The sequence below is a fragment of the Pantoea phytobeneficialis genome, assembly GCF_009728735.1.
GTDB classification, from domain to species: domain Bacteria; phylum Pseudomonadota; class Gammaproteobacteria; order Enterobacterales; family Enterobacteriaceae; genus Pantoea; species Pantoea phytobeneficialis.
The window spans coordinates 2,061,720-2,119,390 of sequence record NZ_CP024636.1 but is presented as its reverse complement, the minus strand read 5'-3'; the positions used below and the strand labels follow the sequence as shown (position 1 = coordinate 2,119,390).

At 56.7% G+C, this 57,671-nt stretch carries 53 protein-coding genes (1 of these 53 only partly in view); 17 read left to right on the top strand and 36 right to left on the bottom strand.

What is annotated here, in order from left to right; genetic code table 11:
• Together CTZ24_RS09875 and kbaY are read left to right on the top strand one after the other, a co-directional pair.
• Positions 1-497, top strand: partial view of an SIS domain-containing protein gene (locus CTZ24_RS09875; protein ID WP_208725444.1) — the 3' end only. The gene continues 664 nt to the left of window position 1, outside the view; only the last 497 of its 1,161 coding nucleotides appear in the window; the start codon falls outside the window, past its left edge; the stop codon is at positions 495-497.
• Positions 497-1,354, top strand: a complete 858-nt coding sequence (kbaY, locus tag CTZ24_RS09870) for a tagatose-bisphosphate aldolase subunit KbaY (protein ID WP_208725443.1) — start codon at positions 497-499, stop codon at positions 1,352-1,354. The genes CTZ24_RS09875 and kbaY overlap by 1 nt, the downstream gene beginning before the upstream one ends.
• Positions 1,355-1,394: 40 nt before the next feature.
• Here the strand turns inward: kbaY and CTZ24_RS09865 are convergent, their stop codons facing one another.
• From CTZ24_RS09865 to CTZ24_RS09810, 12 genes are all read right to left on the bottom strand, one after another.
• Complete coding sequence (locus tag CTZ24_RS09865; RefSeq protein WP_208725442.1) at positions 1,395-3,656, bottom strand: TonB-dependent receptor; 2,262 nt, start codon at positions 3,654-3,656, stop codon at positions 1,395-1,397.
• Between the two features lie 169 nt (positions 3,657-3,825).
• On the bottom strand, positions 3,826-4,524 hold the full coding sequence (gene araD / locus CTZ24_RS09860) for an L-ribulose-5-phosphate 4-epimerase (RefSeq protein ID WP_208725441.1): 699 nt from the start codon (positions 4,522-4,524) through the stop codon (positions 3,826-3,828).
• Complete coding sequence (locus tag CTZ24_RS09855) at positions 4,521-5,381, bottom strand: L-ribulose-5-phosphate 3-epimerase (protein ID WP_021183281.1); 861 nt, start codon at positions 5,379-5,381, stop codon at positions 4,521-4,523. Before CTZ24_RS09855 ends, araD begins: the two co-directional genes overlap by 4 nt.
• Positions 5,378-6,034, bottom strand: coding sequence for a 3-keto-L-gulonate-6-phosphate decarboxylase UlaD (ulaD, locus tag CTZ24_RS09850; protein WP_208725440.1), 657 nt, complete (start codon positions 6,032-6,034; stop codon positions 5,378-5,380). Before ulaD ends, CTZ24_RS09855 begins: the two co-directional genes overlap by 4 nt.
• Complete coding sequence (locus CTZ24_RS09845) at positions 6,031-7,512, bottom strand: FGGY-family carbohydrate kinase (RefSeq protein ID WP_208725439.1); 1,482 nt, start codon at positions 7,510-7,512, stop codon at positions 6,031-6,033. The genes ulaD and CTZ24_RS09845 overlap by 4 nt, the downstream gene beginning before the upstream one ends.
• Positions 7,509-8,804: an MFS transporter gene (locus CTZ24_RS09840; RefSeq protein ID WP_021183284.1), complete on the bottom strand. Its 1,296-nt coding sequence runs from the start codon at positions 8,802-8,804 to the stop codon at positions 7,509-7,511. The genes CTZ24_RS09845 and CTZ24_RS09840 overlap by 4 nt, the downstream gene beginning before the upstream one ends.
• The gene (locus CTZ24_RS09835; protein WP_021183285.1) at positions 8,801-9,277 is read right to left on the bottom strand and encodes a NanQ anomerase/TabA/YiaL family protein; all 477 of its coding nucleotides are present in this window, start codon (positions 9,275-9,277) and stop codon (positions 8,801-8,803) included. Before CTZ24_RS09835 ends, CTZ24_RS09840 begins: the two co-directional genes overlap by 4 nt.
• A gap of 14 nt (positions 9,278-9,291) precedes the next feature.
• The gene (yiaK, locus tag CTZ24_RS09830; protein ID WP_208725438.1) at positions 9,292-10,290 is read right to left on the bottom strand and encodes a 3-dehydro-L-gulonate 2-dehydrogenase; all 999 of its coding nucleotides are present in this window, start codon (positions 10,288-10,290) and stop codon (positions 9,292-9,294) included.
• Between the two features lie 276 nt (positions 10,291-10,566).
• Positions 10,567-11,394 (bottom strand): SMP-30/gluconolactonase/LRE family protein, encoded by an 828-nt coding sequence (locus CTZ24_RS09825; protein ID WP_208725538.1) that lies wholly within the window; start codon positions 11,392-11,394, stop codon positions 10,567-10,569.
• The gene (locus tag CTZ24_RS09820) at positions 11,394-12,494 is read right to left on the bottom strand and encodes an ABC transporter substrate-binding protein (RefSeq protein WP_021183288.1); all 1,101 of its coding nucleotides are present in this window, start codon (positions 12,492-12,494) and stop codon (positions 11,394-11,396) included. Before CTZ24_RS09820 ends, CTZ24_RS09825 begins: the two co-directional genes overlap by 1 nt.
• Positions 12,491-13,591: an ABC transporter permease gene (locus tag CTZ24_RS09815; protein ID WP_021183289.1), complete on the bottom strand. Its 1,101-nt coding sequence runs from the start codon at positions 13,589-13,591 to the stop codon at positions 12,491-12,493. Before CTZ24_RS09815 ends, CTZ24_RS09820 begins: the two co-directional genes overlap by 4 nt.
• Positions 13,592-13,613: 22 nt before the next feature.
• The gene (locus CTZ24_RS09810; RefSeq protein WP_208725437.1) at positions 13,614-15,140 is read right to left on the bottom strand and encodes a sugar ABC transporter ATP-binding protein; all 1,527 of its coding nucleotides are present in this window, start codon (positions 15,138-15,140) and stop codon (positions 13,614-13,616) included.
• Between the two features lie 325 nt (positions 15,141-15,465).
• Between CTZ24_RS09810 and CTZ24_RS09805 the strand changes: the two genes are divergently transcribed.
• Entirely contained in the window at positions 15,466-16,302 is an 837-nt protein-coding gene (locus tag CTZ24_RS09805) for an IclR family transcriptional regulator (protein ID WP_021183292.1), read from the top strand.
• Positions 16,303-16,369: 67 nt separating this feature from the next.
• Here the strand turns inward: CTZ24_RS09805 and CTZ24_RS09800 are convergent, their stop codons facing one another.
• The 3 genes from CTZ24_RS09800 to CTZ24_RS26845 all read right to left on the bottom strand — a co-directional run bounded on the left by CTZ24_RS09800 (position 16,370) and on the right by CTZ24_RS26845 (position 17,406).
• Positions 16,370-16,867 (bottom strand): nucleotidyl transferase AbiEii/AbiGii toxin family protein, encoded by a 498-nt coding sequence (locus CTZ24_RS09800; RefSeq protein WP_208725436.1) that lies wholly within the window; start codon positions 16,865-16,867, stop codon positions 16,370-16,372.
• Entirely contained in the window at positions 16,821-17,180 is a 360-nt protein-coding gene (locus tag CTZ24_RS09795) for a nucleotidyl transferase AbiEii/AbiGii toxin family protein (protein WP_208725435.1), read from the bottom strand. Before CTZ24_RS09795 ends, CTZ24_RS09800 begins: the two co-directional genes overlap by 47 nt.
• A 100-nt stretch (positions 17,181-17,280) precedes the next feature.
• The gene (locus tag CTZ24_RS26845; RefSeq protein WP_256402059.1) at positions 17,281-17,406 is read right to left on the bottom strand and encodes a hypothetical protein; all 126 of its coding nucleotides are present in this window, start codon (positions 17,404-17,406) and stop codon (positions 17,281-17,283) included.
• Between the two features lie 198 nt (positions 17,407-17,604).
• Between CTZ24_RS26845 and CTZ24_RS09790 the strand changes: the two genes are divergently transcribed.
• On the top strand, positions 17,605-22,173 hold the full coding sequence (locus CTZ24_RS09790; RefSeq protein WP_208725434.1) for an ATP-dependent helicase: 4,569 nt from the start codon (positions 17,605-17,607) through the stop codon (positions 22,171-22,173).
• A 32-nt stretch (positions 22,174-22,205) separates the two neighbouring features.
• Here CTZ24_RS09790 and CTZ24_RS09785 read toward each other — a convergent pair whose 3' ends face one another.
• Entirely contained in the window at positions 22,206-23,318 is a 1,113-nt protein-coding gene (locus CTZ24_RS09785) for a lactonase family protein (protein ID WP_021183296.1), read from the bottom strand.
• Between the two features lie 244 nt (positions 23,319-23,562).
• Here CTZ24_RS09785 and lplA point away from each other — a divergent pair, with 244 nt between their 5' ends.
• Genes lplA through CTZ24_RS09770 form a run of 3 tightly spaced genes read left to right on the top strand, consistent with a single transcriptional unit; the run spans position 23,563 to position 25,538 of the window.
• Positions 23,563-24,579, top strand: coding sequence for a lipoate--protein ligase (gene lplA, locus CTZ24_RS09780; RefSeq protein WP_036625368.1), 1,017 nt, complete (start codon positions 23,563-23,565; stop codon positions 24,577-24,579).
• Positions 24,580-24,636: 57 nt separating this feature from the next.
• The gene (locus CTZ24_RS09775) at positions 24,637-25,080 is read left to right on the top strand and encodes an Xre family toxin-antitoxin system antitoxin (RefSeq protein WP_021183298.1); all 444 of its coding nucleotides are present in this window, start codon (positions 24,637-24,639) and stop codon (positions 25,078-25,080) included.
• A complete protein-coding gene (locus CTZ24_RS09770; RefSeq protein ID WP_036625260.1) occupies positions 25,077-25,538 on the top strand; it encodes an RES family NAD+ phosphorylase in 462 nt (153 codons plus the stop codon). The genes CTZ24_RS09775 and CTZ24_RS09770 overlap by 4 nt, the downstream gene beginning before the upstream one ends.
• 9 nt (positions 25,539-25,547) lie before the next feature.
• On the opposite strand, the gene CTZ24_RS09765 is transcribed toward CTZ24_RS09770, so the two are convergent.
• A complete protein-coding gene (locus CTZ24_RS09765; protein ID WP_021183300.1) occupies positions 25,548-26,441 on the bottom strand; it encodes a LysR family transcriptional regulator in 894 nt (297 codons plus the stop codon).
• A gap of 108 nt (positions 26,442-26,549) precedes the next feature.
• On the opposite strand from CTZ24_RS09765, the gene CTZ24_RS09760 reads away from it, so the two are divergent.
• Positions 26,550-27,968: an aldehyde dehydrogenase family protein gene (locus CTZ24_RS09760; protein WP_208725433.1), complete on the top strand. Its 1,419-nt coding sequence runs from the start codon at positions 26,550-26,552 to the stop codon at positions 27,966-27,968.
• Between the two features lie 69 nt (positions 27,969-28,037).
• On the opposite strand, the gene CTZ24_RS09755 is transcribed toward CTZ24_RS09760, so the two are convergent.
• From CTZ24_RS09755 to CTZ24_RS09730, 6 genes are all read right to left on the bottom strand, one after another.
• Positions 28,038-29,225: a cytochrome c biogenesis protein DipZ gene (locus tag CTZ24_RS09755; RefSeq protein WP_208725432.1), complete on the bottom strand. Its 1,188-nt coding sequence runs from the start codon at positions 29,223-29,225 to the stop codon at positions 28,038-28,040.
• Between the two features lie 19 nt (positions 29,226-29,244).
• Complete coding sequence (locus tag CTZ24_RS09750; protein ID WP_208725431.1) at positions 29,245-30,003, bottom strand: alpha/beta fold hydrolase; 759 nt, start codon at positions 30,001-30,003, stop codon at positions 29,245-29,247.
• Positions 30,004-30,169: 166 nt separating this feature from the next.
• On the bottom strand, positions 30,170-30,652 hold the full coding sequence (locus CTZ24_RS09745; protein WP_208725430.1) for a hypothetical protein: 483 nt from the start codon (positions 30,650-30,652) through the stop codon (positions 30,170-30,172).
• 281 nt (positions 30,653-30,933) lie between these two features.
• Positions 30,934-32,235 carry an ATP-binding protein gene (locus tag CTZ24_RS09740; protein WP_208725429.1) on the bottom strand — a complete coding sequence of 434 codons (1,302 nt, stop codon included), beginning with the start codon at positions 32,233-32,235 and terminating at the stop codon, positions 30,934-30,936.
• Entirely contained in the window at positions 32,232-32,972 is a 741-nt protein-coding gene (locus CTZ24_RS09735) for a response regulator (RefSeq protein WP_021183306.1), read from the bottom strand. Before CTZ24_RS09735 ends, CTZ24_RS09740 begins: the two co-directional genes overlap by 4 nt.
• 78 nt (positions 32,973-33,050) lie before the next feature.
• Entirely contained in the window at positions 33,051-34,016 is a 966-nt protein-coding gene (locus tag CTZ24_RS09730; RefSeq protein WP_051337943.1) for an alpha/beta fold hydrolase, read from the bottom strand.
• Between the two features lie 363 nt (positions 34,017-34,379).
• Here CTZ24_RS09730 and hpaD point away from each other — a divergent pair, with 363 nt between their 5' ends.
• The 7 genes from hpaD (at position 34,380) to hpaI (ending at position 41,649) form a co-directional block, all read left to right on the top strand.
• The gene (hpaD, locus tag CTZ24_RS09725; RefSeq protein WP_208725428.1) at positions 34,380-35,393 is read left to right on the top strand and encodes a 3,4-dihydroxyphenylacetate 2,3-dioxygenase; all 1,014 of its coding nucleotides are present in this window, start codon (positions 34,380-34,382) and stop codon (positions 35,391-35,393) included.
• 61 nt (positions 35,394-35,454) lie between these two features.
• Positions 35,455-36,681 (top strand): MFS transporter, encoded by a 1,227-nt coding sequence (locus CTZ24_RS09720; RefSeq protein WP_208725427.1) that lies wholly within the window; start codon positions 35,455-35,457, stop codon positions 36,679-36,681.
• A gap of 25 nt (positions 36,682-36,706) precedes the next feature.
• Positions 36,707-37,993 (top strand): FAD-dependent monooxygenase, encoded by a 1,287-nt coding sequence (locus CTZ24_RS09715; protein ID WP_208725426.1) that lies wholly within the window; start codon positions 36,707-36,709, stop codon positions 37,991-37,993.
• Positions 37,994-38,028: 35 nt separating this feature from the next.
• A complete protein-coding gene (locus CTZ24_RS09710) occupies positions 38,029-39,075 on the top strand; it encodes an amidohydrolase family protein (RefSeq protein ID WP_013509026.1) in 1,047 nt (348 codons plus the stop codon).
• 120 nt (positions 39,076-39,195) lie between these two features.
• The gene (locus tag CTZ24_RS09705; protein WP_208725425.1) at positions 39,196-40,071 is read left to right on the top strand and encodes a fumarylacetoacetate hydrolase family protein; all 876 of its coding nucleotides are present in this window, start codon (positions 39,196-39,198) and stop codon (positions 40,069-40,071) included.
• 2 nt (positions 40,072-40,073) lie between these two features.
• Positions 40,074-40,877 carry a 2-oxo-hept-4-ene-1,7-dioate hydratase gene (hpaH, locus tag CTZ24_RS09700; protein WP_208725537.1) on the top strand — a complete coding sequence of 268 codons (804 nt, stop codon included), beginning with the start codon at positions 40,074-40,076 and terminating at the stop codon, positions 40,875-40,877.
• Between the two features lie 7 nt (positions 40,878-40,884).
• The gene (gene hpaI / locus CTZ24_RS09695; RefSeq protein ID WP_208725536.1) at positions 40,885-41,649 is read left to right on the top strand and encodes a 4-hydroxy-2-oxoheptanedioate aldolase; all 765 of its coding nucleotides are present in this window, start codon (positions 40,885-40,887) and stop codon (positions 41,647-41,649) included.
• Positions 41,650-42,269: 620 nt separating this feature from the next.
• Here hpaI and CTZ24_RS09690 read toward each other — a convergent pair.
• From CTZ24_RS09690 to CTZ24_RS09655, 8 genes are all read right to left on the bottom strand, one after another.
• A complete protein-coding gene (locus tag CTZ24_RS09690; RefSeq protein ID WP_208725424.1) occupies positions 42,270-43,091 on the bottom strand; it encodes a DUF2218 domain-containing protein in 822 nt (273 codons plus the stop codon).
• Between the two features lie 162 nt (positions 43,092-43,253).
• A complete protein-coding gene (locus tag CTZ24_RS09685) occupies positions 43,254-43,640 on the bottom strand; it encodes a RidA family protein (RefSeq protein WP_208725423.1) in 387 nt (128 codons plus the stop codon).
• Between the two features lie 12 nt (positions 43,641-43,652).
• Complete coding sequence (locus CTZ24_RS09680; RefSeq protein WP_208725422.1) at positions 43,653-44,987, bottom strand: hypothetical protein; 1,335 nt, start codon at positions 44,985-44,987, stop codon at positions 43,653-43,655.
• Positions 44,988-45,172: 185 nt separating this feature from the next.
• On the bottom strand, positions 45,173-46,396 hold the full coding sequence (locus CTZ24_RS09675) for a DUF3500 domain-containing protein (protein WP_208725421.1): 1,224 nt from the start codon (positions 46,394-46,396) through the stop codon (positions 45,173-45,175).
• Positions 46,393-47,244, bottom strand: coding sequence for a fumarylacetoacetate hydrolase family protein (locus CTZ24_RS09670; RefSeq protein ID WP_208725420.1), 852 nt, complete (start codon positions 47,242-47,244; stop codon positions 46,393-46,395). The genes CTZ24_RS09675 and CTZ24_RS09670 overlap by 4 nt, the downstream gene beginning before the upstream one ends.
• On the bottom strand, positions 47,241-47,627 hold the full coding sequence (locus CTZ24_RS09665) for a nuclear transport factor 2 family protein (RefSeq protein ID WP_208725419.1): 387 nt from the start codon (positions 47,625-47,627) through the stop codon (positions 47,241-47,243). The genes CTZ24_RS09670 and CTZ24_RS09665 overlap by 4 nt, the downstream gene beginning before the upstream one ends.
• The gene (locus CTZ24_RS09660) at positions 47,627-48,409 is read right to left on the bottom strand and encodes an SDR family oxidoreductase (RefSeq protein ID WP_208725418.1); all 783 of its coding nucleotides are present in this window, start codon (positions 48,407-48,409) and stop codon (positions 47,627-47,629) included. Before CTZ24_RS09660 ends, CTZ24_RS09665 begins: the two co-directional genes overlap by 1 nt.
• A gap of 224 nt (positions 48,410-48,633) precedes the next feature.
• A complete protein-coding gene (locus CTZ24_RS09655) occupies positions 48,634-49,338 on the bottom strand; it encodes a pirin family protein (RefSeq protein ID WP_208725417.1) in 705 nt (234 codons plus the stop codon).
• 166 nt (positions 49,339-49,504) lie between these two features.
• On the opposite strand from CTZ24_RS09655, the gene CTZ24_RS09650 reads away from it, so the two are divergent.
• Positions 49,505-50,080: a TetR/AcrR family transcriptional regulator gene (locus tag CTZ24_RS09650; protein ID WP_208725416.1), complete on the top strand. Its 576-nt coding sequence runs from the start codon at positions 49,505-49,507 to the stop codon at positions 50,078-50,080.
• A 1-nt stretch (position 50,081) separates the two neighbouring features.
• Here the strand turns inward: CTZ24_RS09650 and CTZ24_RS09645 are convergent, their stop codons facing one another.
• The 4 genes from CTZ24_RS09645 to CTZ24_RS09630 all read right to left on the bottom strand — a co-directional run bounded on the left by CTZ24_RS09645 (position 50,082) and on the right by CTZ24_RS09630 (position 56,576).
• Positions 50,082-50,663, bottom strand: coding sequence for a TetR/AcrR family transcriptional regulator (locus tag CTZ24_RS09645; protein ID WP_208725415.1), 582 nt, complete (start codon positions 50,661-50,663; stop codon positions 50,082-50,084).
• Positions 50,664-50,822: 159 nt separating this feature from the next.
• Positions 50,823-52,250, bottom strand: a complete 1,428-nt coding sequence (locus tag CTZ24_RS09640; RefSeq protein ID WP_208725414.1) for an efflux transporter outer membrane subunit — start codon at positions 52,248-52,250, stop codon at positions 50,823-50,825.
• Position 52,251: 1 nt separating this feature from the next.
• A complete protein-coding gene (locus CTZ24_RS09635; RefSeq protein ID WP_208725413.1) occupies positions 52,252-55,413 on the bottom strand; it encodes an efflux RND transporter permease subunit in 3,162 nt (1,053 codons plus the stop codon).
• 2 nt (positions 55,414-55,415) lie between these two features.
• The gene (locus CTZ24_RS09630; protein ID WP_208725412.1) at positions 55,416-56,576 is read right to left on the bottom strand and encodes an efflux RND transporter periplasmic adaptor subunit; all 1,161 of its coding nucleotides are present in this window, start codon (positions 56,574-56,576) and stop codon (positions 55,416-55,418) included.
• Between the two features lie 278 nt (positions 56,577-56,854).
• On the opposite strand from CTZ24_RS09630, the gene CTZ24_RS09625 reads away from it, so the two are divergent.
• Positions 56,855-57,367, top strand: a complete 513-nt coding sequence (locus tag CTZ24_RS09625; protein ID WP_208725411.1) for a DUF6622 family protein — start codon at positions 56,855-56,857, stop codon at positions 57,365-57,367.
• 27 nt (positions 57,368-57,394) lie between these two features.
• On the opposite strand, the gene CTZ24_RS09620 is transcribed toward CTZ24_RS09625, so the two are convergent.
• Positions 57,395-57,671, bottom strand: a 277-nt coding sequence (locus CTZ24_RS09620; protein WP_208725302.1) for a transposase, incomplete at its 5' end; no start/stop codon positions are given.

Here is a 57,671-nt window from a genome sequence, read left to right as displayed (position 1 = left end):
TCAACTGGCGGCGCGTGGTGTATCTCGGTAGCGGCGGCTTGCAGGGAGCAGCGCGCGAGTCTGCCCTCAAAGTGCTGGAGCTCACTGCCGGGCAACTGGCGGCCTTCTACGAATCGCCGGTGGGCTTCCGTCATGGTCCTAAATCATTGGTTGATGATGAAACCCTGGTGGTGGTGTTTGTCTCCAGCCATCCCTATACCCGCCAATACGATCTTGATCTGCTGGCTGAGCTGCATCGGGAAAACATTGCGCTGCGCGTGGTTGCGATTAGCGATACGCCAGCAACGGTCATGGAAGCCGGTCCACATCTCTACCTGCCTGCCTCGCGCACCTTTAACGATATCGAGCTGGCCTTCTGCTTCCTGGTTTACGCACAGATCTTTGCCCTGACCGCATCGCTGAAAGCGGGTATCACCCCGGACACCCCTTCTGCCAGTGGGACGGTGAATCGCGTGGTGCAAGGCGTGGTGATCCATAGCTGGCCGGAGGTACGCTGATGGGCATTATCTCCACCAAATATCTGCTGCTGAATGCTCAGGCCAATGGCTATGCCGTGCCCGCGTTCAATATCCACAACGCAGAAACCATTCAGGCGATCCTTGATGTCTGCCAAGAGATGCAATCGCCGGTGATTCTGGCGGGCACGCCGGGAACCTTTAAACATATCGCCTTCCAGGAGATTTTTGCCCTGTGCCAGGCTTACTCGCGCAGTTATGGCCTGCCACTGGCGTTGCATCTTGACCACCATGAAACGCTGGCGGATATCAGCAACAAAGTCCACGCTGGCGTGCGTAGCGCGATGATTGACGGCAGTCATGTCCCCTTTGCCGATAACGTTAAACTGACGCGCGAAGTGGTCAACTTCTGCCATCGTCATGATTGCAGCGTTGAGGCCGAGTTGGGCCGTCTGGGTGGTGTGGAAGATGATATGGCGGTCAGTGACGAAAGCGCGTTTTTGACCGATCCCGACGAAGCGCTGGAATTTGTCAATCAAACCGGCGTTGATAGCCTGGCGGTGGCGATTGGTACCGCGCATGGCCTCTATACTCATACGCCGAAGATTGACTTTGAACGGCTGGAAAAGATCCATCAGCGCGTCACTATCCCACTGGTGTTACACGGTGCCAGCGATGTGCCGGATGATTATGTGCGCCGCGCCATCGGCCTGGGGGTGTGCAAAGTCAATGTGGCAACCGAGCTGAAAATTGCCTTTGCCGGGGCGGTAAAAAACTGGTTCGGCGAGAATCCGCAAGGTAACGATCCCCGTTATTACCTGCGGGTCGGTATGGACGCGATGAAGGCTGTGGTGCGCGATAAGATCCTGGTATGTGGTTCTGCGGATCGACTGAAATAATGCGTTCCGGCACGATTTATCGCGCCGGAACCTTTATCGGTTAAAAATCCACGGTCATCGACAGTTTCAGGGTACGCGGGTCGCCCTGCGTCAGGTAGCCATCGCTGGCAGATGCCCAGTAGTTTTCGTTGGTGACGTTCTCCACCGTAGCGCGCCAGACGATGTTGTTTTTCGGCAGTTGCATATCGTAACGCACGCCAAGATCCAGACGTGTCCAGCCATCCACTTTCAGGGTGTTCGCTTCGTCAGCATATTGCGAACCGGTGCGGATCACGCGCCCGGTCGCGGTCACGCCCTGCAAGCCCGGAATATCCCATTCCCCGCCCAGCACCAACTGATAACGCGGTACGCCAATCGCGTCTTTGCCATCATAGGTACCGTCCTGAGTTTTGGTCAGTTCCGGGTCCATCCAGGTGGCGCTACCGTTCAGGCGCACGCCGTACACCGGCTCTCCAAACAGGCTCAGTTCCAGACCACGGTTACGTTCTTCGCCGTAGTTACCGTATTCATATTGATCGGTGCCGCTGCTGTTGCCGAGATAGCGATAGGTCGCTACCGGTTTGCGGATCTCGAACACGGCGATTGAACCGGCGATACGGCCATAATCGGCTTTCACCCCTACTTCGTTTTGTTTGGAGGTTTCGATACCGGTGACCTGACCACCGTTCACCACCGTACCGCTGCCGTAGCTGCTGCTGGCGGTTTCACCGGCCTGCAACGCTTCAATATGGTTGGCGTAGAAGGAGATGTTTTTCCACGGTTTCAACACCAGACCAAATGCTGGAGTGACTTTCATCTGGCTAAAATTGGCCGACTGCACGCCATCGTAATCGTAGTTAGTAACGTTGACCGACTGACGGCGCAGCGCGGTGATCAGCTGCACGCGATCATCCAGTATCGACATGGTATCGGCCAGCGACACACCGCTGTTGAAGGTGCGGCTGGTGACTCGCGGGTCGTCCATATGGCCGCCGGTATAAGCCACATCGGTTGGTTCATCAACATAGGTTGGATCGTAGATATTGGTGCTGATGCTGGCGGAAGACATCGCATACGAGCTGCGGATGCGGCTCCAGGTGCTGGAGTAACCAAAGTTGATGCTGTGGTTTACAAACCCGGTGTCAAACTTGCCGCGAATCCCGGCCTGGCTTGACAGGCCGTCGGAGAAATACGGCACGCGCATCTGCCCCATAGTGGCATCACCGTTGCTGTCATTAACGGTCGGTGAGGAGTAAGAACCGTATTCATGGGTGTGGTTGCCGCCAATACCGCCGTACAGCGTCCAGTTGTCGCTGAGATCATATTCGCTTTTTAGCATGGCAAACTGGCTGCTGGTGTCGGTAAAGGCCCATTTCTGGCCGTAGTTGGTGGTGGCCGACGGCGCTTTGGGAATGCTGGTCATACCGCTGGTGTACACCACCGAACGCGCACCGTGCACCGTCTGCTTTTCCGCACCGGCATCCAGTGAGGCTCGGAAGCGATCACCATGATAATCGAGGCCGATGGTGCCCAGCGTCAGGCGGCGTTTCTGATTATCCACCGCCGTTTCCCCTTCACGATGCACCGCGTTGACGCGAATGCCCCATTGATCGTTGTCGCCAAAGCGACGGGCAATATCCAGCGCCCCGCCCACCTGGGATTTCGAGGTGTAGTCAAGGGAGACGCGGGTCAGTGGCTCGCTCCCGGCCCGTTTCGGTTCCAGGTTGATGGTGCCACCCACGCCGGTGCCGCCCGGCGGCACACCGTTAAGGAACGCGCTCGCGCCTTTCAGAATATCCACGCGATCGGCCAGTTCCACCGGCATAAACTGACGTGGCAATACGCCATACAGGCCACCAAATGAGATATCTTCACTGGCCAGCTCAAAGCCGCGAATTTTATAGATTTCCTGGGTGTTGCCGTAACCATAACCGGTCGCGACCGAGGCATCGTTGCGCACCACATCGCTCACCGAGCGCGCCTGCTGATCCTGAATGGCTTTATTGGTGTAACCCACGATGCTGAACGGCACGTTCATGGCACTTTGTTCGCCAAGGATGCCAAGGCGTCCACCGTTGGCAACCTGCCCGTCAAGATACGCCGGCACCAGCGCGTCGCCGCCCGGATTGAAGCGGTTAACCGGGGTGGCGGTGACGGTAAGGGTGTTTTCCTGTGGAACTTTTTTCGCCGGAGTCACCTGCGTGGTGGTGTCAGCCGCTGATGCAGCGTGCACCGCAAAGTTACAGCAGACACTGATCATCATCGCCAGGCTGCTGGGCGCAGGGAACTTTTTCCCGCGCATAAGAACAGGTTTATTATTCATGAATAAAGTAATCACTGGTGTCAAAAAAGATGAATGATAATGAGAGTGATTAGCTTTATTTTCTGTTTTGGTCTGGTAATTTCTGCGTAATTTTTTTGCCAGCAAATATAACCGAATCGTTCAGTATGCCCCGTCGCGGCGCGATTTATCGCGCCGCGACGTAAACAAGTTACTGCCCATAATAGGCATTTGCGCCGTGCTTTCTGAGAAAATGTTTATCCAGCAGATCCTGCTGCATGCTTTTGATCCCCGGCGTTAGCTGGCGCGAAAAAATTCCCATATAGGCAATCTCTTCCAGCACCACGGCGTTATGCACCGCGTTGTCGGCATCTTTGCCCCAGGCAAAGGGACCGTGGGCATTGACCAATACCGCCGGAATCGCCGTCGGACTGATGCCGCGGTTGCGGAAGGTTTCAATAATCACCTGTCCGGTGTTGTATTCGTAGTCATTGACGATCTCCTGCTCGGTCATCAGCCGGGTACAGGGGATGGAGCCATAGAAGTAATCGGCATGGGTGGTGCCCCAGGCCGGTAAATCCTGCCCGGCCTGTGACCAGATGGTGGCATGACGCGAATGGGTATGCACAATGCCGCCAATGTCGGCAAACGCGCGATAGAGCGCCAAATGGGTGGCGGTATCCGATGAAGGTTTCTTGCTGCCCTCCACGATACGCCCGCTTTCCAGCTCCAGCACCACGATATCCTCCACCGTCATGCCGTCGTACTCCACGCCGGAGGGTTTGATCGCCACCAGACCACTGGCACGATCGATGGCGCTGACATTGCCCCAGGTAAAGGTAACCAGATGATGGCGCGGCAACGCCAGGTTGGCTTCCAGTACCTGTTGTTTCAAGGTTAATACGCTCACAATAATCCCCCTTCCTGCATTTTTTGTTCAATCCAGCGCCGTGCCTGCACAATCTCCGCCACCGGCTCCTCGGCTTTTTCGGTCCACATCTCAATCAGAAACGCCCCGCGATAATTCAGCTGCTTCAGGGTGCGGAACACGCTGACAAAATCGACGCAGCCCTGACCAAAAGGCACATCGCGGAACTGCCCCGGCGAGCTGGCGGTGACCGGTTGGGTGTCTTTCAGATGGATAGCGGCAATGCGATCAATACCGAGCGTCAGTTCGGCGGCAACGTCATTGCCCCAGGCGCTGAGGTTGCCAACGTCGGGATAGACGGAGAACCAAGGCGACGCCTGTTGCTGCTCCCACACCTTCCATTTACTGATGGCGTTGATAAATTCGGTGTCCATAATCTCCACCGCCAGCATCACCTGTGCGGCTGCGGCACGCTCCACCGCGCGGGACAACCCCGCCGCAAAACGCGCCACCGTGCCTTCATCGTGCGGTTCGTAGTAGACGTCATAACCAGCCAACTGGATGGTGCGAATGCCGACATCCTTCGCCAGTTGAATCGCCCGATCCATCAGGTCATCGGCGCGCTGACGTGTCTGCGCATCATGGCTACCGAACGGAAAGCGGCGATGGCCGGACAGGCACATCGACGGAATGCTGACGCCGGTTTCAATCATCGCGTTGACCAGTGACAGGCGCTGTTCTTTACTCCAGTCCAGCCTGGACAGACGCTCATCAGTCTCATCGACGGACATCTCGACAAAATCGAAGCCACAGGCTTTCGCCAGGGCCAGTCGCTCTGGCCAGGTGAGATGGGCCGGCAGTGCTTTTTCATAAATTCCCAGTGGATGCTGGCGTTTCATGCGGTTCCCCAGATGTTGGCAATGGCCTGATGAAATTGGTTAGCGGTGGCAATGCCGGTGACACTGTCACTCAATGCGCGTCCGGCGATAAATGCCTTGACGTCGATATTGCGGAACTGCGGCAGTTCTTCCGGGGTGATACCGCCGGTGATCGACAGGGCAAACCCCATATCGGATAGCGCCTGCATCGCCGCCAGATCCTGCTGGCTCCACTGTTGACCGCTGGCCTGTGCATCACGTCCGCGATGGTAGATGGCCTGCGTCAGACCCAGGCTGCGCCACTGGCGGGCATCTTCCAGTGTCCAGTGACCAAACAGCTCGATCTGGATATCGCCCTGATAGCTGCGCGCCACGTCCAGTGCGGTGGCAAAGGTCGCCAGCGGCGCAGCGCAGATCACCGTCATCCAGTTGGCTCCGGCGTCAAACGCCATCCTGGCCAGGGTGGCACCGGCATCGGCGACTTTAAAATCGGCCACCAGGGTTTTCGCCGGATGCTGCTGACGCAGGCGGCGTACCGCTTCAATCCCGGCGCTGAAACACAAAATGGTGCCTGCCTCGATGATGTCGACCTCCTGATGGAGTTGCTGCGCGGTACTCAGCGCGGCATCGAGGTCGGTGTGGTCCAGCGCCAGCTGGAGCAAAGGAAGGCTCATGGGTTAACTCCTTGTGCAGCCGCCAGCGCATTGACCAGTTGCTGATAACGTTGATATTTCTGCTGATAACGGGCGTGCCGGGTGTCATCGGGTTGCCAGGTGACGATGTCGGGATTCAGCGCCTGCTGCGCCTGTTGCAGCGAGACATAGGCACCGGTGCCGGTGAGCGCGACCAGCGCCGCGCCCAGGCAGCCACTTTCGGCAATTTGCGGCACCTCAACCGGCAAGCCACTGGCATCGGCCAGCATCTGCATCCAGGGGGCAGAACGGGTCGGCCCGCCGCTCAGACGCAACGCGCTGGCCTGCGGGAAACGCTGACGCATCCGGTTGAGATGGGTCAGATGCGAGAACACCACGCCTTCATAGATCGCCTGCACCAGATGCGCGCGGGTGTGCCCCGCCTGCATACCAAAGAAACTGCCGTGCAGGTCGGTCCCGGCGTTGCAGCCGTAGAGGAAAGGCAGGAACAACAGCGAACTGCTGGCCGCTGGCAGAGCAGCCACCCAGTCGTTCAGTTGCTGATAATCTTCGATGCCCCACTGTTGGCAGAACCACTCAAGGTTGGCGGCGGAAGTCGGGCTGGCATCATGGATGATGAACTGATCGTCGATGGCATAACGGCCATAGACAAACGGGTAATCGGTCTCAGCGATGATGCGGTCGGTAATGCCGCTGGTGACGGACCAGGTCCCCATTACCGCGTTCAGGCGGGTCGCGTCATGCAATCCGGCGCACAGGGCCGTCGACACTACATCAAACAACCCACCAACCACCGGCGTGCCTTCCCGCAGTCCACACAAGGCCGCAGCCTGCGCGGTGACATACCCGGCCACCTCGGTCGGGCCGATAATCGGTGGTAAGGCCGGGACGATTTCGCTGATCGCTAAGGTTTCAGCCAACGCCGCCGACCAGCCACCGCTTTGCATGTCATACAAATTGGATTCGGAGATATTGGTTTCTTCACAGGCCAGCGCACCGGTCAGGCAGAAGCGCAGGTAATCATGAGCCATCAGTACGCTGCCAATTGTCGCGTAACGCTGTGGTTCATGTTGTTTGATCCAGCGCAGCAACGACACCGGATGGCCGGTCCACAACGTCTGCCGCGTTTGCGGATAGAGTTGTTGTGGCATACCGTCACGCTGCCACTGCTGCACCAGCGTCAGCGCGCGACGATCCGAGGAAAGGATGCCATTACCCAGCGGCTGACCCTGCTTATCCAGCAGAAATAGCCCCTTGCCCTGAGCAGAGATCCCGACACCCGCCACCTGCGCCGCCTGTTGCCCGCTTTGGTGCAGCACTTCGCGGATCACCGCCGCCGCCTGTTGCCACAACTGGGTCATGTCGCGTTCCGCCCAGCCCGGCTGTGGCACCAGCACCGGCAGGTTTTGTCGTGCCACCGCCAGCTCGCGCCCCTGGGCGTCATATAACCCGGCTTTAATAAAGGTGCCGCCGCAGTCCAGCCCTAACCAACTCTTCATGCGGCCTCCCCTTTGGCGGAGTCGCAGCGCGCCGGTAACGTCAGTGCCAGCAGCGAGGCAATCGCCAGCGAGATCGCCAGGCTGTAAACCCCGGCATCCTTGCTGTACTCCGCAATCAGGACGCCCACCATATACGGACCGCAGAACCCACCGAGATTACCCAGCGCATTGATCAGACCGCGCGCACCACCGGCGACCTCAGCGTTAAACAGGCGTGGCGGAATGCTCCAGAACACACCAGCCGCCGACTGGATAAACACGCCACAACCCACCAGGGCGGCATACGACCACCAGATGTGTGCTTTCAGCAGCACCGACAGCGCCATGCACAGGGCAAACCCGGCCAGCGGCAGCGCCACGAAAATCTTGCGGCGACCGCTGGCATCGGACAGCGCCGAGAACAGGAACATGCCAAAAATCGCCCCGACATACGGCAGAATCGCCAGCATCCCTACCTTCTCGGCATTACCGTTGGTCAGCCCTTTGAGGATGGTCGGCAGCCACAGGGTGTAGCCATAAATCCCGGTCTGGTAGAAGAAGTTCACCAGGATCAGACGCCACATCACCGGCTCACGCATCACCCGGCTCAGCGAGGCTTTGCGCGTGTTCTGACCTTTAATCATCAGTTGTTCATCGTGCAGGGTCTTGATCAGATACTGCTTCTCGGCGGGTGAAATCCAGCGCGCTTCCTGCGGGCGGTTGCTGATGGTGAACAGCCACAAGGCCATAACGAACACCGACAGCACCCCTTCAACAAAGAACAGCATGCGCCAGTCCCAGTTGGTGATGATCCAGCCTGACAGCGGTGCGGTAATGATCCCGGCAATCGGGACGAACATAATGACGATGGCGTTGGCGCGACCACGTTCTTTATCCGGGAACCAGTTGCCGATCATCGTCAGCACCACCGGCAACATGCCGCCTTCCGCGACGCCGAGGGCAAAGCGCAGCGCCAACAACTGATACTGGCTGGTGGCTAACCCGGTGAGGATCGAGATCACCGCCCATGCCAGCAACGACCAGCCAATAAAACGTTTGCCGTTGCCGTACACCGCCAGCTTGCCGCCCGGTACTTGCAGGAACAGATAACCAATAAAGAAGATGCCACCGGCTAACCCAGCCATCGAAGCGCTGATGCCCAGCTCTGCATCCATCCCGCCCGGCATGGCAAACGCGATATTGACGCGATCCATGTAGGAGATGATGCAGGTGATCAAAATCGGCGGGATGATGCGCAGCCAGCGCAGTGCCGGAACGCCTTCACGCGTCAGTGCGGTTGATGTCAGACTCATGCGACCTCCTCCAGCGCGGTTGTCGGGATCTTCACCACCACTTTGCGGATCGCACCCGGCAAATCCGGTGCGCAGTTGGGTCGGTGAATATCCTGCGGGAAGAACACCGCAAAGGTGCCTGGCACCATGCGAATCAGAGTTTCATCCGCTGCGTGCTGGTAAAAAATAATGTCGCGTTCGGGGTTGTACGGCTGGTGCACCGCCAGGCTGGCGGGTTGATTCGCCACGCCAATCACCTCCGCCCCCGACACCAGATATTGCACATCGATATGATGGCGGTGCGCTTCAGGATAGTTTTCCTCAGCCGGTGCGGTTTGCAGATCCAGTACCTGCACCTGCCAACCGGTGGCGCTGTCAACATGGCGTCCGGCGGCCATCGTTGCCAGATCGTGACCGGCCAGATACGCAATGGCGCGGGCGATAGCGGGCGGATAGTGGCGTGCATCGGTGTTGGCGATATGTCCGGTAATCATGGGGTTATCCTCCGTTACAACGCCTGGATACGCGTCCAGACACGCTCATCCACCGGGATGCCGAGACGCAGGTTTTCCGCCCGCAGCACCGGGAAGCGCTCACCCGGCAGGCGTACCGCCTGTTGACTGTCGGCACGTTCGGCACCGGTAATCGAGGCGCGAATGCGTTGCAGTTTGTGGTCGCGGGTGGCGCCGTCAATCAGGCGATCGACATCGATAGCGATAAACACCTGCGAGATACCAAATTCGTCACCGTTGTCTTCGGTCACCTCGGTCACCGACGCGCCGTTGGAGAGCAGCGTGGCGAGCATATCCAGCACCACCGACAACGCCGAGCCTTTCCAGTAACCCATAGGTAAGATGCGACGGTTGTTTTCGATGGTGGCGGGATCGCGGGTGTAGTTGCCGTCGTTATCAAAACCGCCATCCACCGGCAGGGTTTTGCCCGCCAGGCGATTCACTTCCAACATGCCGTAGGAAAACATCGACATCGACATATCCACCATGGTGATGGGTTCACCCGGTACCGCAACAATCAGCGGGTTGGTGCCGATAGCACAGTTTTTCGCCCCCCACGGCGGCATCACCGCAATCGAGTTGGTCCAGCAGATGCCAACATAGCCCTTCTCTGCCGCTTGCCAGCCGTAACTGCCGCCGCGCATCCAGTGGTTAGCATTACGCAAGGCAACCAGGCCGATGCCGTGATCGGTCGCCAGTTCGATGGCACGATCCATCATGCTGCGCGCGGTAATGTTGCCGATGGCGCGGTGCGCATCCCACTGCTCGATAGCACCCAGTGACAACACTTTATTGGCCGTGGCCTCCGGCACGATATGTCCGGCATCCAGTTGCTGAATAAAACGGGGAAAACGGTTCACGCCGTGGGAATAGACACCATTCAGGCTGGTTTCGGCAAACATGGCGGCACACGCGGTGGCCTTCTCCTCTGGCACCTTGCGACTCAGCAAGACGCGCAGGAATTCTTCATATAATTGCTGATAGCTGATTCTCATAACGGCTACTGTCTCCCCAGCGCTACGCCCTATATTTCATATGTTGGAATGTCGTTCCAAATAAATCGTATGGCGAAAGCAAAGAGGAGTCAAAGAAATGGCTGGAAAATTTATCGTTTAAAATCAATCAAATAAAACTTTGATCGACTTTTGTGATCGGCCGCAAATCGGCCAGATTTCAGACGTGGGGAAGCCGGGACAGACGATCCTGCCCCGATGCGTAGCGGCGCGATTTATCGCGCGATGCCGGAAAAATCCGCGCGATTAATCGCGCCGTTACAAACGCACCCGATACAACGACGTGGTGGCGGTGATATACAGCTCGTCACCCTGCGGGCCGCCCAGCGTACAGTTCGATACCCGCTCCGGTAACGCAATTTTGCCGCGCGTCCTACCGCTGCTGTCGAAGATGATCACGCCGTCGGCACAGCTACAGTAGATATCGCCGTTCGCCGCGACACAGAAGCCGTCAGGAAAACCCGGTGCCACCTCGGCAAAGAATTGCCCCGCCATCAACTCGCGACCATCCACCTTGTAGACGCGCAATTGGCGACGCCCCAGCGTGGGGAAATCCACCACCGACATATCGGCCACGTACAGCAGGCTTTCATCGGGCGAAAACGCCAGGCCGTTGGGACGTTGCAGATCGCTGGCGGCGATACTGAGCTGCCCGCTGGCCGGATCGAAGCAGTAGAGATAACAACCGATCACCTGGCTGTGAGCGTGATACCCCTCCTCATCGTTGACGATCCCGTACGGCGGATCGGTGAACCACAGGGTGCCATCGGAACGTACCACCACATCATTCGGTGAGTTAAAGCGTTTGCCCTCGACCTTATCAATCAACAGCGTCACGCTACCGTCATGCTCGGTACGGCTGATGGCGCGGCGACCATGTTCACAACTCACCACTCGCCCCTCAAGGTCACGCGCGTTACCGTTGGCATAGTTGGCGTTGGCGCGCCACAGGCTCAACTCACCGTTGCGCTGCCAGCGGAACATCCGGTTGCCTTTGACATCGCTAAACACCACCGCATCCTGCTGCGGCAGCCATACCGGGCCTTCGGCCCAGATGGCGGGTGAACAGAGTTTTTCCGGCTGCATCACTGTACGCCCCAGATGGTTTTGTAGTGTCCCTGATAGTTGTTCGCCGGGTCGTAGTTGTTTTCCGGGCCGCCGTCGTTGGCGATATTGTCTTTGGTGATCAGATGCGCCGGCGTTACATAGCCAGAGGAAGGTTGACCGGCAAAGGCGCGGTTGAACTCATCCAGCAATTGCCAGCCGTGCAGCTTGAGCGGCTCAGCTACCGTGGCGATCTGGCTGTCGCTGTTACGGATACGCTGGAAAGCTGAGATGGAACCGTCACCGGCAGAAATATTGAAAGGCGCATTGCTGCCCCCTTTACCCGCGGTTTTCAGCGACGGAGCCATAAAGTCAAAATAGAGATCGTTGATCGACAGCGCGTACTGGAAATGATCGCCGTATTTCTGCAACAGGCTGAAGGTCATGGAAGGCATACGGTTGGCGGTATCCGCCAGCGGCGTATCGATAAATTCCACCACCTTGCAGCCGCTGCACTTCTCAATCTCCTGCTTCATGGTATTGGCCTTGTCCAGCGCGATTTGGTACAGCGAGTCGGTGAAGATCAACACCTGCGCCTTACCACCGGATTTCACCACGGCATATTGCGCCGCCAGCCGCGCCACATCATTGGAATCGGAGGTGATATTGTCCGTCACGCCATATTTTGCAATCGGTCCCGGCTGCGGTTCAGCATGCCAGGCCATCAGCACGATCTTTTGTTCTTTGGCTTTCTTCAGCGGGATTTTTGCCACGTTCGGGTTCCAGCCACCAATCACGATGCCATCCGGGCGCTGGGCAATTGCCTGATTCAGCGCCGCGAGCTGGTCTTTCACCGAACCGCCACCATCCAGAGTTTCCAGTTTCCATCCCGCGACCTTCGCCGCTTCACTCAGCCCTTGCTGCACCCCCTGCACCCCACCGTTTTTCATATCAGAGGCGATAAAAATGATTTTTTTGTTCGGTTGCAGTTTAGGGCCGGTGGTCGGCCCATCCCAGGTGCTCGAGCTGGCGGTGGCCTTCGCCACGGCAGCGGTCGCCTGATCCAGGTAGCTGTCAGCCTGCGCGGAGGCGGAGGCCACCAGCAAAGCGGCCAAGGTAAGACTCAATGCCTGATTTTTCATAATGAATTCCCTGGTGTGATGGTTTTTTGTTTATGGTCAGGTGCAGAGGTCGGTGCGCTCTGACTGCGCACCACGGCTTTTTGGTTCAGCAGGCGGCGACGCTGGGCGTAACCGGCAAGCGTAATCGACAGCAACAAGGTCGCGCCGTTAAATAACGGTTCGACCCAGAAGTCGCCGCCAAATTGTTGGATCCCGGCAATACCGATGGCGAGAATGGCGATACCCACCACGGTGCCCCAGATGTTCACCCGTCCCGGACGAATGGTGGTGCTACCGAGGAAAGCCCCCACCAGCGCTGGCAACAGATAATCCATCCCGACGCTGGCCTGGCCTACGCCCTGTTCAGCCGCAATCAGTACGCCACTGAAACCGGTCAACACGCTGGAGGCGATAAAGGTCCCGATGATGTATTTATTCACCGCAATGCCGTTGAGGCGCGCGGCAGTGGGGTTGCCACCTACCGCATACATGCAACGGCCCAACGGGGTATGTTCGGTGACGAGCCACAGCACCAGCGCAACGATCAACACATAAAACGCGCCGATGGGAATGCCGAACAACTCGGTATGATGCAGCGCGCTAAAGGCATCCGGCAGATCGCCAACAATTTGCCGACCACCGGAGTGCCACAGCGCCACGGCGTACAGCACGGTGCCGGAGCCGAGGGTGGCGACAAAGCTGTCAATATCCGCTAGCGCTACCAGGATGCCGTTCAGTAACCCGTAGAGCGCCGAGATCACCAGCACCGTCAGCACCGCCATCTGCCATGAGAAGCCGTACTCCACCTGAAGGGTAATGGCGAGGATATGCCACAGCACAATGCCGAAACCGACGTTCAGGTCGATCTTGCCGACAATCATTGGCAAGGTCGCCGCCAGCGCCAGCAGCGCAATCTTGGCTTTACTGGCGAGGATCGCCTGTAAGGTCAGCATGGTGGCAAACGACGGTGACAGCGCCGAGAACAACAGGGTTAACACCACACATAACAGCAACAGGCCGTAGCGGGTCATTATCTGCATCGACCAGGGGGCAAAGCCATGTTGCGCAAGGCTGACCCGCTGCTCCAGCGCGGTGGATTTGACGGATGTTTTTGACATAATTTTTCTCCTGCCTTCCTTTTCAGACGGTGGTTAATGGGGCAGCGCTGCTGGCAGAGGCCAGCTCCAGCAAACCGGCAAAGCTAACCTGTTCATTTTTTAATTCGCCGACCACCTGACCACGGTTAAACACCAGCGCGCGGTTGCAGATATGGGCGATCTCTTCGAGGTCATTGGATATCACCAGTACCGCCACGCCCTCGGTCAGCGCTTTATTCAGCAGGTGATAGATTTCTTCGCGCGCGCCCACATCGACGCCTGCGGTGGGGTCTTCCAGAATCAGCAGCGGCGCATTGAGATGCATCCAGCGCGCCATCACCACCTTCTGCTGGTTGCCGCCCGATAAGGCGCTGATGTCGAGATTGACGTCTTTCGGACGCACATCGAATAACTGAACTTTCCACCAGCTGGCACCGATTTCGGCACGCCGTCCGTAGCGTGACAAAAGCCGATGACCACTGGCGCAGGGATTAAGAAACAGGTTTTCACGCACGCTCATCGACATCACCAGGCTCTCGCCGGTGCGGTCCCCCGCCACCAGCGACACGCCAGCCGCCATCGCCTGTTGGGGCGTCTGTGGCTGATACGCCTGGTCACGGAAGCGCAGCGTCCCGGCGGTGGCCTGACGCAAACCAAACAGCAGGCGGCCAATTTCCTCTTGCCCGGCACCGCGTAAGCCAGCCAGCGCCAGCATTTCGCCCGGTTGCAGGCTGAAGCTGACCGGCCCGACTTCATCAATGCAGAGTTGATCCAACACCAGCACCGGTTTGCTCGCAGCCGGTAGCGGTTGCCGTTGATTCCCTTCCAGCGCCTCCCCAACAATCATCTCCACCAGATCGTGCAGTTGATAATCGGCAGTGTTGCCTTCTGCAACGCGTTTACCATCACGCATCACACAGATGCGGTCGGCAATCTCAATCACTTCATCAAGGCGGTGGGTGACGTAAATCATGCCAACTTTGCGACTTTTCAGTCGGTTGATGACTTCGAACAGGTGACGCACATCGTTGGCGGGTAACGAGGCAGTAGGTTCATCCAGCACCAGCACTTCGGCGTTGACCGCCACTGCGCGCGCAATCGCCAGCAGGGATTTCTCGGTGCGCGACAGTTCAAACACGCGGGCATCCGGGTCCAGCATGATGCCGACATCGTTCAGGGCGGCACGCGAACGCTCGCGCACCGCCCGCCAGTCGATCAAGCCGAGACGACGGGTAAAACCCATCACCAGCGCCATATTTTCCGCCACCGTCATCCATTCAATCAGCCCGAGATCCTGATGAATAAAGGCGATTGGCTGCCGGGTGGCGGTTTTCAGACTGGCGGCCGACGCGATGCTGGCGTCGTGAAAGCGGATATCGCCCTCATCCCGGCTATACACTCCGGCCAGCACTTTGATCAGCGTGGATTTTCCGGCACCGTTTTCGCCCAGCAGGGCAACCACCTCGCCGGGAAAAACCTCAAGACTGACATCATTAACGGCGGGATTACCGCCAAAGCGTTTGGTGATATGGCTCAGAGTAAGAACCGGTGTACCCGGGCTATGCTGCATTACCGCCTCCTGCAAACTCCTGGTGAGCATCAACAGCGGCGACAGCATCAAAACACCGCTAAATTTCAACATACGAAATACGATTCCAAAAAATACTATTCCTGGTGCGCAGGAAAAGCAAAGAAGTAGCGAGGATAAATTTCATTAATAAACAAATAGATATAATTCTTGTTGCGGATTTGTGATGCATCACTCACTTCGGTAAGGGGTGGATTTTCGCCAAAAGTCACACTAAACCTGGCGAAGGATTCCCAGGCTGAAGTGCATGGGTTAACATCTGGCGACTGCTCTTTTATCGGAGTGGGAAAACTAAGAGGAAGCGTGGATGGTGGTTAAAGTAGCGAAAGCGAAGGAAGAGAAGAGTGACAAGCCACTGGGGACGCAGAGCTTGTTTCGTGGGCTGCAACTGATTGAATTACTGAGCAACTACCCGAACGGTTGCCCGTTGGCCCATCTTTCTGAGTTGTCCGGGATGAACAAAAGTACCGTGCATCGCCTGTTGCAGGGTTTGCACAGCAGCGGTTATGTCACGCAGGCACCCTCGCCTGGCAGTTACCGTCTGACCACTAAGTTTATTTCTGTCGGACAGAAGGCCCTCTCCTCCCTCAACATCATCCATGTCGCTGCCCCGCATCTGGAGAAACTGAATCTGGAAGTGGGCGAAACGGTCAACTTCTCCAGCCGCGAAGATGATCATGTGATCCTGATTTATAAACTGGAACCCACCACCGGGATGATGCGCACCCGCGCCTATATCGGCCAGCATATGCCGCTGTATTGTTCAGCGATGGGGAAAATTTTTATGGCCTGGGGCAGCGAAGAATATCCGGCGCACTACTGGCAAAGCCATCAGGACAGCATTCAACAGTTGACCAAAAACACCATCACCACGCTCCCGGAGATGCTGGAAGAACTGAAGTCCATTCGTCAGCAGCAGACGGCAATGGATCGCGAAGAGAATGAACTGGGTGTTTCCTGCATCGCCGCGCCGGTGTTTGATATTCAGCAACGGGTGCCTTATGCGGTGTCGATTTCACTGCCCACCGCCAAGATGCAACAGATTGGGGTGAAAAAACTGATGGGTCCGGTGGTCGCCACCGCCCGTGCGATTTCGGAAGAGCTGGGATACGTGGTGCCGCAAAAGGCGTGTACCTTACCGTAAAAGAATCCGTACCGTAGCGGCACGATTTATCGCGCAGGTTTACTCCACAAAGGTCAAAAGCGCGCCGCTACGCCAGCATGCGATACTGCTTGAGCTGCTTATGCACGGCATCAAGCATCCCGATAACTTCTTTGTCTGACGGCAGGTCACTGTCATAAACCATAACCGCAAAGCGCCCATGAAATTCTCCCCGAATGTGTGACCATGTCTGTTCAGTGTTTGCAAAAATTGCCGCCTGACTCAACGGCTGATCCAGCCAGTCGCCAGCAGAAGAGAATTGCTCACGGTCAGCATGTTCCACAATGCTTAACATCTTGAGTAATGCGCCGTCCTGAAATAATGGCGCAAAATCAGCGTTGTGCTTAATCATGCATAAATCATAAATATGGTGGATGCGTGATTTTAAGGCCACATCAGGTCGTTTCTCTCGTGAAGCACGAATCAGGGCAATGATTTTCTCCACCACTGTTCTTTCAATACTTAATACATTCACTGAAAATGCGCACAGTCCATATCGTTCAGCTATTGCAACGGGCGATAAAAGGTTCTGGTGTGGTGAAGGCATTAATCTCCAGCGGCATCGCTTGACCAAAATCGCCAGCAACCCAGCGGGGATAGCTATGCCACGTTTTCCGGAATGACCCGTGTTTTGACTCCGCCGGATGGTCTGGGGTGTAACTTAGCCCCTCAACAAGGGTAGCTTCCGCCTCACGGATAAATTGTTTAATTTGATTGCCGGACATTCCGCGTACATGCGCCGCGAGATCGACATCTTCAGAGAAACGGTTAATCAGTTTCCAGGCTTTGGAAAGCGACGTTCCGCCTTTAAAGATCAATTGGCCATGAAAACTGGACTGACTAAGGTTGTGAACACCCAAGTTACCCAGTCATCCTTTTCAACATATACCGCTGGAATGGCAAAGTGATCAGCCGTGGTATGAACCAATTCGAGCCAGACGTCCTTGTCTTGATGTAAATTCATTCGATATTCCATTTTCTGCTGGCCAACGGCCATTGATCAATGCCGATCTTATAACGGCTGGTCGCATTCAGTGATTCATAAAGGCTCAGGCTGTCTGCAACACCCGTAATATCCAGTGCCATACCCAGCAAGGCTTTTGCCGGAGGCCCGTGTTAGCGATCTGGTTTATCAGATTCAAGTTTTTAGTGTTAAAAACATGAACAACAGTAAAAAGCACACCGCTGCCGCATAAGCCTCATTTAGTCTGTTGATAAATAAACCGACCTGCGCTCGCTTTCGCTACACTGCAAAACGCACCTTAGTGAAATCAGGGAAATCGGATGTCAGACGCAGCTCTCCAGCATTTCTTACCCGCTACACAGGCATGGTTCCGAGCCACTTTTGCTGCCCCCACCCCCGTTCAGGCGGAAGCCTGGCAGGCCATCGCCAGTGGTAAAAATTGCCTGGTGATTGCACCAACCGGATCGGGTAAAACGCTGGCGGCCTTTCTGCATGCCATCGATGCGCTATTTCGTGAGCGCAGCCAGACAGATGCAGTTGCCCGCAGTCATAAAACCCGCATTCTGTATATCTCGCCGGTGAAGGCGCTGGCCGCCGATGTGCAGCGCAACCTGCAATTGCCGCTGGCGGGGGTGGAGGCACAACGCCGCCAGCAGGATGAAATGGAAATCACCTTGCAGGTGGGGATGCGTTCTGGCGATACACGCAGCGCTGAGCGGGCGCAGTTGCAACGCCGCCCACCGGATATCCTGATCACCACGCCTGAGTCCCTGTTTCTGATGCTGACCTCCAAAGCGCGCGAAACGCTGCGGGGAATATCCACGGTGATCGTCGATGAAGTCCATGCGGTAGCGGGCAGCAAACGCGGCTCGCATCTGGCGCTCAGTCTGGAACGACTCGATGCATTGCTGGCGCAACCGGCGCAGCGGATTGGGTTATCCGCGACCGTACGTCCCCCCGAGGCCGTGGCGCGTTTTCTCGGAGGGGTGGGCGAAACCCTGGTGGTCAATCCGGCGGCGAAGCGTCCACTGCAACTGACCATCACCGTTCCGGTGGCGGATATGACTGACATCCAGCAACGTCCGGACAGTCAGGCTGTGCAGGATGCCACGCTCGCCGCCGGATCGATCTGGCCGCATATTGAAGCGGGCATTCTTGACGAAGTGCTGCGCCACCGCGCCACGCTGGTGTTCACCAACTCGCGCGGGCTGGCAGAGAAACTCACCGCGCGCCTGAATGAACGCTACGCCCGCCAGTTGGGTGAGCAGCCGACCGTACCGGAAGCCTCCTTTGATTACGGCTCCTTTACCGGCGGCACGGAAAAACGCACGCAGACGCCGGACAACCTGATTGCCCGCTCGCACCACGGTTCGGTGTCAAAGGAGCAGCGCCTGGAGATTGAAACCGCCCTGAAAGCCGGTGAACTTCGTTGCGTAGTGGCGACCTCCAGCCTCGAACTGGGTATCGATATGGGCGATATCGATCTGGTGATTCAGGTGGGTGCGCCACTGTCGGTCGCCAGCGCTCTGCAACGTGTCGGACGCGCCGGACATCAGGTGGGCGGCACGCCCAAAGGAATATTCTGGCCCCGTACCCGGCGTGATTTGCTGGATACCGCCGTCACGGTTGAAGCGATGCTGGCAGGCGACCTGGATGCTATCGCCCCGCCTCACAATCCGCTCGACATCCTGGCCCAGCAGACTGTCGCCGCCGCCGCGATGGAGACGTTGCAGCTTGATGACTGGTTTGCCCTGGTACGGTGCGCCGATCCGTTCCGCTCCTTGCCACGCGCCGCGTTCGAAGCGGTGCTGGATATGCTGGCCGGACGTTACCCCTCAGACGAATTCGCCAATCTGCGCCCGCGCATTATCTGGGATCGACATAATCACACCCTGAGTGGTCGCCCCGGTGCGCAGCATCTGGCTGTCACCAGCGGCGGCACCATCCCGGACCGTGGCATGTTTAGCGTGATGTTGCCGGAAGGAGAAGAACAATCTGGCGCGCGGCGAGTCGGGGAACTGGATGAGGAGATGGTGTATGAATCGCGGGTGAACGACATTATTACCCTCGGCGCCACCTCCTGGCGTATCCAGCAAATCACCCACGATCAGGTGGTGGTGGTGCCAGCACCGGGGCGTTCGGCGCGTCTGCCATTCTGGCATGGCGAAGGTGTGGGGCGTTCTGCCGCATTAGGTGAAGCCATTGGGCGCTATCTGCGCGAGGTTGATCAGGGTGCCCCCATAGCCGACGCCCTGGATGACCATGCCCGTCATAATATTCAGACGCTGATCGCCGAGCAGCGCCAGGCGACCGGCGTGCTCCCCACCGACCGCACGCTGCTGATTGAGCGTTGTCGGGATGAAACCGGCGACTGGCGTGTCATCCTGCATTCACCCTATGGTCAACGCGTCCATGCCCCGTGGGCGCTGGCGGTGGCTGAGCGGATCACCCGGATCATGGGCATCGATCCCGCCGTAGTGGCCAGTGATGACGGTATCGTCGCCCGCTTTCCCGATAGCGACGGTCGCGTACCTGGCGCTGAATTGTTCCTGTTTGAGCCGGATGAACTGCAACGGGTGGTGAGCCAGTCGGTCGGTCAGTCGGCGCTGTTCGCCGCTCGCTTCCGCGAGTGTGCCGCCCGCGCCCTGCTGCTGCCACGCCGCAATCCGGGCAAACGCTCGCCGTTATGGCAGCAGCGACTGCGTGCCGGGCAGTTACTGGAAGTTGCCCGCCAGTTCGATGATTTTCCCATCCTGATCGAAACCGCCCGTGAATGTTTGCAGGATGTTTATGATCTTCCTGCCCTGCACCATCTGATGGCACGTCTGCAACAGGGAGAGATTCAGTTGGCCGACGTCACCACCGAATCCCCTTCGCCTTTTGCGGCACCGCTGTTGTTCGGTTATGTGGCGGAATTTATGTATGCCAGCGATGCTCCCCAGGCGGAGAAACGCGCATCGATGCTGGCACTGGACAGCAAACTGCTGAAGCGGTTGCTCGGTGAAGTGGATATGCGTGAGCTGCTCGATGCTGACATGGTGGCGCGGGTGGAACAAGAGTTACAGCGCCTGCCCGCCAGCTATCACGCCAACAGTATCGAAGCGTTGTCAGACCTGCTACGCGAGGTCGGTCCGCTAACCCACGCAGAACTGGCGCTGCGCTACAGCGGCGATGAGGTGTTAAGTGATGGTTTGCAGGCTTTGCAACAGGCACAGCGCATCTTCTGCGTCAGCATTGCAGGTGAGACACGCTGGGCGCTGGCAGAAGATGCCTCGCGTCTGCGTGATGCGCTGGGATGCCGCGTGCCGGATACACTACCGCCAGCCTTGCTCCAGCCCGTGACACGTCCGTTATATGATTTGCTCCAGCGCTATGCCCGTACCCACGCGTTATTCACCGGCAAAGACCTCGCCCGTCACTTCGGCCTTGGTGTCGCCGTGGTGATCGATGCGCTGGAAGAATTACGTCAGCAGGGCAAACTGATGAAAGGTGACTTCACCACTGCTGATGATGATGAACCGCAGTGGGTGGCGGAAAATGTGTTCCGTCGCCTGCGCCTGCGCTCGCTCCAGGCGGCGCGTGAGGCCACGAAACCGGTTGATCCGGCGGTCTATGTCACCCTGCTGCTGGAACGTCAGGGAGTCATCAGCGATGCCAACGCGCGTGAAGCTCAGGGGGCGTTGAGTGGCGTCAACGGCGTGGTGCGGGTGATTGAACAGCTAGCGGGAATTGCCCTGCCTGCCGCGCTGTGGGAAACGCAGATCCTCCCGGCGCGGGTCCGCGATTATCAGCCTGCGATGCTGGACGAATTGCTCTCCAGTGGCGAAGTGGTCTGGCATGGACAGCGCACCGCAGCAGCCGCAGAAGGGATGGTGTCACTGCATCTGAGCGAGTATGCTGCCGAAACCTTGCCACCCGCGAGTCAAGGACAAAACGTCGCCCTGACGCCGTTGCAACAACAGATCCTGACGCTGTTACAGGATGGGAGCGGTTGGTTTGTGCGCCAACTGGTCCCGCGCCTCACGTCTGAGGAAGGCGATCCCAACCTGATTTACCAGGCCATGTGGGATCTCGCCTGGCGCGGTTATCTCACCACCGACACCTGGTCAGCCTTACGCAGCGTTACCGGTCATGCCAGCACACCGCGACCACGTACCCACCGCCATCGTCATGGACATCGGGGGTATGCTGCCCCAACCCGCCTCGTTGCCAGCGGTCCCGGCCTCAATAGCATGGCGGGCCGCTGGTCGTTGCTGGCGCGCCCGGCGCTGGCCGACACCGAGCGCGCCCTGGCATTGACGGAAAATATGCTCGATCGCTTTGCTGTCGTCAGTCGCGGCGCGGCTATCGCCGAGCAGGTGCCCGGCGGTTTTCCGGCATTGCAACCGGTGTTGCGTGGCCTGGAAGATAGCGGCCGTTTGCTGCGTGGCCGCTTTGTCGCAGGCATGGGGGCCGCCCAGTTCGCTGACCACACGGTGATTGATCGCCTGCGCCAACTCGCCAATAGCCCACGCCAGGTGGGGACCCCGGTAGCGCTGGCGGTGCTCGATCCCGCTAACCCCTTCGGTGTGCAATTGCCGTGGCCGCTAAGCCTGGCCGGAAATCGCCCCACCCGCCGTCAAGGCGCACTGGTGGTGATCGCCGCTGGTCGCGTGTTGTTGTATCTGCCGCAAGGCGGTAAGGAATTGATGACGTTTGCCACCAACGCCACCTTCGATGAACAGCATGCCGCAGTGCTGGCACTGGGCGTAGCTCTTCGACGGGAAAAACACCTCAGCTTTACCCTGGAACGTGTTGACGGTCAACCCGCCGGACAATCCCCGCTGCTTGCCGCGCTGAAAGAAGCCGGTTTTTCTCGCGTGCCAAGGGGGTACAGTTGGTATGGTTAGTAGCGGCGCGATTTATCGCGCCGCTACGAAAGTCAGTAACTCACCACCGTCACCCAGTTCGCATCGCCGCCAGCGGGTGCGCTGCCAACGCGTTTGAGCACCCCACTGCGTCGATTAATGGCGTAGCTGCCGGTGACGTTGCTTTTCTCTCCGCTGGCAATCAACCAGCGTCCATCGGGCGAAATCGCAATGCCGCGCGGCTGTTTTTCCACCGGCCAGCTGCCGATTAAGGTTAATTTGCCATCCTGCTTATTGACGCGATAACCCGTCACCGTGCTACTGGTGCGTTCGGTCACATACAAGAAACGACCATTCGGGGTGATACGGATATCCGCCGACCAGATACGCGGCGTGGGATCGTTGTAATCGGCCAGGCGCTCACGACCATGTTGCAGATGATATTGCGCTGCCACTGCGTTGGGCCACTCGGCGATTTTTTTCAACGCACCGTTGGGCTGGCGCTGAAATTGCGTAATGATGCCGCCCATCTCACCAATGTTGTACAGATAACGGTTATCCGGCGACATGACGGAATGACGCGCACCATTCTCGGCTTCCGTTGCAACAAAACCGCTGCCAATCGGCGTCAGGCTGCCGTCCGGGGTAAGATTGAGTTGTAACACCCGGTCGGTCCCGAGGTTGCCAACATAAACTGAACGGCCGGTTGCATCGCTAATCACCGAGTGCGCGGCATGGCCGGTTTTATACGCGGCCACCGGCGGTGCAATAACCTTGCCGTCAGCCGCCAGGCGATAAACGTGCACCACATCGCCATCATAGGAAGAACCCAACAGAAAACGCCCCTGACTGTCGGTGCTGATATAGGGATAACTGGCTGCGGCCGGGGTTTCGTTGGCCTGCAACAAATCGCCGTTTTGCGCATCAATCGTCCAACTCATCAACCTTAAGGGCTGGCTGCGGATCGCGGCGTACAAGCGATGATGATCGGCGCTCAGCGCCATCGGCATCACTTTCCCCCCTGCGGAGGTTTGCCCGAGTAAGGTCAGCGCGCCGGTTTTCTCATTCAGACTGTAACGGGCAATGTTGCCGTCACTGGCTTCGGATACATAAACAAAGGTTTGCGCCAGCAATGGCGCACTAAAAGTCAGCGCCGTAAGCAACGCCAGACGTAGAGCAATTTTCATTATTATCTCCGCGATTCAGGAGCAACCCCAGGCAGGCTGCTTCACCGCCTACAGATATAGGCGGCATTATGCCGCCGGGTAATGTGTGATTGCCCGACACGCTTTGGGCATCCTGACAAAGGGCACACCATTTCAATGGGTTAGTGTTTTTTAGCGCAAAAAGTTTAATCCAGGATTGTGCACTGGCTCACTGGTGGCGGATGGCTTAACATCAGGCGCATTGATGATGGAAACGGAGTCCGGTATGACGAGTTTGCGCTTGTTAGTGTCCCAATCAAACGACCCCTGGTTTAACCTTGCGGTGGAAGATTGTATTTTCCGCCAGATGCCCACCACCCAGCGCGTGTTGTTTCTCTGGCAAAACGCGGAAACCATTGTGATTGGGCGTGCGCAGAATCCGTGGAAAGAGTGCAACACCCGGCGCATGGCGGAAGATCACATCAAACTGGCGCGCCGCAGCAGTGGCGGTGGCGCGGTGTTTCACGATTTGGGTAACTGCTGCTTTACCTTTATGGCTGGCAAACCGGAATATGATAAAAGCGTCTCGACCGCGATTATCCTGCACGCGCTGGCGAGTCTTGGCATCAGCGCAGAGGCTTCGGGTCGTAATGATATCGTGGTCAATGTGGCGGGCGATGTGCGCAAGATTTCCGGCTCAGCCTACCGCGAAACACCCGATCGCGGTTTCCATCACGGTACTTTCCTGATGAACGCAGATCTGTCACGGCTGGCGGATTATCTCAATCCTGACATCAAAAAATTGCAGGCCAAAGGGATTAGCTCCGTGCGCTCACGCGTGGCAAATTTGATCGAACTGATGCCGGATATCAGTTATGCGAAAATTTGTGACGCGGTCACGCAGTCGTGGTTCGCGTACTATCAGGATCAGTGCCAGCCTGAATTTATCTCCCCTGAGGCCTTGCCTGATTTGCCCGGTTTTGCCGAACAATTTGCCAAACAAAGCAGTTGGGAGTGGAATTTCGGCCAGGCACCGGATTTCTCCCATCTGCTCGATCAACGTTTTAGTTGGGGCGGCGTGGAGATCCATTTTGACATTGAGCGCGGCAGCATCAGCCGTTGCCAGATCTTTACCGATAGCCTGAATCCGGCACCGCTGGAAACGCTGGCAGCACGTTTAAGCGGCGTAATATACCGCCCGGAAGCCGTTGCCGCGCAACTGACGCGTCTGGAGAGTGAATATCCACAACAGCAGGCCGAACTGGCGCAGTTGGGGCAATGGTTGCTCGCCAGCCTGCGTTGAGTACATTGCACTCCATCACCATATGGTTATAATTAACTCACCAAATGGAGGTGCACAATGAAACAATTCACTCTCCCGGCCACCCCTGTAACGCCAGAGCGTTTGTGGCAGTTCGCCGGGTTAACCAGTGCCGATGGCGTGCTATTGATGGGCCAGATTGATGCCGGTCTCGAGGGTTCCGTCGCCAGCCGTATCGTGTCATGGGCGCGTATTACGCAGGCTGATCTGCGCCATATGACCGGCATCCCCGGCACCACCTTTACCCGTGGGCTAAAAAACCGTTTTACTGCGGAACAGAGCGAACGTCTGGTGCGTTTTATTCGCGTTATGGATCGCGCCGTGGAACTGTTTGAAGGCGACAGAGAAAAGGCGCTGCAATGGTTGAACGAGCCTGCGCGCGCCCTCGGTAATCAAAAACCCGGCGATTTAGTCTCCTCCGAAACCGGCGCTTATGAAGTGCTGAAACTGATCACCCGCCTTGAGCACGGTGTCTATTCGTGAAGTTATATCGGATGACGAAAACGCGTTTTCTCAGCTCGGCGTGGAGCGGCTACGGTGCCAGGGAAGGTGGCGGTCGCTGGAACAGCATCGGCGTATCGATGGTGTACGCTTCCGAAACCGCCTCCCTCACCATGCTGGAAACCCTTATCCACCTGCAAAGCGCCAGCATTCTCGATTTCTTCACCCTGTTAAGCATTGAGGTGCCAGACGATTTAATTCAATGGGTTGATGCGGCGCAATTACCGCAGGACTGGGCGGCCGCGCAGGCCCCCGCTGCGTTGCGTGAGTTTGGTGATTTTTGGATCGACAGCCAGGCATCTGTTGCGTTACGTGTGCCCAGCGCCTTATCGCCGGTTGAGTTTAATTACCTGCTCAACCCCGAGCATCCGCAATTTGCGCCCCTGATTAAAAATGCGGTGGAGATCCCCTTCCGTTTCGATCAACGTTTTGCGCGATAAATCGCGCCGCTACGTAAACCTCTCCCGGACAAAGCCGGTGAGCGCCTTCAACGCCGGTGGCACCAGGCGGTGACCCGGATAATAAAGACATAGCTCGCCAAGATTAACCTGCCACTCCGGCATTAAGCGCACCAACCTGCCAGCCTGTATATCCGCTACGACATGTCGCTGCGACAGACAGGCAATGCCCAATCCCCCGGTGACCGCTTTCTGCGCCGAAGCCAAGTCATTCACCACCAACTGCGGCTCGACCTGAACCTTATAGCGACGCTGCTGCTGGCTCAGTTCCCAGCGATAAATGCTGCCATCCGCCATACGCATGCAGATGCAAGGATGATCGCTCAACGCCTGCGGCTGCTCCGGTGCGCCACAGCGGGAAATATAGTCGGGGGACGCGACCAGAATCATCTGCAACGGTGGCGTCAGCTTCACCGCGATCATATCCGCCGGGATATCATCCGCCAGCCGGATACCCGCGTCATAACCCGCCGCCACAATATCCACTTTCTCCTTCTGACTGTGGATCTCCGCGCGAATACGTGGATAGCGCGCGAGAAACGGCAGCAGAATGTCGTCATACCACAGCGCACAACTTTCCGGCGGCACATTGATACGCAACGTCCCGGCAGGATCGGCGGGCTGGCTAGCAACTTCTTCAGATGCGCTGCGGATCATCTCCACCGCCGGAGCGATTTTCTGCGTAAAACGCCGCCCGGCCTCGGTTAACCCGACGCTGCGCGTGGTGCGATTAAACAGCCGCACCCCAAGGCGCTTTTCCAGCGCCGCGACAGCATTGGTCACCGCCGAAGGCGAGATCTCCAGCTCACTGGCTGCGCCGCTAAAACTGCCACGCCGCGCCACTGCCAGCACAATTTCAAGTTCACTGATACCGGTTCGATTCATCGATTATTCCGTCAGACGCAATACCCTTTGCAGGGTTAGGCGGATTATAGCGCCAGTGCCCGCGTGCTACCTTGCTCTGTACACCCGCCTAACAAGGAGAAACCCCTGATGCGCTCATTCGAACACATCTATATCAATGGCCGCTTTGTCACTCCGACGGGCACCGAGTGGCTGGATATTATCAAACCTGCTGACGGTAGCGTTATCGGCAAAGCCCGGCTGGCAGATGAAAACGATGCATTACAAGCGATTGCGGCGGCCAAAGCTGCCTTTGCCGATTTTTCTCGCCTTAGCGTCGCAGATCGCCTGGCGTTGCTGGCCAATATGGTCGAGGTCCTGCAACAAAGCGAAGAGGCGTTACACGAGGCGATTCGCGAAGAATATGGTGCCCCCGCTTCACGTTCGCAGTGGATGGCGCGCTATCCAGCGGATGTCGTGCAACAGGTGATGACCGAGTTGCGCACCTACCCCTTTGTGCAGCAGGCGGGTCGCGCCACGGTACAAATGCTGCCACTGGGGGTGGCAGGGTTGATCACGCCGTGGAACAGCAACGCCGGATTTATCTGCCATAAACTGGCGACCGCCATTGCCGCCGGTTGTACCACGGTGATTAAACCGAGCGAGTTCAGCATCTGGCAAACCGACGTGGTGACCAGGGCGTTAGATCGCGCCGGATTGCCGTCTGGCGTATTCAATATCGTCACCGGACGCGGTGCCAGCGTGGGCCACGCCATCAGCACCAGTGCTGATGTGGCGAAAATTTCCTTTACCGGTTCGACCGAGACAGGTAAAGCCATTTTGCGCAGCGCAGCCGACAGCTTTAAACGGGTCACGCTGGAACTGGGTGGAAAATCCCCCACCCTGATTTTACCTGATGCTGATGCCCGTCATGCCGCCGAGCTGGCGGTGCAGGCCGGCTTTATCAACAGCGGGCAAGCCTGTATTGCCGGTACGCGTATTCTGGTACCGGAACATCGGAAAGCGGAGTTTGAACATGAACTGACCGCTGCCGTGCAGCGCCAGCGTTCGGGGCCTCCGGCAGATGCCGCGACCACCATTGGCCCGATGATTAACCAGCGCCAATGGGAGCGGGTCCAGCGCTACATTGATATCGGCGTGCAACAGGGTGCCCGTTTGCTGACCGGGGGCGTCGGACGACCAGATGCTCTGCGTGACGGCTGGTATGTCAAACCTACCTTATTCAGCGATGTCAGCAATGATATGACGATTGCACGCGACGAGATCTTCGGTCCGGTGCTGTGCATGCTGACTTACCGTGATGAGCAGGAAGCGATCGCCATTGCCAACGATACCCAATATGGCCTGTCGGCGTTGGTCATTGGCGCAGATGAAAACCATGCCCGCCAGATTGGTGAGCAGATTCTGGCGGGACGCGTGATGATCAATACCCTGACACATGAACCCCGTGCGCCCTTTGGTGGATTTCGTTGTTCGGGTATCGGACGCGAGATGGGACAAGCGGGGATCACCGCGTTTCTGGAATCGCGCGCGCTCACTGTCGCGTAGCGGCGCGATTTATCGCGCGGGTTTTTACCGCCCCGCGCACGTAGCAGCGCGATAAATCGCGCCGCTACGTCAGGCTTTTGCCTCCTGCAACAGTTGCTGAATTACCTTTTCCTGCCCGGCGTAATCCCCTTCGCCAAACGCGGTGTAACGCAACTGACCATGAGCATCGAAAATGTAATGTGCAGGCCAGTACATATTGCCGAAACGATTCCAGATGGCGTAGTTATTATCGGCCACCACCGGATACGGTAATCCCCACTGCTTGATGGCGCGTGCCACCGCCGCCGGGTCGCGTTCCCACGGATACTCTGGCGTGTGAACGCCAATGACCATCAACCCCTCCGCCTGGTATTTCTTCGCCCAGTCACGCACATGCGGCAGCGTATGCTGACAATTGATGCAGTCATAGGTCCAGAAATCAATCAACACCACTTTACCTTTCAGATCGGCACGATTGAGCGGCGCGCTGTTGAACCAGGAGGTTCCCCCCTCCAGCCCAGGGAAGCCGCTGTGTGTCTGCTCGACCACCGGCACCGGGGTGATTTTGGGGGCGCTGACCGGCAGGAAGTAGCTTAAGCGCTGTTCAAGATTTTGCGCCAACTGCGGCACTGCCTGTAAAACGCCCTGCCTGCCGCTGGCCAGTAACGCCACCGAAGCCAACATCAACACGCCCGCCCCCTGACGTATACGTGTCATTACCGCCAACCCCGGACGCAGGCGGGCCAGCAATCCCCGCCCGGCAAACCACAGCAGCGCCAGCATCAGTGCGCAACCGCTGCCATAGGCAATCAGCAGCGAGCCAACGGAGAGGGGATCTTTGGCGGTGATCGCCAGGCTGAGAATCGCCCCCAGCACCGGCCCGGCGCAGGGCGACCACAACATGCCAATCGCCAACCCCGCCAGCAGCGCTGCGGCGAGGCCGCTACGTCGATTGCTGGCGTCATTGATACGGTTACCCAACTGCGTCAAGGGTGCGGTGATTACCTGGGCCGCCCGCGTCGAAAGCAGCGTGACGGCCGTCAGTGCCAGGAATAACAACGCCAGCCAGCGCCCCGCTTGCGTCACCTGCACCACCCAGCTACTGGCGACCGAAATCAGCAGAGACACGACGGTGAAGACCAACACCATCCCCACCAGCAGAGCGACCATCTGACCTTTTTTACCGCGCACGCTGGCAAACACCAACGGGATCACCGGCAACGTACAGGGACTCAGCAACGTCAACATCCCGGCGAGAAACGCAATAATGAATGACATAGGTTTTTTCCCCTGTGGGTTATTGGGCGTTACTGCCATCGACCGCTTGGGTGATGATCTGCGCGACGCTGGTGGGATGGCTCAACATTGAGGTATGACTGGCGGCCACGCTGCGGGTGTGGGCGTGAATGTGCTGTGCCATCGCCCGTTCCAGATCCGGGTTGATCATGCGATCCTGGGTACTGACCAGATACCAGCTCGGTTTTTGCGTCCAGGCAGCCTGGCTGACTTTGTCACCAAAAGCCGCTGCGCGGATCGGTCCTTGTGTCACCGTCAGGGTTTTCTGCCGGGCAGCCGGGCTATCTTCGGCAAAGTCCTTCGCCACCGTGGCGGCAGGCAAATAGAGGAAACCGTCCGGCGTTTTGGCGATATCCGCGCTACCCGCCGGAGGTGGATAACTCCCTGCCAGCTCACCGGTGGATTGCCCGGCGTTTGGCGCGAAGGCTGCGATATATACCAAACCTTTGACGCGTGCATCGTTCCCGGCTTCGGTGATCACCGTACCGCCCCATGAATGCCCCACCAGCACCACATTACCCGGCGCACGCGCTATCGCACGCTGGGTTGCGGCCACATCATCTTGTAATGAGGTCAGCGGCAGCTGAACGGAGATCACCTTGAGATGATGGGATTGCAGTTGCGGGATCACCTGATTCCAACTGCTGCCATCGGCGAACGCACCGTGTACCAACACCACGGTGTCAACCGGCGCAGCCAGCGCCGACCAGGACGAAGAGAGGATAACGGCGGCGAGTGTACTAAACAGGAACTTTTTCATCAGAAACCTCGTGAACATGATTGAGTGAAATTAACCACTGCGTCATCTGGCAGTGACGTTATTTAACCCGTTGGTTGTGTTCACAACGTTTCCGCTCCCCCCGGTTTTTGTCGTCTTGCATGTCCGGGGGTGGCGTTGATACATAAAGCTACAAAGTGGTTACGCTTCAGGGGGTGACCGTCACCGCGACAGATTCACCCATCGTCTGCACCGTGCCTGGCCTGGTGAGATCATCCGTCAGACCCAGCATGAATTTTCCTCCCTGCGGGTGCCAAATCTTGTGAATCTTCACTTTTGCCTCGCCTTGATCGGGCGTCCAGATGGGTGCCATTGTGGCATATAAACGCTTGCTGTTTTTATTCAGGAACAGACTGTTGATACTGGTATCCTTGTGGCTAAATACCGTCTCACTCTGCTGTTCTTTCAATTTCACATGATGGATGGAGCCATAATTACGGCTTTCCAGGAAATCAGGATCATAACTCCATTCGGCACGAAAATAAAAATCATCACGGTCGCCAGGTACAATGTTTTCCCGTGAGTCGCGTAATATATTGCTATCATAGCGGCTTTTCACTTCACCGGAATAGAGGGTCTTGAAATCATTTTTGACCACGGTGTAGCGTATTACTTTGCGATTGTCATTCATCAGACCCAACAGATAAACATCCCCGGCTGGCGTCACATCGAAGGCACAACATAATTCGATATTTTCATAATCAACCCGTTACCTTAGGTTTAGGCATAATAGTGGCGATTGAGTACCGGTACCCTGTCACGGCCATGAGGTCAGGAAAATAGAAAAAGAATAATTTGATTATGAATTAATGATGATCACAACAGAGGGGTGAGATAAAATGCGCACTTATCCCACCAACAGATATGAATTAATACTGAGAATCAGAGGCAGCCACCTGAGAATACCGCCGCTCATCCCCTTAATATAATCTGAACCTCCAGCCCTCCCTGCGCGCGATTACTCAATATCAGGCTCCCTGACATCTGATTGATCAATTGCGAAGCGATCGCCAGTCCCAGCCCGGTGCCGCCGGTGTGGCGATTACGGGAACTTTCCACCCGGTAAAATGGTTTCAGCACTGCCTCCAGTTCGTCTTCCGGAATGCCGGGGCCGTTATCACGCACATGAATTTTCATGCCGCCTTCCGCCGTTCTGGATAACGCCACCTCAGCCTGAGAACCAAATTTAAGCGCATTATCAATCAGGTTGGTCATAATGCGGCGTAACGCCTGCTGACGAATGCTGAAATTATCCAGCCCTGTGCAGGGCAAAAAGCTGACCGCTTTTCCCACATCCTGGTAATCACAGGCAATGCTATCCAAAAACGCATTGAGGCTGACACGCTGCGGCGTCTCATCCGGTATTTGTGCGGAGCGTGCATAGTCAATGCCCTCGCGTACCAGGCGGCTCATATTGTCTAAATCGCCCAGCAACTTGTCGCGCAGTTCGGGCTGTTCCGACATCTCAACCCGCAACTTCATACGGGTGATAGGGGTTTGCAGGTCATGGGATATTGCCGCCAGAATCTGTGCTCGCTCCTGCAAATGGTCCTGAATACGCAACTGCATTGCATTAAAGGCCCGCGCGGCCTGTTGCACCTCTGCCGGACCATTTTCCGGCATGATGCTGGCACTGGCGCTGGCCGGTTTTAACCCTTCCACCGCCTGGGTGAAACGCATAAACGGCCTGACTACCTGACGTACCGCTATCCAGGCACAGACCGCCAGCAAGATCAGTTGGGCAAACAACACCACCGGCAACCAGCGCGCAATCGCGGGCATGCGCGGCCAGAGATCCAGTGTCAGCGGCGCACCATCGTGTAAGGTGATATGGGCCTGAATATGCAGACGCGGGCCGGGTACATTGGTAAAGGTCAACGGGTACTGGCCGCCCAGCGTCTCCTGCAACGAGCGGATGGCATCCCGCGCCCGCCAGCTATCCGGCCAGGGGCCGGGCTGCCCCGCCGACAATTCATAGCGATAATTACCACGCGCCAGCTTCGCCAGCCAACCGGGACGCTCTGACGGGGAGAGGTGATCCAGGATTGCCACGCTGGTCGCCACATCGTATTCAAGATTGCCGAGCATCACGGTTTTGGCGCTGCTCATCCGTTCAATCATCAGGCTGACCACCGTCATACCGTTTGCCAGCACCAGACCGAGCAGCACAATCAACACCAGACGCGATAACAGCGAACGCGGCCAGAGCCTCATACATTGACCTCTTTAATGGTGACCGGCGCAGCCAGCACATAACCTTCGCTGCGTACCGTTTTGATGTACGCGGGTTCGCGCGCGTCCTCGCGCAGCCGCTGGCGCAAACGGCTGACCAACAGGTCAATCGAGCGTTCAAACAGTTCGGCATCGCGCCCCTGAGTCAGGTTCAGCAGCTGGTCACGGGTTAATACCCGTTGCGGATGATCGAGAAACACCCGCAGCAGACGGTATTCCGCCCCGCTCAACGCGACGATGACCCCGTCGGTATCCAGCAGATGGCGCGCCGAGGTATCCAGTTGCCAGTCACCAAAAGCAATCAGGCGACCAGTTTCGGTGATTTGCAGGTTGGGCGGCAGTGCGCGGGTACGGCGCAGAATCGCTTTGATCCTTGCCAGCAATTCACGCGCGACAAAGGGTTTGATCAGATAATCATCCGCGCCCATCTCCAGCCCGAGGATACGGTCGCTGTCTTCGCTGCGCGCCGTCAGCATCAAAATCGGCAGGTTACGTTGTGGATCGCTGCGTAGCTGGCGGCACAAGGTCAGACCATCATCACCCGGCATCATAATGTCCAACACCACCAGGTCTATCGCATTCGCTGCCAGCACCGCACGCATCTCACGGCCATTGGCGGCACCGGTGGCGCGATAACCCGATTTCACCAGATAGTCGGTGATCAGTTCGCGGATGTCCCGGTCATCATCAACAACCAGGATGTGATCAATGTGCTCCAAAACAACCTCCTGTCAGCGGGCCAGACAAAAAAGACCGGTCATAAAATACCGGTCCGACAATAACTTATTACCACAGAATTACATTTTTGCCGCATCAACGACAGCTTTCACAAAATCCTGCGGGTCTTCGGCGGGCGGGTTATGACCAATATTGCCGCTGAAGGTACGATGCTCATATTTGCCGCTGAATTTTGCCCGATATGCCGCCGGAGCCGGATGCGGCGCACCGTTGTTATCTCCTTCAATCGTAATCGTCGGTACGCTAATCACCGGCAGCGTCGCCAGTTTTTTCTCATAGGCGGCATATTTCGCTTCTCCCGGTTCCATCCCGATACGCCAGCGATAATTGCTGACCGTCACGGCGACCTGGTCCGGGTTATCCAGCGCCTGTGCGCTTTGGTTAAAGGTCGCATCGCTGAATTTCCAGCCCGGTGACGCCTGCTGCCAGATTAATTTGGCAAAATCATGGGTGTTCTTCGCATAGCCTTCACGGCCACGTTCGGTGGCGAAATAGAACTGATACCACCATTGCAGCTCCGCCTGCGGCGGCAGCGGTTTTTTACCGATCTCCTGGCTGCTGATCAGATAACCGCTGACGGAAACCAGCGATTTCACGCGCTCCGGCCACAGCGCCGCCACGATATCGGCGGTACGTGCCCCCCAGTCAAACCCGGCGAAGACCGCCTGTTTGATCCCCAGCGCGTCCATCAATGCCACGGTGTCAGCCGCCAGCGCTGAGGGCTGCCCGTTACGTGGCGTACTGGCAGAGAGGAAGCGGGTTGAACCATAACCGCGCAGGTAAGGCACGATAACGCGATAGCCCTGTGCCGCCAGCTGTGGCGCAACCTGAGCATAGCTTTGAATATCGTACGGCCAGCCGTGTAACAGAATCACCGCCTGGCCATCACGCGGGCCAATATCGACATAGCCGACATTCAGCACCCCGGCTTTCACCTGGTGGATGGTGTGGAAGGCCTGGGCGTAATCGGCTTCAGTCGGGGCAGCCACCGCAGCAGTGGTAGCAAACAGGGCGGTGGCGGTCATCAGGGTCGCTAACAGTGATTTACGTAACATGGCGTTCTCTCCAGAAAATTTGATGTGTAAGTGACAACGCCTGAATTACACCACCCCGATGTATAGCGCTTGTTTCTGCTAACCCGGATTTTTGCCTCGCGATGTATTGGGGAGCAATGCAGATACAGTGCGATACAAACCTGCGCGATAAATCGCGCCGCTACGAAACCGGCATTATTCGATTTATCACACCGCAAAAATTTTCCTTTCAATCTGTGCGCTCGATCTCCTATCCCGGCAACATTATGAGATATATCTATTAACACGATATATCTAAATTTATTACAACAACACTGAGCGGTACCCCTTTTATCTGAAAGAGAGAACATACCCATGCCACAGATCGATGAGTTGGTTTTGGAGCCACCTTTCAACGTGACGCGTGCCAGTCATGTTGTCCTGAACGTTCGTGACCTTGAGGTCAGCAAACGCTTCTACACCGATTTAATCGGATTGGTGGTCAGTGATGAGGATGCGTCCAGCGTGTATCTGCGCGGATTAGAGGAACGTGGGCATCACAGCCTGGTGTTAAAAAAAGCCAGCGATACCCACTGCGCCCGTATCGGGATGCGCGTGTGCCGCGATGACGATATCTATAAAGCGGAAGACTATTTCGCCGCACAGGGTAAGGAAACGCGCATTGTTGAGGTGCCCTTTCAGGGCTTAACCCTGCATGTCAGCGACCATGTTGGCGTCCCATTGGAATTCTGCGCGTCGATGGATGCCTGTGAGCGCATGCTGAAAAATTACCAGCATTATCGCGGTGCCAGCGCCCAGCGCCTTGACCACTATCAGTTACAAACCAGCGATGTACGTCAGGCCTGGTCGTTCTATCAGCCGCTGGGTTTTCGCGTCAGCGAATACACCTGGTCGCAGGTCGAAGACAATCAACATCTGTGGGGCGTCTGGCTACAGCGCAAAGGGAATCCGCACGATATCGTCTTCACCCAGGGGCCGGGGCCGCGCCTGCACCATTTTGCCTACACCCTGCCCGATACTAACGACATGATCCGCGCCTGTGACGTGGCCGGTGCGCTCGGTTACGCACCGCAACTGGAACGAGGTCCGGGTCGTCACGGCATCAGCGGTGCCCTGTTCGTCTACTTCCGCGATCCCGACGGCCATCGTATCGAGTTGTTTAATACCCACTACCAGCATATCGACATCGAACCGGCGCTTGGCTGGAATCTGGCCGATCCCAAACGTGCCGACCAGTGGGGACTCCCGGCGCAAAACAAATGGTTTACCGAAGCGACGCCCTTCGCCAACGTTCCGGTTATCCAGCCGGAAACCCCGATCGATCCGCCCACGCTGGAGCGCTTTCTCGCCCTTGCCAATGATGGCTAAGCGCCTGCGTCAATCCATAACGCTAAATCCTGTGTGAAATCAGCTATTGGGAGAACGGATCGTGAGTACATTTATTCAAAACCCGCTGGTGCGGATTCTGGTCGCCTACGCGCTCGGCGTGATGGCAGCCATGACGGTCAGCGAAGCGGTGACTGAGTTAGGTTCGATTGCCAAAGAGTTTCATGTGTTTGAACACAGCCAGATCGGCCTGATTATGTCGCTGCCATCATTGATGGTGGCTCTCGGCGCGCTGCTGGCGGGTTATATCGTCGACCGCGCCGGGGATCGGGTGGTGTTGCTAATCGGTGCCGTGGTGATTGTGCTGGGGGATATCTGCGTGGTCGCGGCACCGTCGTTTAATCTGCTGCTGGGCGGGCGCATCGTTACCGGCATCGGTTATGTGTTAACCGCCGTGGCCGCCGTGACCTTGCTGATCCGCATCACCACCGGTAAGCAACGTAATATGGCGATGGCGTTGTGGTCCACCTTTGTTCCTGCCAGTTTTCTGCTGCCGTTCCTTTCAGCCGGTCTGGCCGACCATTTTGGCAACTGGCGTGCTGCCTTCCTGGCGCACTCGGTCCTGACGCTGGCCCTGGCGTTTGTCGCCACCGTCAGCCTGCCGCGTCGCACGCCAGAAGAGAAGGCACAATTCTCACGCACCCGAGGCTTACGCTCCGTGCTGCGTAGCCCGTTGATCTACCTGTTGGGTATTTCCTTCGGTGCTGATGCCTTTTTGCAAACCGGCATTATCTCCACCCTCGCCCCGTATCTCGCCAAACGCTACAGCGTGCCACTGCTGGAAGTCGCCCACTGGAACGTGGTGGCGATGGTATGTAACGGCATTGGCTGCCTGATGGTTGGCGCACTGCTGAACCGGGGGGTCAGAGCTGCCGCGATTGGCGTAGTAGGCCTGGTACTGACCGGCGCACCCGCGCTGGCGATTTTCACCCTGCCGCTCGGCTTTATGTTGTCCATCGGTGCTTCCTGGCTGTTTATGTTCGGCAGCGGTTTGCTGGTGGGCATGTGGGCGCTGGCTCCGGTGGTCGCGCCATCACGCGAAAGCATCGGAGCCACCAGCGGTCTGATCACCCAACTGACGCTGGTCGGTGTGTTCTTAGGCCCACCGCTGTTTATCGCCGCGCAGAACAGTGAAGACCCGCAGTCGCTGGCACTGCTGGTTCTCGGTGGTCTGGTGGTCTGCCTCGCCGGATTACCGATCTGGCTGCGCGATGTACAGCGCCAGCCCGGTCACGATCTCAAAGCTAATACCCTGAAAAGCCACAGTTAACTCTGAATAACAAGAGGAAGTCATTATGTTGGATATCGTCATCATTGGTGCCGGCCCGGCCGGTTTGGCTGCCGCCCTGCGCCTGCATCAACAGGGTTTTCGCCCGCGCCTGTTTGAAGCCGTCGCTGAAATCAAACCGCTGGGAGTCGGCGTAGATATCAAGCCATATGCGGTGAAAGAAATTACTGAAATGGGTTTGTACGACGCCTTTGTCGACATCTCCGTAGAAGCTAAAGAGTCCATTTTCTATACCGGCTACGGCCAGCAAATTTTTGGCGAGCAATGCGGCAAGCATATGGGCTACGAATACGACCAACGCTTCGTCCATCGCGGCCATCTGCAAATGATGCTGTACAAAGCGGTACAGGAACGCCTCGGTGCGGATGCCATCACCCTTGGTTGCCGTTGCAGCCATTTCGAACAGGATGACAGCGGCGTAACCGTGCATTTTGATACCCGTCTCAATCCCAATGCTCCGCAAAGCGTGCGCGCCGATGTGGTGATTGGCGTCGATGGTATCCGTTCGGTGGTGCGCCGCAAACTGCTGCCGGAATCAGCCCGCAGCCACTTCTCCGGTCTGACCTTATATCGCGGCGTCACCGTGATGCCGCCGTTCAAAACCGGCGGCAGCATTCTGCATATCGGCGATCCGATTCGTCAGGGCACGCTGATCGTCTATCCGATCCAGAACAACGTCGATGACCAGGGCAATCAACTGGTGAACTGGGTGATTGAGCAGAACGAGAAACCACAAAGCGAAGAGGACTGGAACCAGGAAACCGGCGTCAAAGAGATTGAGCATGTGTTTGACGACTGCCAGCTCGATTTTATCGATGTCAGCGCCATGATCCGCAACGCCCGCGAATGCTATCTGTTCCCGTTGATCGACCATGACCCGTTACCGCAATGGTCATTTGGCCGCATCACCCTGCTCGGCGACGCCGCCCATGCCATGTATCCGCGCGGTGGCAACAGCGTCTGCCAGGCGTTTGTCGATGCCCGCGTCATCGCCGAGAAACTCGCCACCATCGCTGACCCGGTCGCCGCGTTGCAAGCCTATGAGCTGGAGCGCCGCGAGAAGGTGAACTGGCTGGTGCTGGCATCACGCGGCGAAGGCCCGGAAGTGGTGCGCCGTATCGTCGAAGAACGTAGCGGTGGTAAGCCGTTCGACGACATTGAAAACATCTTCCCGCACGAAGAAGCCCTGTCGATTTTCAGCGAGTACCACGCCAAAGCCGGTATGCGCATCCCGACAGAAAAAGAGACCGACCAACCGACGAAATACAAATCAGTTTTTGCCACCCAAAAATAATTTATCCCCTTAATTGAGACAGAAAGGAACTGACTATGAGCAAGATTATCGATGCCAACATGCACTGGCTGCCGGGCGAGCTGTTTTCTGACAAGAAACTGCTGAATTCATTTCTCGACTGCGTGCCAAAACAATATGGCGTGCACACTCGCGTGGAGAAAATTGAAGGCAAGGAACTGAGCCAGCTGATCATTGAGCAGCCGAAAGGCTTTGTTAACCTCAACTACGCCGAAGGGCAATACACGCTGGAAAGCCAACTGGCGGATATGGAGAAAGCCGGGGTTGATCACGCCATTTTCCGTCTGCCGGTGTGGCAGGAGTGGCTGGATCTGGAGACCTGTAAAGAGGTCAACACCCGCATGGCGGAATACGTGAAACGCAGCGAAGGCCGCATGTCAGCGCTGGCGGTGGTTCCACCGTGGGGGACTGACGATTGCCTGCGTGAAGTGGACCGTTGCCTGAATCAACTCGGTTTCCGTGGCGCGCAAATCGTGGCGCACTACGGCCAAATCTACCTCGATGACCCGGCGTTCCGTCCATACCTGACGTTCCTCAACGACCTCAAGGTGCCGGTGGTGGTTCACCACACCCCGCTGCCGGTGGATTTCAACTCCGTGCTGCCTTACACCAACCAGCGTCGCCAGTTTGGTCGCTGCGTGGATCAGGCGACTGCGGTGGGTCGTGAGCTGTTCAGCGGCATGTTTGATGAGTTGCCAAACCTGCGCTTTATCCACTCGATGCTGGGCGGTGCGTTCTACGCCTTCGCCGATATGCTGGTACCGCCACAACATCAGTTCAACGATGCGGTGGATCGTTTCCAGACCGGCACCGGCAACCTGCGTGCGCAACTGAGCAACAACATTTTCTTTGATACCTCCGGCGCGCCGCAATGGGGCAAAGCGCAACTGGAAGCCGCAGTGAAAGTGATTGGCGGCAAAAACATCCTGTACGGCAGCTCCTACCCGATCCGTAAAGACTGGTTCTTTAAAGGCATTGAAACCATCGAGAGTCTCGATATCAGCGCCGAAGACAAAGCCAACATTCTGGGTGGTAACGCCGCGCGCATGTTCAACCTGGCATAACGCGCCACGGCGCTGCGTCAACGCCGCAAACCCTCCTGTGTCTTGAAAACTGCTCAGCCTTCATGCTGGGAGCGGCGGGCTTCTGCTCGCCGCATTTTTGCCAAAATAGGGAGAAAACCCGTGGAACGACCACAATTTATCCGTTTTTCCGCCGAAAAGGGTCAGGTGCAAAGCTATGGTTTGATCAGTGGCGCTGGGGTGATCGACCTTAAGCCGCGCTTTGCCAATCGCTGGCCGACGCTGGATGCGGTGATCGCTGATAACGCCCTCACCGCGCTGGCCGCCGAGGCGAAAAACCTGCCGGTGGATTATGCCCTGACCGATATCCAGTTCGAGATGCCGCTTGAGCAACCAGGCAAAATTCTGTGCATTGGTGTGAACTACCCCAACCGCAACGCTGAATATAAAGACGGTCAGAGCGCGCCGGATTATCCGTCGATGTTTGTCCGTTTTCCTGAATCACTCACCGGCCATCAGCAGCCGCTGCTGCGCCCCGCCGAGAGTGAGCAGCTTGATTACGAAGGTGAAGTGGTGATGGTGATCGGCAAATCTGGTCGCCGGATTCCTGAAAGCGAGGCGTTAAACCATATCGCTGCCATTACGCTTGGCAATGAAGGCACGGTGCGCGACTGGGTGCGACACAGTAAATTCAATGTCACTCAGGGTAAGAACTTCTATCGCTCCGGCGCGATTGGCCCGTGGCTGGTGCCCTTTACCGAAGCCGCGCAGATCGCGGATATTCGTCTGACCACCCATGTTAACGGTGAACTGCGTCAGGACGACCGCACCTGCAATATGACGTTCTCATTCCGTTGGATCATCGCCTATATCTCAACCTTTATCCCGCTTAATCCCGGCGACATCATCTTCACCGGCACCCCCACCGGTGCGGGCGCGCGCTTTGAGCCACCGGTCTGGTTGAAGCCCGGTGATGTGATTGAAGTCCACGCCGAAGGGATTGGCACCCTGCGCAATCACGTTAAGGATGAGGTGTGACCATGTTAAGCCAGAGCGAGTTATTCGCCGCCGTCGAAGCGCTGGACCAGGCCGAGCGTAGCCGCAGCCAGACCGGGTTGTTGTCGCTGCGCTACCCGCAGATGACGCTGGATGATGCCTATGCGGTGCAACAGGCGTGGGTGCGGCAAAAAATTGAGGGCGGGCGGAAGGTCATCGGCTGGAAAATTGGCCTGACATCGAAAGCGATGCAGTACGCCTTGAATATCGACACTCCCGATTCCGGCGTGCTGTTCGACAACATGGTGTTTGATGACGGGGCCACCATCCCGGCTGACCGCTTTATTCAGCCACGTATCGAGGCGGAACTGGCATTCGTACTTAACGCGCCACTGCGCGGGCCAGGCGTGGACGTTGAAGCGGTATTGGCCGCCACCGCTTATGTGCTACCGGCGCTGGAGATTCTCGACACCCGCATCGTGCGTAGCGATGCTGCCAGCGGCAAAGCGCGCACTATCGTCGATACCGTCTCTGATAATGCCGCCAACGCAGGCATCGTGTTAGGTAGCCAGTTGTTTGCGCCAGAAAATGTCGATATGCGCTGGATGGGCGCGATTGTGTCGCGCAACGCCACAGTCGAGGAAACCGGTTTAGGGGCCGGGGTTCTGAACCATCCGGCACGCGGCATCGCCTGGCTGGCGAACCGACTGGCGCAGTATGGCGACCACCTTGCCGCCGGCCAAATCGTGCTTGCCGGTTCGTTTATCCGTCCGATCGAGGCCCGTCACGGCGACACCATCCATGCTGACTATGGCCGTCACGGTTCCGTCAGCTGCTACTTTGCGTGAGGTAATGATGTCTGCACCGATTAATCGTTTTAAACAGGCGCTGCACAACCAACAGCCGCAAATTGGCCTGTGGCTGGCGCTCGCCAATCCTTACAGTGCTGAGATCTGTGGCGGTGCCGGGTTTGACTGGCTGCTGCTGGATGGCGAGCACGCCCCCAATGACGTACCGCTGTTGATGCAGCAGTTACAGGCGCTGGCAGCCTCGCCCGCGCATACGGTGGTGCGTGCGCCAATGGATGCACCCTGGCTGATTAAGCAGTTGCTGGATATTGGCGCACAAACGTTGCTGATCCCGATGGTGGAGAGTGCCGCACAGGCTCAGGCGCTGGTGAAAGCGGTACGTTATCCACCGCAGGGTATCCGTGGCGTCGGCGCGGCGCTGGCACGGGCCTCAGCCTTTAACCGCACACCAGATTATCTCACCAGCGCCAATGCACAGATTTGCCTGCTGGTGCAGGTGGAAAGCCGTGCTGGTCTGGCGCAACTGGATGCCATTGCCACTATTGACGGGGTCGATGGGGTGTTTATTGGACCTGCCGATCTGGCGGCGGATATGGGTTTTCCCGGCAAGCCAGGTGCGCCGGAAGTCCAGGAGGTGGTTGAGGCGGCGCTGGTACGCATTCAGTTTCACGGTAAAGCGGCGGGAATTTTGAGTGCCGATCCCAGGCTCTGCGCCCGTTATCTGGAGCTGGGTGCCACCTTTGTTGCGGTGGGTAGCGATGTGGGATTGTTGGTGAAAGCCACCTCGGCGCTGGCGGCGGATTTTCGCTAGTCGCTCTGATTTGCGCGATAAATCGCGCAAATCAGACCGGGCAATGGTTGACGACACGGATGCGCGGATTTGCGCGATAAATCGCGCAAATCAGACCGGGCAATGGTTGACGACACGGATGCGTGGATTCGCGCGATAAATCGCGCCGCTACAGACCGGGCAATGATTGACGACACAGATGCACGGATTTGCGCGATAAATCGCGCAAATCAGACCGGGCAATGGTTGACGATATGGATGCACGGATTTGCGCGATAAAACGCGCCGCTACAGACCGGGCAATGGTTGACGACACGGATGCGTGGATTTGCGCGATAAATCGCGCCGCTACAGACCGGACAATGATTGACGACACGGATGCACGGATTTGCGCGATAAATCGCGCCGCTACAGACCGGACAATGATTGACGACACGGATGCGTGGATTCGCGCGATAAATCGCGCCGCTACAGACCGGACAATGATTGACGATACGGATGCGTGGATTCGCGCGATAAATCGCGCCGCTACAGACCGGACAATGATTGACGATACGGATGCACGGATTTGCGCGATAAATCGCGCCGCTACAAACCGGGCAATCTTCGGTAGCGGCGCGATTTATCGCGCGGTTTTTACCTTAAACCTGCTGCCATATCACTTCCAACGTTTCACGTACCGCTGCCTCTTCCAGATGGCGCACCAGAATATGCTGCATCTCGGTCAGCTTCTCTTCATTCAACGCGGTGAGGGTGACGCGGAAAATACCGTCCAGCACTTCCATACGAACCTCCCCCATACTCATGCGGAAATGGCCGCTGTTCTCATCCATCACCACCGGGGTGCGGTGCTGAAAATGGCTGCCGAGACGGCGCAGAAAACGCTCGCCGTTTGGCGTCACGATATCGGCCACGCACTTCGCCGCACCTTCGCTCAGGGTCGGCGCATTGAGCAACGCTTCAATCTGGTTAGCGGCAACATGGATAATCTCCCCGATACGCGTGACCACCTGATCCGCCACCGGCTCCATTTTGGCACGCAGACTTAACGCACGTTTCAGATGGTCCATCGCCTCAACAATCGCCTGCGGCGACTTGCCTTGTCCCTGATGTTTTGGCACCACACGCGCCACCAACATATCAATCACGGTTTTGTTGGCACTGAGGAACGCATTCCCTTCGTCGGTGATGCGGTAGCGTTTGCGCCCGCCCTTTTCTAAGTCAATCTCGGCATAGCCGCGATCGTACAGCCAGGTGAGCGCCGGATAGAGCACGCCGGGGCTGGGTTTGTAGGTGCCGCCCAGACGTTCATTTACTTCATGGATCAGCTCATAGCCGTGGCTGGGTTGTTTGGCGATGATCGCCAGCAACAGCAGGCGTAACTCGCCATAATCGAAGGCACGCGCCCGGCGACCCGTTTTGCCAGCCGCAGGCTGCGTATCCATTTCGCTTTGTCCAACCATGACTGCCCCCACGCAGTTACGCAAATAACCACACAATGATCACTGAATTTTAAATATATCGAAATTTCCGACATAGTCCAAGTCGTTACGGCCATCGTTTCCGTTGCACAGGGAATATAGAGAAAGGTGCGGGCAGATACAATCACTGCCCGCAATGAGAGATTAACGATCCAGTACCGCGATAAAGTCACACTGAATTAAGGTATTACCGCTAAAGTTGCCGTCCAGCGCATGGCGTGCCGGGCGGGCGTTGGCATCCGGGAATGTCGCCAGCCAGTAGCGGTTCACCACCTCACGTTGCGATTTATCCTGCATCCATAACGTCACCTTAATGACGTCCTCCAGCGTGCCACCCGCCGCCTTAACGATGCTTTCGATATGGCTAAACATCAGCGCGCACTGCTCGCCGAGATCGGCAGGCACCTGCTGGGTCTGTGGGTCGCGTCCGTAGATCACCCCGGAATACAACATCGCGCCTATCCGACACGCCGCCGGGATCGGATTGGTATGGGGAAAGGCATCAATATAGATACTTTCGCGTCGGCTCATATCATCTCCTGATTAATAATCATCATCTGCCATTTTCGCGCCAAAGCGATATACCAGACGCAGACGTTCCGCATGGTAGTTACCCGTCACCTCATTCGGTGAATGGACGTAGTCAAACTCGAATTCCAGATGCAGACGCGGCGTGACGTTATAGCCGAGGATCATAAAGGCGGCATTGATGTTCTCCGCCGGTAGCGGATAGTAGATCCCGCTGGAATCCTCCAGTTCCAGACGCGTCACGCCAAACACCCCGAGATACTTTTCATCATGGTACGCGTAGCGTAAGGCAAAGGCCTTGCCCGGCTGGTTGGTGGTGACCATCGACACCAACGGCTGACCACTTTCGAGCGGGGTATGGTCGTAAATACCGTAGCTATAAGGCGCGAAGAAGCCACCGTTAAGGAAGGCATCATCTTTGCGTGGCACATACGTCGCGGCGAAATACAGATCATGATTGCGGGTTTTCATGCCGATACGCCCGGAATAAAGATCGGTATCGATATTGTGATAAGGATACGCCTGGTCGCTGGCATCCCATTCATGCAGATACTGCGCGCCCCAGTACGGTGTCCAGTTGCCGAATTTCAACGCCGAAACCGGTAGCTGGACGCCACCGTAGCCCAGCTGAGCGCGTTTATCGAAGTTGTAGTACCAGGCTTCCGCCACCGTATTCCACTGCTGACCGTAGCGCAGCCCCACCGTGGTGAAACCGTCGCTGTCCACCGACGGCATGCTGGTGTCCTCGATTTCCGGGTTACCGGCATCCCCTTTGCCGAACTGGTCGGAACTTTCCGGTTTGAAGCGGTAGATGCGCCAGGCGTTGAGTTTCAGGTCGCCCTTATCATCCAACGCATAACTGCCGCCGAATCCCTGATACAGCGCCGGGATCATGGTCCAGCCTTCCCCTTCATTGGCAAACGGCGTATCCAGACCTAAACGTCCTCCCTGCAAATCAAAGCCATAGCCCTGATAACGCAGGAAGGCTTTACCCAGCACCGTGGTGTTTTCCGACGGCAGATAGATTTCGGTACGTTCCGGGTCGGAAGGATTCAGCCCGAGGTTATACGCCCCGTACACGCCCACCCCGGCGCTAAAACCGCCGATTTGTGGGCTGCGATATTGAATATCTCCGCCCACCGAGCTGGTGCGTTTGTTAACCTGGGTGCCGCTGAACTCTTTAAAAAAGGTCATGGTTTTTAGCTCGCCAGAGATATTGCCTTGTGTGAGCCAGTCGTTAACGCTATCGGAGTCCGTTGCAGGTGAAGCCTCCGCAAAGCAAGTACCGCAGAACAACGCCAGAGGCACTACGGTTAATGCAGCAATTTTGGCTTTTTTATGAACATCCATTGCCTGATAACCTCATTGTAGCGGCGCGGTTTATCGCGCGATTTCAATTACGGCGCGATTTCTCGCGCGTGGGGCACAGCGAAGCCGCCCGAAATCCCTGACGGGAACGGTCAACTGGCACTGTGGGTTACCCGGGCAGAACGACGTCACCCGGTACGACAGGAATTCAGGCGTTGCGCCTGGGTTTACTGCTGCAACTGCGACAACAACGCTTTGCCGTAGTCGTTCCCGTTGGGAATGCGGGTAATGGTATGAATATGGAAACGCGCCGGTTCTTCATTGGTCAGCCACATGCCGCTGTGATGATCAAACTCCAGCATCACCACCGGGCTTTGCAGCCGGTAATAGAACACATCGTCATCACCACAACCGCCAATCCAGCTCCACCAGGTGTTATCGAGCTGGGCCTCAATCTGTTGCAGGCGCGCAGCGCGCGGTCCGTCGGGCAGGAAAGCCAGGAACACCGCTACCAGCGCCATCACTTGTTGACGCTGCGCGGGCGTAAATTCCGCCACGCAGACGCCCTCAAGCGGGATCACCCGATTGTCCTGAAATGCACCGCCAAGGTGACGCTGATCGGCAAAGTTAAAGCGATCGGCCGGCATGGCGGGATCTTCCATTAACTGATAGATCGTGGCGCGATGTTGCTGCCGGGCGCTGAGCGACTGCATCAAGGCCAGACCGAGTTGCTCCTCGTCGCGAAACAACACGCAATCGCTGGCATCCCCCCGTTCGATAACATTGGGTTCAACGCCGAAAAAGGTCGGGGCAATCACCAGTTGCCGCCCGACGATAAAACAGCAAAACGCCACATGATGACCGTAAATCGACCAGCCCCACGGCTGGGTAGCGGAAGGTGAACCGAACAGCAAAAAATGGAAGCTCCAGCGGTTCATAATGTGGGTGAGATCGTACAGTTCACCGAGAAAATGGTTGGCATCCATCACCTGTTGCACCCGGCTAAAACCCGCCGCGCTGGTACAACTCCGTAGCAGCGACCAGAAGGCTTCGTGGGTCACCGCCGAGGTTTCATCCAGCCTGACACCGTAATCGTTAAACGGGATTTCCGGGTTGTACCAGGCGCGCCACTGTGGCGCATCGATGGCGTAACTCACCTGCTGCTGTCGGGCGCTATCGAGGCTGGCAAAAAGCGCCTGCGCTGCCCTCACCGCCTCTTCCACGGCAAACCCCTCATCTTGCAAGCTGAACAGACCGGACTGCACCTCGCCATTGGGGGTAATGCCGCGGAAGGTTTCATCCAGCATCGCCTGCCAGTGGGCTTTGAGTTTCTGCGCTTTCTCGGTTGCCAACATGCGCGCGCCGTAGGTATGCAGATCCACCCCGCGCGCCAGGCCGATGCGCTCGGCATCATTGGGCATTAAATAATCGCGAAAATTTTGGCTGGTCATATGCGTTCCTCAACCACCGGATTCTCGATATGACCAAGGCCTTCAATCTCCAGCCGCATCACATCGCCGGGTTGTAAGAAGCGTCCGGTTGGCGCACCAATGCCGGAAGGCGTTCCGGTCGCCAGGATGTCGCCCGGTTCCAGCGTCATCACCGTCGACAGGTATGCAATCTGCGCGTAGATGTCGTAAATCATGTCACCGCTGTCGGCGTGCTGGCGGAGTTCACCGTTGACGAACAACTTCATCTCCAGCCGCAACGGGTCAGGGATCTCATCGGCGGTGGTGATCCACGGACCAATCGGACCGTGGGTGTCGAAGGATTTACCCAACGTAAAGGTCGGTGATTTATGCAGCCAGTCGCGTGCCGAGACATCATTGACGATCAGATAACCGGCAATCACGCTGGCGGCGTCGCTGGCGCTGACATGGCGACAGCGTTTGCCAATCACCACGCCTAACTCGATCTCGTAATCCATTTTCTCGCTGGCTGCGGGCTTCACGACCGGGGAGAAAGGACCGTTGATGCAGGAGACTTGCTTGTTAAACCACAACTGGCTTTCCGGGATGGGGATCCCCGCCTGACGCGCCTCTTCAGCGTGTTTACGGTAGTTCATGCCAATGCCAAGGAACTTCTGCGCGTCCTGGATCGGCGCTTCGAGTTGTACTGTCGCTAACGCATACGCCGGGCTATGCACCGCTTCCAGTCGCGGGCGCAGCGTTGCCAGGCTGGTCAACAATTGGCGCATTGAGCCGGTGACGCCAGGTACTCCGGAGAGGTCAATCACCTGATCATCCACCACCTTGCCAATACGCGTGCGGCCCTGTTCGGTAAAACGTACCAGTTTCATGCTTTTTCCTTTGCTGTAGGAGTTAACTGCGAGAGCAAAATTTGCCAGCCGGAAGGTGTGCGCCGTAGCACCAGCGTCGAGAAACCGTAGCGCTCCGCCTCTTCTCCCGTTTCCAGCAGCCGCACCCGGTTGCGCGTGTGGCCGGTGAGGATGGCGATATCACCCTCCACGCGGATGGCGGGCGTGTCCCGCTGAATCGCGATGAACCCGCCCATACGTTGCACATGTGCCAGAAATTGCGCTTTGTTGTGCACCATGCCCGTGCTGTGGATATGCACCAGGTCTTCCGCCAACATGCTGGCCAGACGCGGCAAATCGGCGTGAATTAACGCCTGCTGGCGCTGTTGTTCAAACTCAAGTAATTGCGCGTGGGGGATGTTCATCAGATCAACCCCGGATAGGAACCGCCATCCAGTTGCAAGTTCTGCCCCGAAATAAACCCGGCCTGCTGGCTGCACAGAAACGCGCAAGCCGCGCCGAATTCTTCCGGCGTGCCATACCGCCGGGCGGCGATGGATTGCACATTGCGCTCCCGCGCCTGTTCGCGACTGATGCCTTCTTTGGCGATTAAACGTTGCAGCATAAATTCCTGGCGCGGGGTATCGATTCGCTCCGGCAACAGGTTATTAATGGTGACGTTGTCACGCACCACTTCCTGGCTGATGGCTTTACACATTGCCGTCAGCGCTGCGCGGGCCGAGGTGGACAGCCCCATCATGTAATGCGGGGTTTTAACCATAGCGGAGGTGATGTTGATGATGCGACCAAAACGCCGGGCCTGCATGGCCGGTAACCAGGCGCGGATGAGCTGAATGGCAGGAATAAAATTGGCTTCCATCGCCTCACGCAGCGCTGCGGCTTGCCAGTCTGCCAGCGCACCGGGCTGTGGCCCGGCATTGTTGGTCACCAGAATGTCGATCTGCGGTAAGGCCGAAAGGATAGTATCGCGCCCGGTGGCACTGGTTAAATCCGCGCAGATATAGCTGACCTGCGCCGTCGGGTTTTGCTCGCGCAGGCGCTGCGCGGCCTGCTGCAATTTGGCTTCGTTGCGTCCGTTCAGGGTGACATGTACCCCTTCCGCTGCCAGCGCCTGCGCGCACGCCAGCCCCAGCCCCTGCGACGACGCACAGATAAAAGCGAGTTTGTTACCAATGCCCAGATCCATGATTGCTCCCGGAAAACTCCGCGTTGATGAGTGTGCGATATCGAATAATTAGATATATCTAGTATTACGATATGTCAGAATATTGCACGGCTCTACGCGGCAAAACTCAGAGGCGGGTCACGGATCGTTAACGAGATGTGAAAATGAGAAGGATTCTCGCTGCGCGGGTTTGTCGGTTAGCAAAGATCCGTAAGGGCGCGATTTATCGCGCCCTTACGGTTTTCTTATTGTCCGCTGACGGTGCCGCTGGTCACGGCTGGGGCATCGGCCTTTACCAGAAAAGCAATCACCGTGGCATCACGCTCCCCCTGAATCTCGGGCAGGGAAACGGCATCACTGATGGCATCACCTTTATGCAAGCGCTGATCGCCGACCCGCACGACACCGTCAAGCAGCGTCACCCAGACGGCGAAACCTGCGCGCTGCGGAATCGCCAGTTGCTGGTCGCGTTCCAGTTTGAGGTCATACACATAGATCGCCTGGCGCAAGGCCAACGGTGCATCACTGCCTTCAGGCCCCGCGAGCAACGTCCAGGCATTTACCGCAGCGCCCTCGGTACGGGTGAAGTGCTGCACCCGTCCCTCACCACCTTCCTGCGCCGGGCGAATGTAAGCCTGCAACATTTCGGTTTCGATCAGCGGCGCGGATTCTTCGTGGCGCAGCCCCTCACCGGCACTGACCACCATCACGCGTTTGGCGTTGAGCGGCGTGCGCTCCCCATTTTCATGCTGGTGCTGAGAAGAACCGCGCCAGACGTAAGTGAAAATCTCATCGTTTTGATGGCGGTGCATCGGCACCTGCGCCCCGGTTTTCAGCGTCATCTGGTCGATGATCGCCAGTGGACCAAATGCCTCGCCCGGACGCTGACGGCGGATGGTGAAAGGGCCATACTCAAACAGCTGATCGCGCTGTGCACGTAACAGATTCATGGTCGTTCTCCCTTAAGTCAGTTTGATACCGCCATCATAGAGAAGGAAGAAACAGACACCAGTGGGGTGATTTGCTGGCTTAAGTCAAAATTTTTGACAATAGATGATTAGCCAGCGCGGAATAAGTTGCGTAAAATACGCTTTTATTTCCCTCAGGCCCGTCATCATGAACCGTAAAGAACAGATCCTTGACGCTGCTGAACAGTGCATGAGATTAAAAGGCTTTTATCAGACATCAATCCAGAATATTGCCAGCCAGGCAAATATTAGCGTTGGCCTGATTTATAAATATTTCACCAATAAAGAGTCGATTATTGAGGCGCTGGTATTCACTATCACCCAACGGCTGAAAGATTTGCTTAATGATGATTTGGAGCAGATTGCCAAATCGGGTGGTGAGGCACGTTTACCACTGTTCTCTGCGGGTCTGGTGCCCCACGAAGTCGAAAACGATATTGTGTTATTGATGGAGATATCGTCTGAAGCCATGCGTAACCCACGCATTATGCAAATCATGACCGATGCATGGAAAAGCCTCAGAGAGAATTTTATTAATAAAGAACAGGCGTTGTATCCGGGTAAAGACGCCAGCGTTATTCATACGCGTTTATATGTGCTCTCATTAATCATTGATGGCATTATTATTCGCCGCTGTATGAAACAACGTGAAATTGCACCCGCCTTTGTGCCATTTTTTGACGATATCATCAGCGATGTCAATAATAACGTTGCCCAACAATGAATTACGGTAACAAATGCTGATTGAGGATAGTGCTGAGTCGCAACAACTCGGGCTGATTCAAATCATTATCGACAAAAGTGCGACAGGCTACGCCATCAATCAGTAACAACAAAAAATGGATCTGGTTAAAACGCTGCTCCGCACTGATTTGTGGATTTTGTTGTTGAAAAACCGGCTCAAGAGCAGAAATAAGTTGTTGTTCCTGCTGCGCAAGAATATCTCGCACGGCGGCATTACGTGAGGCTTCAGAATAGACCTCCAGTAATAAACACTGGTCTTTTATCGACCACTCACGCCAGAACGCAGAATCTCTGGCGATAATATCCGCCACCTCGGGCTGCTGGCTGAGTTTCTTTTCCAGAAAAGTTCGCCACTCTTCAGCGATCACTTTTACCGTTTCGCTCACCAATAATTCTTTGCTGCTAAAATAACGATAGATTTGCCCGGCACCCAAACCACTTTCGGCGCTCATATCCGCCATACTGGCACCATGAAAACCAGAACGACTGAAACAGACTTTCGCCGCAGCAATAATCAGCTGTTTACGCTGGTGCAAAAAGTCTTGCTGCTCTGGCCTGGTCAAATTTAATTCCTTATTCAAAAAATAACCTGCGCGATAAATCGCGCCGCTACGTATTTAAGAGCGCGACATAGTACAGTACGCGGATTTTTGCCGATAGCCGGGACAAAAATCCGCTTACATTTTACCGTGGGCCGATACCAAATTGGCCCACGGCATGTTTTACAACTTCAGGTCAGATTCTTTCAACGCTGTACCGCCACCCATCACCTTGTAGAAGGTGATCAGGTTCAGGTAATACGCCTGCTGCGTGCTGACCAGGCTGGTACGCGCGCTATACAGCGTGCGCTGCGCGGTCAGTGCATTCAGGTAAGTATCCACCCCGTTGCGATAACGCAGGTCGGCCAGATGGTAATAGGTCTGCGATGCCGCCACGTTATTACGCTGGCTGGTCAACTGATCATTGATGGTGCCGCGTCGGGCCAGCGCATCCGCCACTTCCTGAAAGGCAGTTTGCACCGTTTTTTCATACGCCGCCACGTAGTATTCCTTCTGCGCTTTGGTGTATTTCAGGTACGACACGTTGTAGCCGCCTTTAAAGATCGGCAGTGAAATGCTCGGCGCGAAGGACCAGATCCCGGCACCGTTTTTGAACAGTGACGAGAGATCCGAACTGCCGACACCGCCGCTGGCGGTCAGGGAGATGGTCGGGAAGAAATTCGCCCGCGCCGCGCCAATGCTGGCATTGGCTGACTTCAGGTTATGCTCCGCTTCCAGCACATCCGGGCGGTTCAGCAACGCATCGGAAGAGATCCCGGCGGGGACGTCGCGGAACGCCTGGCCCAGCGCATCGATATTCGCGGGTAACAGGTTATCCGGTACGCTGCGTCCTACCACCAAATCCAGCGCGTTTTTGTCCTGCGCCACGCTGGTGGTGTAGCTGGCAACATCCGCCATTGCTGACTGGTAAGTGGTTTCCGCCGAGGAGACATCCACCATTGAAGCGGTGCCGTGCTCCATCTGCTTACGCGTCACTTCCATCGACTGCCGCGCACTCTCGGCTGTCTCTTTGGCGATGGCCAGATTGCTGCGATCCGCCGCCAGCGTTAACCAGTAATCCACCGTATTGTACAGCACCGTCAGGCGCGTGCTGCGTGCGCCCTCCAGCGTGCTGAGATACGTTTCATACTGCTCACGCGTCAGACTCTGGTTTTTACCAAACAGATCCAGCTCGAACGAACTGACACTCCCTTCCGCGCTGTAAGAATTGCTGATCGCGGTTTGATTACCTTCACCGGTCAGGGCGCGTGAACGCGTACCGCTCACCCCGGCACTCAGGCTCGGGAACAGATCGGCGCGTTCCTCGCCATATTGCGCATGGGCGGATTTTACGCTGGCGACCGCTTCCCGCAGATCGCGACTGCTATCCAGCGCCATCGTCACCACCTGACGCAGTTGGGGGTCAAGAATATATTCCTGCCAGCCAATATCGCGGTAGTTAGCCGCCTGCGCACCCTGTAACGATTTATAGGCATCCCCGTTTGGCGTGGTGTTGGCAACCGGTGACGCCGGACGTTGATAGTCCGGGTCCAGCGACATACAACCCACGAGAAAACAGGGTAAAAACACCACCAAAAGTTTTGCTGACATGTTATTCCCCCGTCTTCTCAGCAGATTCAGTGTGGCTCGCATGACTATGCGGCAGGCCTGGGAACACACGACGGACCAGCACAAAGAACAGCGGGACTAAGAAAATCGCGAGCAGCGTGGCGGAAATCGTCCCGCCAATGATGCCCGTACCGATGGCGATACGGCTATTCGCCCCTGCACCGGTGGATATTGCCAGCGGCAGGACCCCGGCGGTAAACGCCAGCGAGGTCATAATGATCGGACGCAAGCGCATCGAGGCAGCATGGACCGCAGCTTTCACCAGGTTTTCCCCTTTGCGGTAATTCTCCTCAGCAAATTCGACGATCAGAATGGCGTTCTTCGCCGACAGGCCGATGATGGTGAGCAGCGCCACCTGGAAATAGACATCGTTTTCCAGTCCACGCAGCGTAACCCCCAGCAGCGCACCAAAGACCCCGAGCGGCACCACCATCATTACCGAGAACGGTACTGACCAGCTTTCATACAACGCCGCCAGACACAGGAACACCACAATCAGCGAAATGGCGTACAGCGACATCGCCTGGTTGCCGGACAAGCGTTCCTGGTAGGACAGCCCACTCCAGGCATAGGTGGTGCCTGCTGGCAGTTTACTTGCCAGTTTTTCCATCGCCGTCATGGCATCCCCCGAACTTTTACCCGAGGCGGATGAACCCTGGATCTCATAGGACGACAGACCGTTGTAGCGCGACAGGACATCCGGGCCATAGGTCCAGTGCGAAGAGGAGAACGACGAGAATGGCACCATCGTGGTGTCACCGTCGCTGTCGGTGCCGGCGACAAACCATTTATTGATATCTTCCGGTTTGCTGCGGAAATCCTCGTCACCCTGCATGTAGACCTTTTTCACCCTGCCACGATCGGTGAAGTCATTGACATAAGTCCCGCCAATCGCCGCACTGAGGGTACTGTTGATATTGCTGACCGACAGACCCAGCGACTGGGCTTTTTCATCGTCGATATCCACCTGCAACTGCGGCAGATCCGGCAAGGTATTGGCACGCACGCTACTCAGCACCGGATCCTGATTGGCGGAGGCGATTAACTGGTTACGCAGCTTGAGTAACTCGTCGCGACTGGTATTGCCGCGCGCCTGTAACTCGAAGGTAAAGCCGTTCGACTGGCCCAGACCGGAAATCGACGGTGGTGACAGCACAAACACCTGCGCATCACGGATGCCGGACAGATTCATCATGGCGCGACCGGCAATCGCGTCAGCGGTGTTTTCCGTCCCTTTACGATCGCTCCAGTTTTTCAATGAGATAAAGCCAATCCCCGCATTCTGCCCGCTACCGGCAAAGCTGAAACCGTTCACCAGCATGCTGACGTTGACGTTATCCTTCTCTTTGGTGGCGAAGTATTGCTGGATCTGGCGGCGTACTTCGCTGGTGCGGTTTTCAGTGGCACCCGGTGCCAGCGTGTACTGCACCATGATGTAACCCTGGTCTTCGGTCGGCAGGAAGCCGGTGGGCAGACGCAGATACATAAAGGCACAGCCAATCAGTAGCACCGCATACATCAGCAAATAACGCACCGAGCTGTGGATCACATGCCCGACTTTCTCGTGATAACGCGCCTGAATTTTTTCGTAGCTGCGGTTGAACCAGCCAAAGAAACCTTTCTGGCCGCTTTCATGATCGTGCGGTTTCAGTAAGGTGGCGCACAGCGCTGGCGTCAGCGTCAATGCCACCACCACCGACAGCACCATTGAGGAGACGATGGTGATGGAGAACTGACGGTAAATCACCCCGGTGGAACCGCTGAAGAAGGTCATCGGCAGGAAGACCGCTGACAGCACCAGCGCGATACCAATCAGCGCCCCGGTAATTTCCTTCATCGATTTCTCGGTGGCTTCTCGCGGCGGCAGTCGTTCTTCGCGCATCACACGCTCAACGTTTTCCACCACCACGATGGCGTCATCCACCAAGAGCCCGATGGCGAGCACCACACCAAACATCGTCAGGGTGTTGATCGAGTAGTTAAATACCGCCAGCACCCCAAAGGTACCCAGCAGCACCACAGGCACGGCAATCGCCGGGATCAAGGTAGTGCGGATGTTTTGCAGGAACACAAACATCACGATCACCACGAGGATGATGGCTTCCACCAGCGTTTTGACCACTTCCTCGATGGAGATTTTAACGAAGTCGGTACTGTCGAGCGGATAGGCGATGTCATAACCACTCGGCAGGCTGGAGCGGAACTCATTCACGGTATTTTTCACGTTCTCCGCCGTGGAGAGCGCATTGGCTCCCGACGCCAGTTGAATCGCGATACCCGATGCCGGATGGCCGTTAGCCAGCACGTTGGCGCTGTAGTCGTCATCGCCCATTTCCACGCGCGCGACATCACTCAGATGCACCACTGAACCGTCGGTCTGGCTTTTTAACACGATATTGCGGAACTGTTCCGGCGTTTGCAGACGGGAACGAGAACGCACGGTGGCGACCAGTTGTTGCTCTTTGCTCGCCGGTTGTGCGCCGATCTGCCCCGAAGACACCTGGGTGTTTTGCGCTTCCAGCGCGGTTTCCACATCCGAAGGCATCAGTGAATAGGACGCCAGTTTGGCCGGATCGAGCCAGATACGCATCGCGTATTCTGCACCGAACACCTGCACGCTACCCACGCCCGGCAGACGCGCCAGCGTATCTTCCATGTTACTGACGAGGTAGTCGGCAACGTCCGAAGAGGTGGCTTTGTTGTTTTTGTCGTACAACGCCATGATCAACAGGAAGTCACTCTGTGCCTTCTCGACCGTCACACCCTGTTGGGTCACGGCGTCCGGCAAACGGCTTTCCGCCTGCTGCACTTTATTCTGCACCTGGACCTGGGCGATATCAGGATCGGTGCCCTGCTCAAAGGTAACGGTGATTTTGACCTGGCCGGTTGAAGCGGTACTGGTGGAAGAGAAGTAGAGCAAACCATCCAGACCGGTCAACTGCTGCTCAATCACCTGAGTCACGCTACTTTCCAGCGTTTCTGCGGATGCACCGGTGTAGGTGGCCTGGATACTGATTTGCGGCGGTGCCACATCAGGATATTGCGCAATCGGCAGGTTTTTGATGCTGAGGATACCGAACATCATGATGCAGATGGCGATCACCCAGGCAAACACAGGCCGTCGGATAAAGAACTGAGCCAACATAATCAGTTCCCTCCGCTGGTGTTCGCGCTGGCATCAGTCGGGGTGGTGGTGCCCGTTTCGACCGCTTTCACGGTCTGCCCCGGTTGTACTTTACCGGTGCCTTCAACGATCAATTTGTCGCCGCTTTGCAAACCGCTGTCGATCAGCCATTTGTTGCCAATCACGCGATCGGTCACCACTTCACGGCTGGCAACTTTGTTGTCTTTATCCACCACCAGCGCGGTGGCATTGCCTTTCGCATCACGGGTGATGCCCTGCTGCGGCGCCAGCAGCGCATCATTTTTCACCCCGTTGCTGACGGTGGCGCGTACGTACATGCCAGGCAACAACTGGTGGTCCGGGTTAGGGAAAATGGCGCGCAACGTGACGGTACCGGTTGATTCATCCACCGCAACTTCCGTCAGCTCCAGTTTACCGGTGTGATCATAGGTTGAACCGTCTTCCAGTTGCACGCTCACCGGGACCTCATCACTGTTCTGATGCAAAGACGCCTGCTGGCGTTTCAACTTCAGCAACTGCACGCTGGACTGGGTGAGATCGACATAGATCGGATCCAACGCACGAATGGTCGCCAGCGCCGAGGTTTGCTCGGACGTCACCAGCGCGCCCGGCGTGACGGATGAAATACCAATGCGGCCACTGATGGGCGCTTTGATTTGCGTGTAATTGAGGTTGATGCGTGCGCTCTCAACCGCCGCTTTGTATTGCGTTACCGAGGCGAGATTTTGCTGGTAGGTGGCCTCGGCATCGTCAGCATCCTGACGGGAAACGCCATTTTCCTTGACCAGTGCCGCATAGCGTTCAGCTTTCAGTTTGCTGCTTTTGACCACGGCGACGGCGTTTTTCAATTGTCCGACCGCTTCATCATAACTGGCCTGATAACTGGCGGGGTCGATCTGATAGAGAACCTGACCGGCTTTAACCTCATCACCTTCCGTAAACAGACGCTTCTGGATAATACCGCCCACCTGGGGACGCACATCCGATGTCATCGTACCGGTAACGCGTCCAGTCAGTTGACTGGTTAAGGTAACCGGTTCTGTTTGCAACGTTTTCACGCCAACTTCCGTGACCATTGTCCCGGGTTTGTTCTCTGCACTCTGGTCACAGGCGACAATCAAAAATGCCAGACCTGCAATAACATACCGCTGAAAAACCATCATGGTAATCCTATAGTGAACGTTCATTCTCGGCGGGGAGTTTAACAAACAGGCAGCGAGGCGTATGTAAGCAAAGCGAAAAAGCGGGAATTTTATAACCACACGAGCTGTGCAGGATTTATGCGGTTGGGGTTGTTGAATAGCTATCATGCTCTACATTGATATACATCATCGAAAATAGTTCGCCCTCCCCTCAATGATTAATGGTCCAGTTTATTGTGAATAATACGCGCTTATTGGCGAGCGCTATTTTATGACCTGATGACGAATGAGAGAAAATTATGCTGGTAATAGCCATTATTCAACACACGCCAGTTTGGGTGTGGATTCTGTTTATTTATCTTCTGTCACGCGGTATCAAAGCCCTTAAAACGCGTGAGGTTCCGGTGGGTAAATTATTCCTGATTCCCGTGTTGTTCCTGCTGTGGGCGATTCACGGCGTGTTTACAGAAACCCACTGGACGCTGGCTGCACTGGGGGTGATGCTCGCGGGCCTGTTATCAGGTTGCCTGCTGGGGGCAATGCTCGGACGCCGGAATCGACCCACCACGCAAAGTAGTCAGCCAGGGACGATAATTCGTCCCGGCTCGGTGCTACCACTTATTTTTATGGTGGTGGCATTTATTGCCAAATACGTGCTTTCGGTATCCGTGATTTTACAACCGGCGCTGATTGATTCGTTAACCTTTAATTTAGCGCATGGTTTAATTAGCGGATTAACAGCCGGCGTATTCTGGGGAAATATGCTGGTCGCGTTTATCCCGTGGTATCGATCACGCATAAAGCCGGCTTAGCACATTCCGTAGCTACCGTCTTGAACGTCAAGCGGTAGCTGCGTAATTTTCATCCCACTTCATCCGCGTTTTCAGCACCCCGAAGCACTGATGAACCAGCTTGCGCATCACCGCTCCAGGCGCGGCCTTGCTGGCTTTGCCCTTCGCGATTAGCCTCTGGTACAGCGCCTTCGCCGGGGCATTCCACCTGATCGCCACGATCGCCGCCATATACAGTTTCGCCCTTACGTCTGCCGGGCCTGTTTTTGACATCCGCGCACGCCCCCTGACTGAGCTCCCGGACGTTTTTTCCACCGGTACCACA

Bases quoted from the DNA above. Each gene is read 5' to 3' on its own strand.
- kbaY (WP_208725443.1), top strand. From the start codon at position 497: ATGGGCATTATCTCCACCAAATATCTGCTGCTGAATGCTCAGGCCAAT.
- CTZ24_RS09865 (WP_208725442.1), bottom strand. From the start codon at position 3,656: ATGAATAATAAACCTGTTCTTATGCGCGGGAAAAAGTTCCCTGCGCCC.
- CTZ24_RS09855 (WP_021183281.1), bottom strand. From the start codon at position 5,381: ATGAAACGCCAGCATCCACTGGGAATTTATGAAAAAGCACTGCCGGCC.
- ulaD (WP_208725440.1), bottom strand. From the start codon at position 6,034: ATGAGCCTTCCTTTGCTCCAGCTGGCGCTGGACCACACCGACCTCGAT.
- CTZ24_RS09845 (WP_208725439.1), bottom strand. From the start codon at position 7,512: ATGAAGAGTTGGTTAGGGCTGGACTGCGGCGGCACCTTTATTAAAGCC.
- CTZ24_RS09840 (WP_021183284.1), bottom strand. From the start codon at position 8,804: ATGAGTCTGACATCAACCGCACTGACGCGTGAAGGCGTTCCGGCACTG.
- CTZ24_RS09835 (WP_021183285.1), bottom strand. From the start codon at position 9,277: ATGATTACCGGACATATCGCCAACACCGATGCACGCCACTATCCGCCC.
- yiaK (WP_208725438.1), bottom strand. From the start codon at position 10,290: ATGAGAATCAGCTATCAGCAATTATATGAAGAATTCCTGCGCGTCTTG.
- CTZ24_RS09825 (WP_208725538.1), bottom strand. From the start codon at position 11,394: ATGCAGCCGGAAAAACTCTGTTCACCCGCCATCTGGGCCGAAGGCCCG.
- CTZ24_RS09820 (WP_021183288.1), bottom strand. From the start codon at position 12,494: ATGAAAAATCAGGCATTGAGTCTTACCTTGGCCGCTTTGCTGGTGGCC.
- CTZ24_RS09815 (WP_021183289.1), bottom strand. From the start codon at position 13,591: ATGTCAAAAACATCCGTCAAATCCACCGCGCTGGAGCAGCGGGTCAGC.
- CTZ24_RS09810 (WP_208725437.1), bottom strand. From the start codon at position 15,140: ATGCAGCATAGCCCGGGTACACCGGTTCTTACTCTGAGCCATATCACC.
- CTZ24_RS09805 (WP_021183292.1), top strand. From the start codon at position 15,466: ATGGTGGTTAAAGTAGCGAAAGCGAAGGAAGAGAAGAGTGACAAGCCA.
- CTZ24_RS09800 (WP_208725436.1), bottom strand. From the start codon at position 16,867: ATGCCTTCACCACACCAGAACCTTTTATCGCCCGTTGCAATAGCTGAA.
- CTZ24_RS26845 (WP_256402059.1), bottom strand. From the start codon at position 17,406: ATGGCACTGGATATTACGGGTGTTGCAGACAGCCTGAGCCTTTATGAA.
- CTZ24_RS09790 (WP_208725434.1), top strand. From the start codon at position 17,605: ATGTCAGACGCAGCTCTCCAGCATTTCTTACCCGCTACACAGGCATGG.
- CTZ24_RS09785 (WP_021183296.1), bottom strand. From the start codon at position 23,318: ATGAAAATTGCTCTACGTCTGGCGTTGCTTACGGCGCTGACTTTTAGT.
- lplA (WP_036625368.1), top strand. From the start codon at position 23,563: ATGACGAGTTTGCGCTTGTTAGTGTCCCAATCAAACGACCCCTGGTTT.
- CTZ24_RS09775 (WP_021183298.1), top strand. From the start codon at position 24,637: ATGAAACAATTCACTCTCCCGGCCACCCCTGTAACGCCAGAGCGTTTG.
- CTZ24_RS09765 (WP_021183300.1), bottom strand. From the start codon at position 26,441: ATGAATCGAACCGGTATCAGTGAACTTGAAATTGTGCTGGCAGTGGCG.
- CTZ24_RS09760 (WP_208725433.1), top strand. From the start codon at position 26,550: ATGCGCTCATTCGAACACATCTATATCAATGGCCGCTTTGTCACTCCG.
- CTZ24_RS09755 (WP_208725432.1), bottom strand. From the start codon at position 29,225: ATGTCATTCATTATTGCGTTTCTCGCCGGGATGTTGACGTTGCTGAGT.
- CTZ24_RS09750 (WP_208725431.1), bottom strand. From the start codon at position 30,003: ATGAAAAAGTTCCTGTTTAGTACACTCGCCGCCGTTATCCTCTCTTCG.
- CTZ24_RS09745 (WP_208725430.1), bottom strand. From the start codon at position 30,652: ATGAATGACAATCGCAAAGTAATACGCTACACCGTGGTCAAAAATGAT.
- CTZ24_RS09740 (WP_208725429.1), bottom strand. From the start codon at position 32,235: ATGAGGCTCTGGCCGCGTTCGCTGTTATCGCGTCTGGTGTTGATTGTG.
- CTZ24_RS09730 (WP_051337943.1), bottom strand. From the start codon at position 34,016: ATGACCGCCACCGCCCTGTTTGCTACCACTGCTGCGGTGGCTGCCCCG.
- hpaD (WP_208725428.1), top strand. From the start codon at position 34,380: ATGCCACAGATCGATGAGTTGGTTTTGGAGCCACCTTTCAACGTGACG.
- CTZ24_RS09715 (WP_208725426.1), top strand. From the start codon at position 36,707: ATGTTGGATATCGTCATCATTGGTGCCGGCCCGGCCGGTTTGGCTGCC.
- CTZ24_RS09710 (WP_013509026.1), top strand. From the start codon at position 38,029: ATGAGCAAGATTATCGATGCCAACATGCACTGGCTGCCGGGCGAGCTG.
- hpaH (WP_208725537.1), top strand. From the start codon at position 40,074: ATGTTAAGCCAGAGCGAGTTATTCGCCGCCGTCGAAGCGCTGGACCAG.
- hpaI (WP_208725536.1), top strand. From the start codon at position 40,885: ATGTCTGCACCGATTAATCGTTTTAAACAGGCGCTGCACAACCAACAG.
- CTZ24_RS09690 (WP_208725424.1), bottom strand. From the start codon at position 43,091: ATGGTTGGACAAAGCGAAATGGATACGCAGCCTGCGGCTGGCAAAACG.
- CTZ24_RS09685 (WP_208725423.1), bottom strand. From the start codon at position 43,640: ATGAGCCGACGCGAAAGTATCTATATTGATGCCTTTCCCCATACCAAT.
- CTZ24_RS09680 (WP_208725422.1), bottom strand. From the start codon at position 44,987: ATGGATGTTCATAAAAAAGCCAAAATTGCTGCATTAACCGTAGTGCCT.
- CTZ24_RS09675 (WP_208725421.1), bottom strand. From the start codon at position 46,396: ATGACCAGCCAAAATTTTCGCGATTATTTAATGCCCAATGATGCCGAG.
- CTZ24_RS09670 (WP_208725420.1), bottom strand. From the start codon at position 47,244: ATGAAACTGGTACGTTTTACCGAACAGGGCCGCACGCGTATTGGCAAG.
- CTZ24_RS09665 (WP_208725419.1), bottom strand. From the start codon at position 47,627: ATGAACATCCCCCACGCGCAATTACTTGAGTTTGAACAACAGCGCCAG.
- CTZ24_RS09660 (WP_208725418.1), bottom strand. From the start codon at position 48,409: ATGGATCTGGGCATTGGTAACAAACTCGCTTTTATCTGTGCGTCGTCG.
- CTZ24_RS09655 (WP_208725417.1), bottom strand. From the start codon at position 49,338: ATGAATCTGTTACGTGCACAGCGCGATCAGCTGTTTGAGTATGGCCCT.
- CTZ24_RS09650 (WP_208725416.1), top strand. From the start codon at position 49,505: ATGAACCGTAAAGAACAGATCCTTGACGCTGCTGAACAGTGCATGAGA.
- CTZ24_RS09640 (WP_208725414.1), bottom strand. From the start codon at position 52,250: ATGTCAGCAAAACTTTTGGTGGTGTTTTTACCCTGTTTTCTCGTGGGT.
- CTZ24_RS09635 (WP_208725413.1), bottom strand. From the start codon at position 55,413: ATGTTGGCTCAGTTCTTTATCCGACGGCCTGTGTTTGCCTGGGTGATC.
- CTZ24_RS09630 (WP_208725412.1), bottom strand. From the start codon at position 56,576: ATGATGGTTTTTCAGCGGTATGTTATTGCAGGTCTGGCATTTTTGATT.
- CTZ24_RS09625 (WP_208725411.1), top strand. From the start codon at position 56,855: ATGCTGGTAATAGCCATTATTCAACACACGCCAGTTTGGGTGTGGATT.